This window comes from Nodularia spumigena CCY9414, assembly GCF_000340565.2.
Lineage (GTDB): Bacteria > Cyanobacteriota > Cyanobacteriia > Cyanobacteriales > Nostocaceae > Nodularia > Nodularia spumigena.
The window spans coordinates 3,516,699-3,563,275 of record NZ_CP007203.1 but is presented as its reverse complement, the minus strand read 5'-3'; the positions used below and the strand labels follow the sequence as shown (position 1 = coordinate 3,563,275).

General features: G+C 41.8%; 36 protein-coding genes, 1 other RNA gene and 3 pseudogenes. 23 read left to right on the top strand and 17 right to left on the bottom strand.

Annotation, left to right across the window (positions count from 1 at the left end; genetic code table 11):
- The first annotated feature begins 756 nt into the window (after positions 1-756).
- Positions 757-4,926, top strand: a complete 4,170-nt coding sequence (locus NSP_RS15510; RefSeq protein WP_006195052.1) for a chemotaxis protein CheB — start codon at positions 757-759, stop codon at positions 4,924-4,926.
- A 216-nt stretch (positions 4,927-5,142) separates the two neighbouring features.
- Here NSP_RS15510 and NSP_RS15505 read toward each other — a convergent pair whose 3' ends face one another.
- On the bottom strand, positions 5,143-6,390 hold the full coding sequence (locus NSP_RS15505; RefSeq protein ID WP_006195053.1) for a molybdopterin molybdotransferase MoeA: 1,248 nt from the start codon (positions 6,388-6,390) through the stop codon (positions 5,143-5,145).
- 53 nt (positions 6,391-6,443) lie between these two features.
- Here NSP_RS15505 and NSP_RS15500 point away from each other — a divergent pair, with 53 nt between their 5' ends.
- From NSP_RS15500 to NSP_RS15480, 6 genes are all read left to right on the top strand, one after another.
- Positions 6,444-7,001 carry an RDD family protein gene (locus NSP_RS15500; protein WP_006195054.1) on the top strand — a complete coding sequence of 186 codons (558 nt, stop codon included), beginning with the start codon at positions 6,444-6,446 and terminating at the stop codon, positions 6,999-7,001.
- Between the two features lie 44 nt (positions 7,002-7,045).
- Positions 7,046-7,240 carry a 50S ribosomal protein L33 gene (rpmG, locus tag NSP_RS24285; protein ID WP_006195055.1) on the top strand — a complete coding sequence of 65 codons (195 nt, stop codon included), beginning with the start codon at positions 7,046-7,048 and terminating at the stop codon, positions 7,238-7,240.
- A gap of 2 nt (positions 7,241-7,242) precedes the next feature.
- Positions 7,243-7,458, top strand: coding sequence for a 30S ribosomal protein S18 (rpsR, locus tag NSP_RS15495; protein WP_006195056.1), 216 nt, complete (start codon positions 7,243-7,245; stop codon positions 7,456-7,458).
- Positions 7,459-7,740: 282 nt separating this feature from the next.
- Entirely contained in the window at positions 7,741-9,801 is a 2,061-nt protein-coding gene (locus NSP_RS15490) for a ribonuclease catalytic domain-containing protein (RefSeq protein ID WP_006195058.1), read from the top strand.
- A 132-nt stretch (positions 9,802-9,933) separates the two neighbouring features.
- Positions 9,934-10,176, top strand: a complete 243-nt coding sequence (locus tag NSP_RS15485) for a hypothetical protein (RefSeq protein ID WP_006195059.1) — start codon at positions 9,934-9,936, stop codon at positions 10,174-10,176.
- Positions 10,173-10,562: a type II toxin-antitoxin system VapC family toxin gene (locus NSP_RS15480; protein ID WP_006195060.1), complete on the top strand. Its 390-nt coding sequence runs from the start codon at positions 10,173-10,175 to the stop codon at positions 10,560-10,562. Before NSP_RS15485 ends, NSP_RS15480 begins: the two co-directional genes overlap by 4 nt.
- Positions 10,563-10,906: 344 nt before the next feature.
- Here the strand turns inward: NSP_RS15480 and NSP_RS15475 are convergent, their stop codons facing one another.
- Positions 10,907-12,505: a B12-binding domain-containing radical SAM protein gene (locus NSP_RS15475; RefSeq protein WP_006195061.1), complete on the bottom strand. Its 1,599-nt coding sequence runs from the start codon at positions 12,503-12,505 to the stop codon at positions 10,907-10,909.
- 447 nt (positions 12,506-12,952) lie between these two features.
- On the opposite strand from NSP_RS15475, the gene NSP_RS15470 reads away from it, so the two are divergent.
- From NSP_RS15470 to NSP_RS26960, 6 genes and pseudogenes are all read left to right on the top strand, one after another.
- Positions 12,953-13,186: a DUF433 domain-containing protein gene (locus NSP_RS15470; protein ID WP_006195062.1), complete on the top strand. Its 234-nt coding sequence runs from the start codon at positions 12,953-12,955 to the stop codon at positions 13,184-13,186.
- Entirely contained in the window at positions 13,183-13,557 is a 375-nt protein-coding gene (locus NSP_RS15465) for a DUF5615 family PIN-like protein (RefSeq protein WP_006195063.1), read from the top strand. The genes NSP_RS15470 and NSP_RS15465 overlap by 4 nt, the downstream gene beginning before the upstream one ends.
- 672 nt (positions 13,558-14,229) lie before the next feature.
- Positions 14,230-14,523, top strand: coding sequence for a DUF433 domain-containing protein (locus tag NSP_RS15460; RefSeq protein ID WP_006195065.1), 294 nt, complete (start codon positions 14,230-14,232; stop codon positions 14,521-14,523).
- A complete protein-coding gene (locus NSP_RS15455) occupies positions 14,520-14,864 on the top strand; it encodes a DUF5615 family PIN-like protein (protein WP_006195066.1) in 345 nt (114 codons plus the stop codon). Before NSP_RS15460 ends, NSP_RS15455 begins: the two co-directional genes overlap by 4 nt.
- Before the next feature lie 159 nt (positions 14,865-15,023).
- Positions 15,024-15,248: a DUF433 domain-containing protein gene (locus tag NSP_RS15450; RefSeq protein WP_006195067.1), complete on the top strand. Its 225-nt coding sequence runs from the start codon at positions 15,024-15,026 to the stop codon at positions 15,246-15,248.
- Between the two features lie 110 nt (positions 15,249-15,358).
- A pseudogene (locus NSP_RS26960) lies at positions 15,359-15,586 on the top strand (DUF5615 family PIN-like protein); the annotation flags it as partial.
- Positions 15,587-15,628: 42 nt separating this feature from the next.
- On the opposite strand, the gene NSP_RS15445 reads toward NSP_RS26960, so the two are convergent.
- Together NSP_RS15445 and hemE are read right to left on the bottom strand one after the other, a co-directional pair.
- Entirely contained in the window at positions 15,629-16,585 is a 957-nt protein-coding gene (locus tag NSP_RS15445; RefSeq protein ID WP_017804210.1) for an NAD-dependent epimerase/dehydratase family protein, read from the bottom strand.
- 216 nt (positions 16,586-16,801) lie between these two features.
- Entirely contained in the window at positions 16,802-17,857 is a 1,056-nt protein-coding gene (gene hemE, locus NSP_RS15440) for a uroporphyrinogen decarboxylase (protein ID WP_006199076.1), read from the bottom strand.
- 118 nt (positions 17,858-17,975) lie between these two features.
- On the opposite strand from hemE, the gene NSP_RS15435 reads away from it, so the two are divergent.
- Together NSP_RS15435 and NSP_RS15430 are read left to right on the top strand one after the other, a co-directional pair.
- A complete protein-coding gene (locus tag NSP_RS15435; RefSeq protein WP_006199077.1) occupies positions 17,976-18,722 on the top strand; it encodes a hypothetical protein in 747 nt (248 codons plus the stop codon).
- A gap of 30 nt (positions 18,723-18,752) precedes the next feature.
- Positions 18,753-20,825 (top strand): S9 family peptidase, encoded by a 2,073-nt coding sequence (locus NSP_RS15430; RefSeq protein WP_006199078.1) that lies wholly within the window; start codon positions 18,753-18,755, stop codon positions 20,823-20,825.
- 70 nt (positions 20,826-20,895) lie between these two features.
- Here the strand turns inward: NSP_RS15430 and NSP_RS15425 are convergent, their stop codons facing one another.
- Positions 20,896-22,137 carry an amino acid permease gene (locus tag NSP_RS15425; protein ID WP_006199079.1) on the bottom strand — a complete coding sequence of 414 codons (1,242 nt, stop codon included), beginning with the start codon at positions 22,135-22,137 and terminating at the stop codon, positions 20,896-20,898.
- Between the two features lie 622 nt (positions 22,138-22,759).
- Positions 22,760-23,209: pseudogene (locus NSP_RS15420) on the bottom strand (AAA family ATPase); the annotation flags it as partial.
- A 333-nt stretch (positions 23,210-23,542) separates the two neighbouring features.
- Here NSP_RS15420 and NSP_RS15415 point away from each other — a divergent pair.
- Complete coding sequence (locus tag NSP_RS15415; protein WP_044482774.1) at positions 23,543-23,998, top strand: response regulator; 456 nt, start codon at positions 23,543-23,545, stop codon at positions 23,996-23,998.
- Positions 23,999-24,102: 104 nt separating this feature from the next.
- Here the strand turns inward: NSP_RS15415 and NSP_RS15410 are convergent, their stop codons facing one another.
- From NSP_RS15410 to NSP_RS26025, 3 genes are all read right to left on the bottom strand, one after another.
- A complete protein-coding gene (locus NSP_RS15410) occupies positions 24,103-25,239 on the bottom strand; it encodes a hybrid sensor histidine kinase/response regulator (protein WP_006198613.1) in 1,137 nt (378 codons plus the stop codon).
- A 27-nt stretch (positions 25,240-25,266) separates the two neighbouring features.
- The gene (locus NSP_RS15405; RefSeq protein WP_006198614.1) at positions 25,267-26,601 is read right to left on the bottom strand and encodes an ATP-binding response regulator; all 1,335 of its coding nucleotides are present in this window, start codon (positions 26,599-26,601) and stop codon (positions 25,267-25,269) included.
- 519 nt (positions 26,602-27,120) lie between these two features.
- Positions 27,121-27,288 carry a hypothetical protein gene (locus tag NSP_RS26025; RefSeq protein WP_157133682.1) on the bottom strand — a complete coding sequence of 56 codons (168 nt, stop codon included), beginning with the start codon at positions 27,286-27,288 and terminating at the stop codon, positions 27,121-27,123.
- A 387-nt stretch (positions 27,289-27,675) separates the two neighbouring features.
- Here NSP_RS26025 and NSP_RS15395 point away from each other — a divergent pair, with 387 nt between their 5' ends.
- Positions 27,676-28,398: a response regulator transcription factor gene (locus NSP_RS15395; protein ID WP_006198617.1), complete on the top strand. Its 723-nt coding sequence runs from the start codon at positions 27,676-27,678 to the stop codon at positions 28,396-28,398.
- A gap of 17 nt (positions 28,399-28,415) precedes the next feature.
- On the opposite strand, the gene NSP_RS15390 is transcribed toward NSP_RS15395, so the two are convergent.
- Positions 28,416-29,765, bottom strand: a complete 1,350-nt coding sequence (locus tag NSP_RS15390; RefSeq protein ID WP_006198618.1) for a lipid-A-disaccharide synthase-related protein — start codon at positions 29,763-29,765, stop codon at positions 28,416-28,418.
- A 171-nt stretch (positions 29,766-29,936) separates the two neighbouring features.
- On the opposite strand from NSP_RS15390, the gene NSP_RS15385 reads away from it, so the two are divergent.
- Complete coding sequence (locus NSP_RS15385; protein WP_006198619.1) at positions 29,937-31,964, top strand: BamA/OMP85 family outer membrane protein; 2,028 nt, start codon at positions 29,937-29,939, stop codon at positions 31,962-31,964.
- Positions 31,965-31,966: 2 nt separating this feature from the next.
- Here the strand turns inward: NSP_RS15385 and NSP_RS15380 are convergent.
- A pseudogene (locus tag NSP_RS15380) lies at positions 31,967-32,876 on the bottom strand (DUF2887 domain-containing protein).
- 234 nt (positions 32,877-33,110) lie between these two features.
- On the opposite strand from NSP_RS15380, the gene NSP_RS15375 reads away from it, so the two are divergent.
- From NSP_RS15375 to NSP_RS15360, 3 genes are all read left to right on the top strand, one after another.
- Positions 33,111-34,682, top strand: coding sequence for a serine/threonine-protein kinase (locus NSP_RS15375; RefSeq protein WP_017804208.1), 1,572 nt, complete (start codon positions 33,111-33,113; stop codon positions 34,680-34,682).
- 178 nt (positions 34,683-34,860) lie between these two features.
- Positions 34,861-35,940, top strand: coding sequence for an IS607 family transposase (locus tag NSP_RS26955; protein ID WP_006198623.1), 1,080 nt, complete (start codon positions 34,861-34,863; stop codon positions 35,938-35,940).
- A 138-nt stretch (positions 35,941-36,078) separates the two neighbouring features.
- A complete protein-coding gene (locus NSP_RS15360) occupies positions 36,079-38,370 on the top strand; it encodes a glycoside hydrolase family 31 protein (protein ID WP_006198624.1) in 2,292 nt (763 codons plus the stop codon).
- 74 nt (positions 38,371-38,444) lie between these two features.
- Here NSP_RS15360 and ssrA read toward each other — a convergent pair.
- Together ssrA and ndhM are read right to left on the bottom strand one after the other, a co-directional pair.
- Positions 38,445-38,837, bottom strand: a transfer-messenger RNA (tmRNA) gene (ssrA, locus tag NSP_RS24275).
- A gap of 133 nt (positions 38,838-38,970) precedes the next feature.
- Entirely contained in the window at positions 38,971-39,330 is a 360-nt protein-coding gene (gene ndhM, locus NSP_RS15355) for an NAD(P)H-quinone oxidoreductase subunit M (protein WP_017804207.1), read from the bottom strand.
- Positions 39,331-40,250: 920 nt separating this feature from the next.
- Here ndhM and NSP_RS15345 point away from each other — a divergent pair.
- Positions 40,251-40,532 carry an Npun_R1517 family heterocyst differentiation transcriptional regulator gene (locus tag NSP_RS15345; RefSeq protein WP_006198627.1) on the top strand — a complete coding sequence of 94 codons (282 nt, stop codon included), beginning with the start codon at positions 40,251-40,253 and terminating at the stop codon, positions 40,530-40,532.
- A 210-nt stretch (positions 40,533-40,742) separates the two neighbouring features.
- Here NSP_RS15345 and NSP_RS15340 read toward each other — a convergent pair whose 3' ends face one another.
- The 3 genes from NSP_RS15340 to ctpB form a co-directional block, all read right to left on the bottom strand.
- The gene (locus NSP_RS15340) at positions 40,743-41,432 is read right to left on the bottom strand and encodes a response regulator transcription factor (protein WP_006198628.1); all 690 of its coding nucleotides are present in this window, start codon (positions 41,430-41,432) and stop codon (positions 40,743-40,745) included.
- A gap of 57 nt (positions 41,433-41,489) precedes the next feature.
- Positions 41,490-42,452, bottom strand: a complete 963-nt coding sequence (locus NSP_RS15335; protein WP_006198629.1) for a glycosyltransferase family 2 protein — start codon at positions 42,450-42,452, stop codon at positions 41,490-41,492.
- 331 nt (positions 42,453-42,783) lie between these two features.
- On the bottom strand, positions 42,784-44,121 hold the full coding sequence (gene ctpB, locus NSP_RS15330; protein ID WP_017804205.1) for a carboxyl-terminal processing protease CtpB: 1,338 nt from the start codon (positions 44,119-44,121) through the stop codon (positions 42,784-42,786).
- A 333-nt stretch (positions 44,122-44,454) separates the two neighbouring features.
- On the opposite strand from ctpB, the gene NSP_RS15325 reads away from it, so the two are divergent.
- On the top strand, positions 44,455-45,195 hold the full coding sequence (locus tag NSP_RS15325; RefSeq protein WP_173403291.1) for a YdcF family protein: 741 nt from the start codon (positions 44,455-44,457) through the stop codon (positions 45,193-45,195).
- Positions 45,196-45,608: 413 nt separating this feature from the next.
- Here the strand turns inward: NSP_RS15325 and NSP_RS26020 are convergent.
- On the bottom strand, positions 45,609-46,577 hold a 969-nt coding region (locus tag NSP_RS26020), incomplete at its 5' end, for a hypothetical protein (protein WP_044482772.1).

Sequence of the window (46,577 nt, the reverse complement as noted above, 5' to 3'; positions counted from 1 at the left end):
TCAAAGCATCGTAGGGAGACCAAACGGGATAAGATTGCTTTGGTTTAATTAGATCAGCTTCTTGTTGGGCTAATTCTGAAATTAAAACCTGAACAATGTATAATTTATCGGCACGGTTGAGTCCTTGGAGTTTACTAAGTAGTTCGGTGGAAACCATCTTGAATACTCTAACCACTTAAACAGCTTAATTCCATCATAGGACTGTACAAGAAAAATTAACTTACATTTCTTTAACTCTTATTCTCTGCGACTGGTGCGTTACATGAATTCACTTCTCGTCTAATTTTTGAACCTCCCCACGTCTAAAGCCAGGGGATTCTTGCCTACCTGAAAAAGGCGACAACGGGACATTCAAGTATCCCTCTACTCACTCAAAGAGCTTTTGCTCTCATTCGCGCATACTTTCTGAGTCCTTCATATTTTAAAGATGAACGCTCCATATCCTGCCATTATTCGCCCTTTAACTATTCCGAATCGAGTCGGATATGTCCGTTGCCGGGATTGCTCCGTACTAGGATACTTCAATGCGCTGAAGGTTATTCCTACTTGTTTTCTCGCTAATCTATTTTAACACTGTGGCTAAAGCCACGCAATCGTTTGACGGAACTTAAAAGTTCTTACCGCCTTCTCCCCATGCCTAAAGTCAGGGGCTTGCGTCTCGTTTTTCGGTCAAACGGTTTTAGCTAGAGTAGAATCAGAGTCATCAAAGTTGAATTGATAATAAAGAATTTTCCGAAACCTACTCGGCTAAAAATAATGAACTCTCAATCCAACTCTTCTCACGGGAAGGTTAGCCAAAACGAATTATTTCCCGTTGTGGGAATGGGTGCTTCTGCGGGAGGATTAGAAGCATTTAGAGAACTACTTAGCCATTTACCTATTGATACAGGTATGGCATTTGTCTTAATTCAGCATCTCAGCCCCCATCAAAAAAGTTTGTTGACAGAGATTCTGGCTCGCACCACCCAAATGCCTGTGGTAGAAGTCGAGCATGGCATGGTTGTAGAACCAAATCATGTTTATGTGATTCCGCCCAATAGCATGATGACCATTAGTCAAGGAATCCTGCAACTGAGTCCACGAAAAAAGACGCATGGATTTTCCATGACAGTTGATACTTTCTTTATTTCCTTAGCCGAAGAACGGGGAAACAAAGCCATTGGGGTTGTACTGTCCGGGGGTGACTCTGACGGTACAAAGGGACTAGAATCAATCAAAGCAGCTGGGGGCATCACTTTTGCTCAGTGTGAAGAATCGGCAAAAGTTAATAGTATGCCGAATACAGCCGTAGCTTCTGGATATGTAGATTTTATTTTAACACCAAAACAAATTGCCGCAGAATTAGCTAATATCAGTCATCATCCCTACGTTAATCATCCCACCCCTGTTAAAGCCATAGATACAACACCTGAAACCGGAGATGCTCTGACAAACATCTTCAGTTTGCTGAGAACTGCGACCAAAGTTGACTTTAGCCATTACAAAAAAACCACCCTGAAGCGGCGCATCCAGCGACGGATGATGTTATCTAAACTAGACAAGCTAGAAGATTACGTCAGTTATCTCCAAGAGAACCCCGCACAAATTAAAGCTTTATATCAAGATTTATTAATTACTGTCACCAGTTTTTTCCGCGATCCCGAAGCCTTTGAAGCCTTAAAGACAGAAATTTTTCCCATAATTACCAAAAATAGAACCCCAAACTCACCCATCCGCATTTGGGTAGCTGGTTGTTCTACAGGTGAAGAAGCCTACTCTATCGCTATCTGCTTGCTAGAGTTTTTAACTAATCAGGGAATTAATCTTCCCATCCAGATTTTTGCCAGTGATATCAACGAATTAGCAATTGAACAAGCGCGCAACGGTATTTACAAAGAAAATCAAGTAGCAAATATTTCACCAGAACGGCTCCAGCGCTTCTTTGTCCCCGTCGAGGGCGGTTATCAAATTAGCAAGCCAGTGCGGGAACTGTGCGTTTTTGCCAGACAAAACCTGATTGGCGACCCCCCATTTTCCCGGTTGGATTTAATTACCTGTCGCAATGTGCTAATTTATTTGGGCAGCGCTGTGCAGAAAAAGCTGCTGCCGATTTTCCACTACGGTCTGAATTCCAATGGTTTTTTGATGTTAGGCACATCGGAAACAGTCGGTGAGTTCCCGGACTTGTTTGCTTTAGTGGATAGAAAGAATAAAATATACTCCCGCAAAATCACTGCAACTCGCTTGGGTATGGATCTGATTACCAACAACTATCCTTTAGAAACTGTCAATACCCAGCCACCAGTCAGCGCAGATACCTGGAATGATGTGGAACTGTATAAAGCAGCTGATCTGATTGTGTTAAATGACTACGCTCCGGTGGGTGTAATTATTAACGAAGATTGGGAAATTTTGCAATTCCGGGGAAATACCAGTCCTTATCTGCAACCACCACTAGGCAGACCCAATTTTAACTTAATGAAGATGGCGAAAGATGAATTACGGTTAGAGTTACGTACTGCTATTCATCAAGCCAAAAATAGAGAAGTGCCGGTGAGTAAGTCAGGCATACAAATGAGAGATAATGAGCAAGTTAGACAGATAAAAATTGATGTTGTGCCATTTAAACCTCCTGCGGCTAGAGAATGGTACTTTTTAGTGCTGCTTGCATCATCATCCTCCTCAACCGCTATTTTAGAAGCTGTTAGCCCTCCTGGGCGGACTGGGCGACGCAAGCCCAACGAGCAAGAGCAGGAGATTAAACGACTTAAACAAGAGTTAGCAGCTAATAAAGAGTATCTGCAATCAATTATTGAAGAGCAGCAAGCCACCAATGAAGATTTACGAGCCGCTAACGAAGAAATTCTCTCCAGCAACGAAGAATTACAAAGCACCAATGAGGAATTAGAAACAGCCAAGGAAGAAATTCAGGCTACCAACGAAGAACTGAATACGATTAATGACGAACTGCAACGGCGTAATATCCAGTCAAACGAAGTCACCAACGATTTACAAAATCTCCTCAGCAGTATTAATATTCCCATCCTGATGTTGGGAGGAAATCTGCAAATTCGCCGCTATACCCCGGTAGCTGAGAAAATTTTTAACCTAATTTCCAGTGATATGGGGCGACCAATCAGTGATATTAATCACAACTTGAATATTCCTGACTTAGAGAAACAAATTTTAGATGTAATTGGTACTCTCAATTTTAAAACGCAAGAAGTTCAAGACAAAAACGGGCGTTGGTATGACCTGCGGATTCGACCTTATCGGACAATAGACAACAAAATTGATGGTGCTGTGGTGATTTTAGTTGATATTGACGACCTCAAACGCAGTTCGGAACAGCTAAGAACATCCAGAGATTATGTGCAGGCCATTGTCGATACCATGCGGGAATCTTTAGTGGTGCTAGATGTTAATTTAAGAGTCATTAGTGCTAATGAATTTTTCTACGATACATTCCAGGTTTCACCAGCAGAAACAGAACAACGCCTAATTTATGAAATGGGGAATGGACAGTGGAATATTCCCCAGTTGCGATCGCTTTTAGAAGAAATTCTCCCCCATCACAACCAGTTTCAAGGTCTGGAAGTTGAACACAACTTTGAGCAAATTGGACACAAAATCATGCGGCTCAATGCCCGAAAAATGACCCTAACAGACAATAGGGAAATGATTCTGCTGGTAATTGAAGACATTACTCAGCAAAAGCAATTAGAAGCAGAACGCACCCACCTTTTAGGTCAAGAACAGTCAGCTCGCAATGCTGCGGAAGCCGCCAACCGCGCCAAAGATGAGTTTTTATCGATTCTCTCCCACGAACTGCGGAACCCACTTAATTCTATGCTGGGCTGGTCGAAGTTATTACAAAAGAAGCAATTTGATCAAGCGACAATTAATAAGGGGTTAGCAGCTATTGAGCGCAGCGCCCAAGCTCAAGCCCATCTGATTAAAGATTTGTTAGATATCTCCCGCATTAGTGCCGGGAGGCTGCGGATCGATGCCCAAAAACTTGATCTGGTTTCCGTAATTGAATCTGCTATGGAGGTTGTCCGGTTCTCCGCAGAAGCCAAAAATATTCAAATTGAATCCAACCTAGCTCCTGCACCCAGAAGTATGGTAGGCGATGCAAATCGCTTACAGCAGGTTTTTTGGAATTTACTTTCTAACGCCATAAAATTCACCCCAAGCGGGGGTAAAGTTACCATCAGCCTAGATTACACGGATTTTCAGGCTCAGATTCAAATCAGCGACACTGGTTATGGCATTAGTGCTGACTTTCTTCCCCACGTCTTTGAGCGATTCCGTCAAGCAGATGGTAGCAGAACTCGCTCCAACCCTGGATTGGGGCTGGGGCTTTCCATTGTCCGCTATTTGGTAGAACTCCACGGTGGTACAATTGATGCCGAAAGCCAGGGTGAAGGTCAAGGGGCAACTTTTACCGTCAGGCTACCTCTGCAAGCTCCCCAGCAACAGATATCTCTGCCGATATCCACGGAACCAGCCACCTGCATAAATCAGCCAGAACTCTCAATGGATGAAATTCCATCTCTGGAAGGAGTCCGAGTCCTAGTCGTAGATGATCAAGCAGATATATGCCAGTTATTTAAAATCGTGCTAGAAGAGTATGGAGCGGAAATGACAGGAGTAGAATCAGCAAAACAAGCTATAGCAACACTGAAAGCTAACCCCGGTGGGTATGATGTACTTTTATCTGACATTGGTTTACCAGAAGAGGACGGTTATAGCTTAATTCGTCAGGTGAGAAAGTTGAGTCCGGAAGCAGGGGGACAAATTCCCGCCGCCGCCCTCACAGCCTATGCTGAATATGCAGACCATACAGAAGCTTTAGCCGCAGGTTTTCAAATGCACCTCGCTAAACCTATTCCGCCGGCTCAATTATTATCTATAGTCGCTACTTTGGCTGGGAGATTGAAGTAGCGACGATGGAAAATTAGGAAAAAACGAACCGCAAAGTTCGCAAAGTTCGCAAAGGAAGAAAGGAAGAAAGGAAGAAATTACTTTGGTGCAGTCTTGAGAAAAACTTAGGACTTACGCAAAAACTCTGGTGAAACCTCTTTCCTTTGTGTTCTTCTCCCAAGGGGAGACGCTGCGCGAATGTGTCCTTCGTGGTTCGTTCCTCCTAAAAAACACATTTCATCCGAGCGCAACCCGTAAAACTTGCACCTCTGCTTGGGGAAAAATCAATTTTGTACCCACAGGTAGAACAGCTAAGGCATTAGTTTGTGCTAAATTAATCAAATTGCCCGAACTGTGACTACCATCGGCTTTGTGAAATTCGTAAACTCCATTAATTAAATGCAAGCTACCCCAAATGTATGTTTCCCGCTTGCCATTGGATTTTAACTCGTGATGCGATCGCACTTTCAGAAATTCCGGTTCCCAGCCTCCAGCCAACCCCGAAAGCTTTCTCATAGCCGGCTGCACAAATCTCCAGAAAGTTACTAAAGCCGAAACAGGATTTCCCGGTAAACCAAAGTAAATTGGGGAGTGGGGAGTGGGGAGTGGGGAGTGGGGAGTGGGGAAAGTGGCGACGGTGAGGGGTTTACCGGGACTGATGGCTACAGACTGAATATGAATTTTAGCTCCCAGAGATTCTAGAATTTGATCAATATAGTCATAATTACCTACAGACACACCACCAGAAGATAAAACTATATCAGCATGAGTTATGGCGTAGGCGATCGCCTCCCTCAAAGCATCTGGATTGTCTTGAATAATACCTAACAATAATGGTTCTCCCCCCGCCTCTTTCACCAAAGCAGCTAAAGCATATTGATTAGAATCGACAATTTGACCAGGTTGGAGGGGCTTATCAGGCGTTACCAACTCGTCACCACTAGAAAAAATTGCCACACGAGGACGACGGTAAACACTTAACTTTGCACATTGCGCCACAGCTAACACCGCAATTTCAGGCGGATGTAATTTAACTCCTCTAGGTAAAAGTTGTTTTCCTGCTTGGTAAAAAGCCCCTTTGTGTCTAACAAATTCTTGTGGTTGTGGCGCAGCCAAAATAAATACCCGGTTTTCTTCCCGGCGCGTCTTCTCCTGCATCACCACAGTATCCGCCCCCATTGGCATCACCGCACCTGTAAAAATACGCGCTGCTTGCCCCGCTTTGACTGTAGACTGGGGTTGATATCCTGCGGGAATTTCTTCGACAATTTCTAAACTGGTTGGCTGCTGGACATCTTCGTAACGAACTGCGTAGCCATCCATTGCCGAATTATCCCAATGGGGAAAATCTAATTTACTGGTGACGGGGGTGGACAAAATGCGATGATCTGCTGCCAATAAATCTATAATTTCTATATCCCGTTGCGGATCTAACGGTCGCACCAAATTTAAAATAATTGCCTCGGCATCGCTAACTGATAGCATGGCGAATGACTCCAATTTTGTCATCTTCAAGTAAAATAAATTTCTATTTTTTTATGACTATAGAACGAGTCCCGGAAATACACTATCCCAAAGCTGATATTGTCCGGAGAGGAATGGCATTAGGGCTAGATTTCCTGGGAGTCTGGTTAATCAGTTCTATATTGGGAGGCAATCAAATCGGTATCCAGTGGGTGCAAATTCTCGTTTTTCTGTTCTGTTGGGTGATTTTTCGGATACTGGTAGTTTACAACAATCAAGGGCAGAGCTTAGGGCGTTGGGCTTTTGACCTGAAAATACTCGAAGTTAGGAATGGCGAAATTACAGGCAGAATTCCCACCTTGCGATCGCTGCTCAAACGAGAAGCTATAATCGGAATTGGTGCGCTTTTGGTGTCAATTGCCTTGGGCAACATCAGAGCTAACCCCACGGCTATACTGCTATTACTTCCCCTAGCAATTGATTGTGGTGCTGCTTTATCTGATAATCAGATGGAGCAAGCTCTACACGACCGCTATGCTGGAACTTTCATAGTTTCGTCGCGCCGGGGCTATTCGTTAGATATAAAAATTCAGCGATTAGTTGAAAAAATGCGCCGAAGTGTGAGAAGATAGTAATTTGTGTTAATTCCCTTCAGGCTTGACTGTATTGTAAGATTATGGCTAAGAGTAAAGGTGCCCGCATAATAATGACACTCGAATGTACTGAGTGTCGTACTAACCCAGATAAGAGATCGCCTGGTGTTTCCAGATATACCAGCACCAAGAACCGTCGCAACACGACTAACCGCTTAGAACTGAAAAAGTTCTGTACCCATTGCAACAAACACACTGTACACAAGGAAATTAAGTAAAGATGAGTTATTATCGTCGTCGCCTGTCTCCCATTAAGCCAGGAGACCCAATTGATTACAAAGATGTTGATTTGTTGCGTAAGTATATTACCGAGCGGGGAAAAATATTACCACGCCGGATTACTGGACTTACCTGTAAGCAACAGCGAGACTTGACATTAGCAATTAAACGGGCGCGGATTGTGGCTTTATTGCCATTTGTCAATGCAGAAGCTTAAGAAAAAGTCACTCAATTTTGGATTTTAGATTTTAGATTTTAGATTGACTTCATACCTGAAGGTAGTTGCTCAAAATCTAGAATCTGGGATTTGGGGTTTGGGATTTGGGATTTTAAATTTGTGCCATGAATCAAATCAGTGGCTTCAAACCTTTTTAAATTTTGATTTTTCCATCCAAAATCCAAAATTTAAAATCTAAAATGAGGTGATGAGTTAAGAATCAAAACTCCTAACTCTGAACTTAAAAATATAAAAAATGTTCACCAAATAATTGCGAGAGTTGTGGATAAGGGTACGCTAGTTGAATTTAGGGTTCAAGGCGATCGCCGTCTGGGAGTAGTAGACCGCCCGGACGGTAAAACCCGTTGGTTTATAGTAGACGAACGTGGTCAATCTCACAGCCTCGCGCCTAGACAAATTACTTATACAGTTAACGGACAAACCTATAAACCCTCTGAAATTGCCAGTTTTCAAGGGCAAGTTCAACCTTATATAGATCCCTCCAGTCTGGAAGTAGCTTGGGAATTACTGGTGGAGGATGGAGAAACAGTCACACCAGCCCAAATGGCGAATCTGCTGTTTTCCGAATCAGAAGCGGCTGCTTGTTATGCTGCCCATTGCTTGTTATCAGAAGACAAACTCTATTTCAAACAAAAAGGAGAAGCCTATGAACCACGCACGGCGGCGCAGGTAGCAGAACTCAAACACCAGACAGAAGTAAAAGCACTCAAAGCCAAGGGACAAGAAGAATTTTTAGCTCGCGTAGAGCAAGCCCTCCAAGGCGAAGCAGTGGAATGGCAACGCCACGACCGCCAGCGATTAGAAGCCCTGGAAAAATACGCAGCATTGCTGGCTGATGTCGTGCGAATGGGAGTAAATTATGATACTTTAGCTCGTGCCTATCCGCCGCCAGCCCCAGTGTTAGAAACAATGAATATGCTGGGTCGTCCGGCAACTCCTCCAGGAGCCTTTCAGTTATTAATAGATTTAGGTTGGTGGGATGCCCATGAAAACTTGTTTGTGCGTCGTTCGTCAATTCCGGTTCAGTTTCCTAGCAAGGTATTAGAAGTGGCGCAACAGCGTTTGGATTTCCCCCCCACTGACTTAGATACAAATCGCCTAGATTTGTCTCATTTAAAGGTTTATACAATTGATGATGAAAGCACCACAGAGATAGACGATGGTCTAAGTTGGGAAATACTACCAGATGGGCGAGAACGGTTGTGGGTGCATATTGCCGATCCTACCCGGTGGTTAGTCCCAGAAGATGAATTAGACTTAGAAGCCAGAAAACGGGGCAGTACCGTATATTTACCAACGGGGATGGTTCCCATGTTCCCCGAATTATTGGCAACTGGTCCCATGAGTTTGGTACAGGGAAGGATTTCTTGCGCCTTAAGTTTTGGCGTGGTTTTAGATGAAAGCGGTGGTGTAGAAGATTACACCATTCATCCTAGTTTTATCAAGCCAACTTATCGCCTCACCTACGAAGATGTGGATGAGATGTTGGAGTTAGGTGTGGAAGCAGAACCGGAAATTGAGGCGATCGCTAACTGGGCAAAGCGGCGCAAATCTTGGCGGTATAATCAAGGAGCCATCAGCATCAATATGCCAGAGGCGACGATCAAAGTCAAAAATGACCAGATCGATATTGATATTTTAGATGATTCCTCATCGCGGCAATTAGTAGCAGAAATGATGATTATGGCGGGTGAAGTAGCAGCCCGTTACGGTCAAGCTCACAATATACCTTTGCCCTTTCGCGGTCAACCACAACCAGAATTACCCCCAGACGAAGAATTACTTTTACTCCCAGCCGGATTTGTTCGCTCCTGCGCCATGCGTCGTTGTATGCCCAAGAGTGAAATGAGCATTACGCCTTTACGCCATGCTGGTTTAGGTTTAAATACGTACACTCAAGCAACTTCTCCCATTCGCCGTTACAGTGACTTACTGACTCACTTTCAACTTAAAGCCCACTTACGGGGTGAAAGTTTACCCTTTACAGCCGACCAACTCCGAGAAGTGATGATGACAGTCACCTCTACCACCCAAGAAGTCACAATGGTAGAACGGCAAACTAATAGATATTGGGCTTTAGAATATTTGCGCCGTCATCCCGACCAAGTTTGGGACGTGACAGTTTTAATGTGGTTACGAGAAGACAGCAATTTAGCACTAATTCTGTTAGAAGATTTGGGCTTACAGTTGCCGATGTTCTTTAAACGTTCTGTAGGATTAGGAGAACAGGTATTAGTCAAAGTTAGTCACGCTGACCCGCAAAAAGATATGATTCAGTTTCAGGAAATAATTTATCAAGAAAGCCATCAAGCAACGAATTAGCTGTTAGGAATAATGCAGAGATTCATACTTCGTTAATAACTAAAGCATCAGAATTAGTTTTACAGATAACAGGTTAATAAGGCTGGTTATTTGTAACATAATCTAAAATTCTTTAGCGTGAGGAATTGTCAGATGAACGCTCATAAAATCGAAGTTATTTTAACTGAAGATGGAACTTTGAAATTGCAAGGTTTACCCTTTCATGCTGGCGAAGCTGTGGAAGTGATAATTTTGCCAGCTAAAACGCTACAAAATCAAGCCGATCCAAAATCCCAATCAGATAAAAATCTTTATCCTTTGCATGACACACAGCCATATCAGTATGATGACCCCACAGAACCTGTTGCTTTAGAAGATTGGGAAGTTTTGCAATGATTGTACTTGACACTCACATCTGGGTTTGGTGGGTACAAAACGATTCACGACTGACCGCAAAACACAGACAATGGTTACAAGATTATCAGAAATCAGGACTAGGAATCAGCATTCTTTCTTGTTGGGAAGTAGCAAAATTAGTTGAAAAAAATAGACTAATTCTGCCCTTATCTATTAATGAATGGTTAGAAGTTGCTTTGGCTTATCCTGGAGTACAGCTATTAGATTTGACTCTACCAATAGTTGTTGATTCAACTCAATTAAAAGGTTTTCATAGTGACCCATTTGACCAACTTATCGTAGCAACAGCCAGGTTTTATTATTGTCATTTATTAACTGTTGATGCAAAGATTCTTAATTATCCTGATGTCAAGACGCTCAAATAAGTAATAATTGCGCTTTGAAACTGTCAACAATCAAAATAATTATTCCTCACCTCACCATTAAGGCAAAATATAGGCTCTAATGATATTTACAAGCTTCTGGATAAAAAAGAATGTAGAGACGTTGTATACAACGTCTCTACAAAGATTAATCTAAGAGGGTGTTTGAAACGTCTAATTTATTACTCACCTTGGCGACTGTAAGTCGCGGCTACACATACAAAACCCGCCTGCGCGGGTTAAAAACCTTAATTTTGCGTTAGTCCGCGGAGGCGGACTTTGCTTGTGTAGTAGCGAATTATATTCGCCCAAAACTTTTCAAACATCCTCTAAGAAGAATATTTGAACTAACTAGCGATCGCCTCGGCTTTTTCCTCAGCTTTTTTATCTACCAATACATAAGGTTCTTCTGTCCCTTGTGCCAAATACGCAGCTACCTGGCTTTCAATTTGATCGCGGACAATTTGGCGATACTCTAGAAAATGCTCATTGTGAGCGCAGACAGAGATATAATGCTCTATAACTCCTGGGTTACGCTTGAGGATACTAAACAAGTGATGCCAGAATTTCCAGCGAGTTTCGCGTACAATACCTTGTCGCCAAATTACAATTAGTAACGCCTTCACAACTATCCATTCAGGCATTTTGGAAGGTGCTTTCCATTTTGGTAAACCCATCATTAAGAAACAGCGATAGGTACGATCCAAATAGTTAATTGGATCATATAAAGTGCAGAACGCTTCAATATATTCTCTGCCAATATCTTCTAGAGGACGGGTAGGAAGAAAATTCATCAACGTTGTTTGGTTAATGTTACCATCTTGATTTTCTCGCAGTCGTCCTTCTCTTTTCAAACGATGCCACAATGCTGTATTTGGTAAAGCTTGTAACATAGCGAAGGTAGTAGAGGGAATAGCGGCTTGTTCGGCAAATCTAACAATGCGATCGCCAGCACCTGCTTTTTCGCCATCAAACCCGATAATAAACCCAGCCATTGGCCGCAATCCAGCCTTAATAATTGTTTGCACTGCATCGGCTAGGGAACTGCGAGTATTTTGAAACTTCTTCGTTAATTGTAGACTATCTTCATCCGGGGTTTCAATTCCTAAGAACACCGCAGAGAAGCCAGACTCAACCATCAATTCCAGCATTTCTGGATCTTGTGCTAAATCTACAGAAGCTTCGGTATCAAAGCGGAAAGGATACTGATGTTCTTCCATCCAGACTTTCAACTCTTTCAGCAACAATTTCACATTGCGCTTGTTACCGATAAAATTGTCATCCACCATAAATACACCCCGCCGCCAACCCAATTCATACAGACAATCTAACTCTGCTAATAGTTGTGCAGGGGTTTTAGTGCGTGGCTTGCGTCCGTAGAGAACAATAATGTCACAAAATTCGCACTGGAAAGGACACCCGCGCGAAAACTGTACCGACATCATGTCATAAGCATTCAATTCTAATAAATCAAACCGGGGAATTGGCGTACCTGTGACATCTGGTTTTTCTGTGGCGCGGAAAACACCAGAAGTTTCACCCCGTTGAATCGCCGCAATAAACATGGGTAAGGTGATTTCCCCTTCATCGAGAATCAGGAAATCAGCACCGACATTTTCCACTTCATGAGGAACAGAAGTAGGATAAGGACCACCCACAGCAACTAACTTACCACGTCGTTTTGCTTCTTGAATTTGCCCTAATAAATCTTCCTTCTGGACAATCATAGCGGAAAGAATTACCACATCTGCCCATGCCCATTCTGCTTCTGTGATGGCGCGAATGTTGCGGTCAACCAGCTTGAACTCCCATTCTTGCGGCAGAATCGCCGCTACTGTGACTAAACCCAAAGGTGGTAACAGAACCTTGCGATCAACTAACTCTAGAATTTTCTCATAAGACCAAAAGGTTTTGGGAAATATTGGATATACCAGTAAGATTCGCATATAGTATTAATCCTCACACTATGATTGTTATCCCAACTTTAACCAAAATTAAGACTTATTGACTTTTTCTTAAATTTGCTTCAGTTTACCGTTATTTTTTTGACTTGGCAATTATACTACAGTGACCTGATAGCCAAGTTTTCTGTTCCAATTAAGAATCAAATTATTGCAGAGGATATTTGAAATTGGTGGCGATCGCATTCAGCTTCACCTAGCGATCGCTCACCCATAGCACATTATTTGACATTTTTGTTCAGAAAAATCAAATAGTTACAATAACTAATATCATTATTTGGTTGCAAAGAGCGTTATGGAACGCGAAGCTTTAACAATCCGTTTTCCTTCTGAATCTAACTGTAACCAAAATTAAGACTAATTGAGTTTTTTCGCAATTTGTCTGTTGTATGTAAAAATAGAAAAAGAATTTTATAGTTCAGGAGTCCCACAGTGCTGGCTCAATTAGATCGCATTACTGTTAATCCTAACGTTTGCCTTGGACAACCAACAATTCGGGGAATGCGTATCACTGTGGGCTTTATTCTGAAATTGCTGGCCAGCCACCTTTCGGTTCAAGAAGTTTTAGCAGCTTATCCCGAATTAGAGGATGAAGATATCCGACAGGCGCTTAACTACGCTGCTTGGACAGTTTCAGATAAAATTGTCGGTATTCCTTCGGCATGAATAACCTTCGCTTTCTTGCTGATGTGCATATTTCCCCTCTAACAGTTGCAGCTTTAAAATTGAAGGGCTATGACATTTTGCGGAGTACAGATTTGCTCCCTAACACTGCGGCTGATGTAGATATTTTGGAACTTGCAAGAGTTGAAGGTCGAGTTATTATCACCCAAGATTTAGATTTTTCGATGTTGATAGCTGTTGGTAAGTATAACCAACCAAGTTTGGTGACATTGCGGTTATCTTCTGCAAAACCTGATGTGATTACACAAAGATTGTTGGATGTTTTACCTCAGTTAGAGGAAGAACTTACTCAAGGTTCAGCCCTGACAATTGATGATAATTCTGTACGTATTCGTAAGCTGCCAATTCGTTGATAATTTGAAGATAATGCCTGTAATTGCCTATATAAATAGACTAAATATCCTGACAATTTGTGTCTAATATTTAGATAATGAGTATATCTGTAGGTATTTAATATAGGAATCCGGTTTGATTTTTGAAAAGATCCATAGTGGACTGACAAGCCTAAAACAGTGCATTAAACGTAGGTTGGGTTACGCGCAGCGCAACCCAACGCTGCCAATGATTTTGGGTTTCCTTACGTCAACCCAACCTACAATTTTTTGCATCATTTTAAGCTTGCCACGCCACTACAATCCTTGGATATTGAGGATATACAGAGATTTTATTGATATTGTCCAGTTATTATGGTACATATGGTTGAAATGTTTGTGATTGTTTCACTACTCTAAGTTTTGAAAGATCCTATTTAATAATTTCCACAATTATAAAATAATCGTAAGAGGCACGATGAATTGGATTAATCTATTATTGTTTATAATAAGTTTTGTATGGATATCCTACATGATAGGTATAGTTACGAATGCTATTCTTGCTATTGTGCGTATTGCTGAAGCACTAGAGAGAATTGATAGGAAACTTAATAAATTTGATCGAGACTGAACTCGTTGAGTATTAGAGGCGCAGAATAACCGAATCTCTTGATAAACTAGAGAAAACATCAGACTACCTGAGCAACTTGTCCTATGTTTGCTGAAACTTCCTCACGCTATGTTACCCGCAATCCTGAAATTTTAGGTGGAGAGCCAATTATTACAGGAACTCGTACATCTATCCGCGCTATTGTTGGTTTATGGCGATTGGGAATTATGCCAGAAGAAATCCTCAATCATTTACCTCATTTAACACTAGCACAAGTATTTGATGCCCTGAGTTTTTATCTTGACCATCAAGCAGAAATTAATGATTATATTGAACGAAATCAAGTGCCTCATGAATTGATACATTCTTCTGTAAAAAATACATTAGGCACAATATGACCATCTTTGCTGCACTTTATATAGATGAGGATATGTCCGCATTAGTCGCCACCCTTTTACGTTCTCGTGGTTTGGATGTGACAACCGTTCCTGAACAAGCAACCCTGGGAAAAACTGATCGTGAACAGCTAGAATTTGCAACTTCTCTATGTAGATGTCTCCTCACCCATAACCGAGTTGATTTTGAAAGATTGCATCTTCAATTTATAGAGGAAGAAAAACAGCATTTTGGAATTATCGTTGTTCCTCAGAAAAATGCTTATGAAATTGCACAACGGGTTGGCATTTTGGTAAGTACCTTAATGGCTGATGAAATTAAAAATCAGGTATTATATGCCTAATTCCTGTGAAAAGTTGAGATCATCCTCATAAGCATGAACATTCACCTTCAGCCTATTCTCACTCGCCTTAAACAAGAACTCACTGACTTGTAAGTTCGCATGGGCTAAACTAGAGGAGTGCGATCGCGCATCTTGAGAGAGATTATGGAGTTATTTTGAATGTCAGTCCTACTGGAAAGAATCACAATCAATCCCAAACAATGTGGTGGTCGTCCCTGCATTCGAGGTATGAGAATTAGAGTATCAGATATTTTAGATTTATTTGCGGCTGGACTCAGTGCAGAAGAAATATTAGCAGAAATGCCTGATCTTGAGGCTGATGACTTAAAAGCAGCACTTTCCTATGCTTCTCGTAAACTCAATCATCCAGTCCTAGTAGCATGACAATCTGGGTAGATGCACACCTATCACCAGCGATCGCAACTTGGATTACTGCTACCTTTGGTATTACAGCATTTGCTTGACGCGATCTGGGTTGAAGAGATGCGGAAGATCCTGAAATTTTCGAGGCGGCAAAATCTCAAGGTGTTATTTTTATCACTAAAGACAGTGACTTTATTGAACTGGTAGATCGTCTGGGAACACCACCGCAAATTATTTGGTTAACTTGTGGAAATACTTCCAATGCTAGATTACAAGAGATTTTAATAAAAACTCTCCCAAAGGCGTTAGAGCTTTTAAAATCAGGTGAAGATTTAGTTGAGATCAGTGGAGACTATTAGTTGAAAAATTTTTCGCTGATTTTGTATAAAAATAACCTCCTTTTATTTTACCGCTTTCACACCACTAATTTTTAAAACATCGCTCATAGTTGCACAGTAATTTGGTAAGCCCAAACTGGCGGGATTGACCACATTTTCATAACTAAAATGGCGATTGTTCATGCAGAATCTATCCCAAGCAGCCATTTGAATCCGAAAGACAGCAATAATTAAATTAGCTAATGCTATCGATAGAGGAATGCGGAAATAAATCTTTTTACCCAGATAGGCGCAGACTTCTTCCACTGCTTGATTAGCTGTTAACGCTTGTTGTCCCAAAATAAACTGGCGTGGTTCGTTTTCCTGGGGAGGAGAATCAATTAAATATTGTACAGCAGTGGCAATGTCTCGCCCGTGGATAAAATGAAAACTGCCATCTACCTGCAAACAGCGAATTAAATTAATATATTTAGTTACTTCTGGTATTCCCGATGTCAGATGAGAATAAGGTTTTTGATCGTCACCGCCTAAAACTAAAGTTGGGAAAACTTTCGTAATTTTCGGGGCTATTTCTAGTTGTGACATTTTTTGTAAACAATCATATTTGGAACGAATATAATCTGTGCCAATTTCCCCAGCTTCTTTGAGGGGTTGATTGTATCTATCCAAAACACTTGCTGTAGAAAAATAAATTACTTGTTCACAGCGCTGCGGATCTAGCATTTTAATTAATTCTAGAGTCTTGGAGACATTAATATCAAATGTCTGCTCACCACCCCAAGCCGTAGCCGTGAGGACTGCTGTATCAATTGTTGGGAGTAAATCAGCCAAAAGGTTAATTTTTTGCATATCACCCTGCAAAACGGTGATACCTGGACGCGCCTGAATATCAACTTGCAGTTTTTTCGGGTTTCGTACCAGTAAATATAACTCGTGATTAGTATTTTGAATTAAGGCTTCTGAGATGTAATGACCTACACAACCGCTTGCACCTGTCACTAAAATCCGTTTCTGATTCATAGTATTATTTAAAATAAATTAGTAATTAAAACTTAAGAGTTAAAAATTAAGTCAAAAGTTCCACTCTTAACTCTGTGTTCTCTGTGCCTCTGTGCCTCTGTGGTTAGATAATGGATTTTTAAACAATAGTTTCGTAGGGTGTATTATGCCACAGGCGATCGCACCATTTAAAATTTTCGGTGCGTTAGGACTAAAGTCCATAACACACCCTACGAGTTAAACGCCTACAGATTTGAGTTGTTTTGCAGTTTCAAAAAAGAAAGCCACATTTTCTTCTGGAGTTTCTGGTAGTACACCATGACCAAGATTGAGAATATGACCCCAATTACCAGCTTTATGCACTGTATCAAGAATGCGATCGCGGATAAAATCTTGAGAACCAAACAACACACCTGGATCAAGATTTCCCTGAACTTTGACGTGTTTACCTAATCTCGCTCGTGCTTCAGCCATATCCACAGCCCAATCCACAGTGACAATATCTGCACCAGATTTAGGCATTCTTTCTAGCACACCGGCACTACCGCTAACTAACAAAATTAACGGTGTATCGGGGTGAGTTTGTTTGACTTGCTGAAAAACTCTTTGCTGATAAGGCAGAGCAAAAGTGTCATAATCTTGGGGACTCAATTGACCAGCCCAAGAATCGAACATTTGCACAACTTGAGCGCCGCAGTCAATTTGATAGCGTGCATAAACAGCGATCGCATCAGCAAATTTACCTAATAGCTGATGTAAAATCGTCGGATCTGAGAACGCCATATTTTTAATCACGGAGTAGGTTTTAGAACCTTTACCCTCCACCGCATAAGCGGCTAAAGTCCACGGCGCACCCACAAAGCCTAAAACAGTTGACTGATTGCCTACTTCCTGGCGTAACGCTTGCAATATAGTTTTAATAAACGGTAGTGATGCTTCTGGTTCTAAAGGACGCAGACGATCAATTTGTTCTTGACTACGAAGGGGCGAGTTAATAATTGGGCCTTTACCTTCCGCAATGTCCATCTCAATGCCCAAACCAGGCAACGGGGTTACAATGTCGGAAAATAAAATCACTCCGTCTGGCGCGAATGCTCTCCAAGGTTGCAGGGAAACTTCTATAGCCACTTCGGGGATTTCCGAGCGATCGCGGAAAGAAGGATATTTTTCCCTTAAATCTCGATATGCTTTCATATATCGTCCCGCTTGTCGCATCATCCAGACGGGGGGACGATCTACTACTTCACCACGCGCAGCCCGAAGGAGATGAGGAGCCGTTAACGAAACACCCATTTAAAACTTCATCCTAAGTCATTATTTTTATGCCACTCCTTAGCTTATCATTCTGAGATTAAGCTTTTTCAGGAGGTAGGCCTCATAGAACAATAGTTAATGTTTTACTTAACTTCATATGCAAACTGACTCAAATAGCCCAACTCATGTTGGAGCTACCCCCCACTCAGGAAAATTGTTGATCCCGCGCTCCCACAGACAAAAGTTTTTTTTCCAGTTTACCTTAATGACTGTCTTGGGATGGGTTGTAGGTGGTATTGCTAGCATAGGTTTAGAGAAAAGCATCCTGGGCGGCCTACCTCCTGCTGATTCCTTTCATTGGGCGAAAATCCTCGGTAACATTGTGTTTGCGGTAGTTTTTGCCGCAGATCAAGCCCTTGTGCTGCGTCGTTATATCTCCGGTAGGCTATGGATACTGGCTACTAGTATAGGTTGGTTGATTGCCAATAGTGTGGCCATCGCCTGGATCAACTATATTTCCTCAATTGCCAATTCCTTTAATCAAGGCGTATCTCCTGAATTAGCCTTCATCTGGGGATTTTTGTCAACGTTTTCATACATTTTGACCGGAATTTGGCTAGGATTTTGCCAATGGTTAGCATTAAGGCGCTACGTAAAACAAGCGTGGCTCTGGATTTTCCTACCTTCTGTGTCCTTCTTCTTGATTAGTATTTTCGTTTGGTTGCTGTCTCTTGTGCAAGATTTAATTCCAGAAGTGAATCGCACTCCTATATTGTATTGGAGTGAACAAACATTTACGGCTATTATTCTCGGAGTGATACCAGCAATTGGCTTGTGTACCTTAAAAAGAAACTCTCATCGCCCAACTAAAAGTTCTAGTTCATCTACCCTTAGCAACAGCTAATTGCTTGATATTTACTATCGGTTAACAATTATGAATAAAGATAAAGTTTTACCAAAAATAGTCACGCCACCGATTGCGGAACAACAGCCAGAGGTTTTAGAATTGCATAGCGATCGCCGCATAGACAACTACTTTTGGATGAACGACCTAGAAAACCCGAAAGTTACCGCTTATCTGGAAGCTGAAAACGCCTACACAGCAGCAATGATGGAGCATACAGAAGCATTGCAAACCCAGATATACAACGAAATGCTGGCGCGAATCAAAGAAACAGATTTATCAGTTCCATTTCGGAAAGATGAATATTATTACTATTCCCGCACAGAAGAAGGCAAAGGTTATTCAATTCATTGTCGGAAAAAGGGGAGTTTAGAAGCTCCTGAAGAAGTGCTAATAGATGAAAACGAATTAGCTAAAGGGCACGATTTTTTTGAATTGGGTGTATTTGACGTTAGCCCCAATCATCAAATATTAGCTTATTCCTTTGATACTAGCGGTTCAGAACAATATACACTGTATTTTCTGGATTTGAATACACATCAGTTATATCCAGAAACAATTGCCGAAACTTATTTTTCCTTTGCTTGGGGTAACGATAATCAAACTGGATTTTACACCAAAATTGATGACGCTAATCGTCCTTACCAACTTCTCAAACACACATTAGCAACTTCCCCTCAAGAAGATGTGCTGATTTATGAAGAAAAAGATGATCTTTATCATTTATATGTTGGCAAAACCCGCAGCGAATCATATATATTGATGCTTTTGCAAAGTAGCATCACGACAGAAGTTCACTATTTGGATGCGAATCATCCCCAGAGTGACTTTCAAATAATTCACCCCCGAACTACAGGGGTAGAATATGATGTTGACCATCACAACGATAACTTCTACATTGTTACCAACGACGAAGCCACTAATTTTAAACTACTGAAAACGCCAGTAGCTTCGCCATTAAAAGAAAATTGGCAAACGATAATTCCCCACAGAGAAGATGTGCTGCTATTAGGGGTGAGCCTGTTTGCTAATCACTTAGTAATTTATGAAAGAAAAGGCGGCTTGCAAACTGCAAGGGTGCATAACCTATCCACAGGTGAAGAAAGTAATATTAGTTTTCCTGAACCAACTTATGAATTTGATGAAGGCAATAACCCAGAATTTAACACTAATATATTGCGCTTTCATTACACCTCTTTAATTACTCCCCATTCTGTGTTTGATTACAACATGGAAACAAATGAACGGGAATTGAAAAAACAAACAGAAGTATTAGGTGGCTACGATAAAACTCAATATCAGAGTGAATGGCTAATGGCTACTGCGACTGATGGCACAAAAGTTCCCATCTCTATTGTTTACAAACAAGGAATTAACAAAGATGGTAAAAATCCTTTGTTACTTACAGGATACGGTGCTTATGGGTCATCTTACCCAGCATCGTTTTCATCCACCAGATTAACACTATTAGACCGGGGAATAGTGTTTGCCATAGCTCATATTCGTGGCGGCGAAGAAATGGGGCGCAAGTGGTATGAAGAAGGCAAATTCTTACAGAAAAAGAATACCTTTACAGATTTTATCACCTGTACAGAATATTTAATTACTAAAGGTTGGACAGCAAGCGATCGCTTAGTAATTACTGGTGGAAGTGCAGGCGGTTTATTAATGGGTGCAGTAATGAATATGCGTCCTGATTTATTTAAAGCAGTAATCGCCAATGTCCCCTTTGTAGACGTAGTGACAACAATTTTAGATACCTCCCTACCCCTATCAGCAATAGAATGGGAAGAATGGGGAAATCCCAACGACAAAGTTTATTATGACTACATGAAATCTTACTCGCCCTACGATAATGTGGAAGCCAAAAATTACCCAGATTTATTAATCACTGCTGGTTTAAATGATTCTCGCGTCAAATATTGGGAACCCGCCAAATGGACAGCCAAACTCCGAGAAATCAAAACAGATAATCATATTTTGTTGCTCAAAACCAACATGGAAGGAGGACATAGTGGTGCATCTGGACGTTATGAAAGCTTGCGAGAATTAGCTTTTGAAGACGCTTTTATTCTCGATAGATTGGGTTTAGGAAATACTTAAATGCTAAAATAGTGCATGATGTTTTACTTGTGGAACAGGCATCTTGCCTGTTCTGCGAAGGCTAGGAAGCTTACTTATGTCCACTCATTGCCAGTATTTGTTTGATAATCAATACAGAAGCAATTGCCATCATGATTATCAATGTCACTCTACCACCAGGAACAAGTGGTTGATTAATACTATTTAACTGTGGTTCTTGACGTTGTTTCCAAGTCATTAATGCCGGAATTATCCCGCCTAAAACTGAAATACTAAAGGTTCCCGCAAAATCTAGGGCGCTAAAGAAAATGCTGGGATTAATTGCGCCCAAACTCATGGGAGGTAGCAGAATTAATGAATAAATTGGCAGACGGCTAGAAGGTTTACCCCGTACAACTGGGAACATATCTTGGAAGAAATCTAGCAACCCGTAGACAAAACCAATAAATGAAGTAGCGATCGCAAACTCTGAGAAAATAGATAATAAGATTCCCAACCATTCCCCAGCACCACCAGCCCGCAGTATTTGCAATGGGTCAAAATTACCTGTGCTTTGTATATCAGGACTAATACTGCCCAAAATTACCGCATTCCACAGCAGAAACATCATTAAAGGAATTAAAGAACCAATAATAATAGACTGGCGAATTTTGGGGATATCTCCTTCCAACTGAGTCACAACCACAGGGACAATATTATGGAAAAACAGCGCCACTAACATCACCGACACAGCACTCCCCAAGGCTGTCCAGTTGTGAGTCAAAAGTTGCACAGTCTTAACCTGTCCTCCTCCCAGCAACAATAGTCCCAGAAATGAAGTAATGACAATGGCGACAAAGGTGCTGTTGAGTTTCTCAAGGAATTTTTCTCGCCCCAGGTACATAATGCCACCAAATAGCAAAGTGAAGGCTATTGTCCCCACCCAAGCAGGCGGAATATTTTGAAGTCCCCACACCTGAGAAACCCCAGAGACTAAAATATTTCCTCCTTCAGTCATGTAAGCCACCAGCAAAGCATAGTGTAAAAACAAATACGCAGCGCCAGCAATACGCGCCCCCACAAACCCCAAAGTTCTTTCCACCATAGCTAACAAACCAACACTCAAACGCCCTTCTAGACGCATAGCATTGACACACACTTCTGCAAGCAACAGACCAGAAATCACAGTGTAGAGCCACACAGCAATTAACAACACTGTAGATGGTACAACGCCAGAAGGTAGAGTCACCGCAGGTAAAGCCAAAATACCAGCCCCAACCGTTGTTCCAGCAATTAGCGCCGTATTTCCCCACACACTACCCGGTTGATGACTTAACTTATTTTCAATGAGCAAGTCCTAAGTTGACAATTTCATAGACAAAACTATACTTATATTGACAAAAATCAATATATATTTTAGGAAAAAATCAACTACTTGATATATAATACGGTGATATCAAGTATTGAATTGAGACTATTGCCGACGCGAAAACCAAGCAATGATGGTGGTAGTCTTTTTCAGAAACTTAATTGGAACACAATCGCGTCTGGCTAAGGCGTGAAAGTCTACTGAGGGATAACTGCTCCCATGCTCCCGTTGAAGTAGAAAGTAAAGTCTAGTTTTGTCTAGGTTTTATATAGCAGAACATAATCGAGTAACTTCCTCTGAATGAGACTTGAAAACAGTTGTTGTAGGGGTCATACCGAGATAAGCGTCCGAACTGAATGCAGACTGTTAAGTTGTGTAACTAATTTTAGCAAAAACCTCAACGAACTGAATTAACAGTCAAATAAACGTCTGACCAAACCTTTGTAGAGACGTTGCATGCAACGTCTCTACATTCAGAAATATATAGACTTTCCATCATTTCTTTGTGAGGAACCGTGCCGAAATTCCTTCCTTCTTTTCTTCTTTTCTTTGTGTACTTTGCGCCCTTTGCGGTTCGTTCCTCCTTAAAAAAACAGCAAAATAGAAACTAGAAAAATCGCTCAGTAAACTCATAGATTAAATCAACCCGACCTTTCCTTAACATAGCCGAGTCTAAGCGTTCAGTAGTATTGCAAGTCATCAAAACCACTAACCTTTGCTGGAGTTGAATACCAGAATCATCAATGATACTTTGGTATAAAGTGCCATCCAACAAACTCAAAATATGTTCCGTTTTGTTATTATATTGTGCCACTTCAGAAGCCCGATTTTGGGCTAAATTATCAGCCTCATTGATGATAATGCAAATACGCTCTAAATAATTAGGCGGGACAAAATTAGCGATCGCATCGTGATCTAAAATAAAATTTACATACCCTAAAAGTACAATAACCTGCTTTGCTACTGCCTGTGTCCATACAGTTTTAACTCTAGCCGGGACACCATGTACCACAATAGCTAACTGATTCTGAGTCAGAATAGCTTGTTGTACTGTATCAGCAACGCCAAAAATCTACTGATAATTCTGTATCTTTAACTTTCAGAAAATAAGTAGTACTAGAGATACTATGGTGAATTAGAATTGTGATATCGAGTTATTATAAATTCGGCGAAAAATATTCTGTAATTTTGCGTATAATCAAGAAGTACTTGCTAAACCTATAGCTTTGAAGTTTTCTTTCACCTATGTTTGTGGCGTGGGTAAGAATCATCAAATAGGCAAAAGCAAAGCCTGAGCCAATCCTGGATTAGCTCTATTCTATCCTTGCGGGATGTCTCGGTTATTATCTCAAGCAAGACGTAAATCCCAATTCAATCTTCTGGAGAAGAGATGTATCTGGCACATTCATACATGAGTGGTGACAAGAAGCAAAACTCTCAGCAGCCTTTAATCTTGGTAGTAGAAGATCATGATGATAGTCTACTGCTGATTGGTTATGCCCTTGAGTCACTTGGCTGTAGATATATTTGTCAAAACGACAGTTCCACGACATTATTAGTGGCAAAAGACCATCAGCCAGACCTGATCATGTTAGATATTCTATTACCAGGTCTGAGCGGCACTGATATTGTGCATTATCTCAAACAAGAACCACTAACTGCCAAAATTCCAGTCATAGCAGTTACGGCTTTAGCTACTAGAGAGGATCGAGAACGCCTCCTTTCGGTGGGCTTTGATGACTATATCAGTAAACCTTACATGATCGAGGATCTAGAGGCAATAATTCGCAGCCTGCTACGTAGTAAGCTCAATTCTCCCTCGGTTCTGAAGAGTGCTGAGTGCTGAGTAATCAGAAGTAAATTAACCCAATGACAAATGACAAATGACAAATGACCAATGACAAATGACAAATGACTAATGACTAATGACCAATGACTAATGACAAATGACTAATGACTACTACATTTTGGTAGCGTCACTGTGAATACACTACCACGGCCTAGTTCCGATGTCAGTGTAATTGTGCCACCGTGTGCTGCGATAATTCGGCTCGATAGATGCAGACCTAAACCACTACCAGAGCGTTTATTTTTACCCTGGCGAAACCGCTCAAAAACAGTTGCTTGGTCTTCGGGCGCAATCCCATAACCTGTATCTATAACCTCAATTATTACACAATCTTGACCCTGAAAATTAGCTGATTTTTCGGAAATACAAACTTCTATCCCTCCTGTATCTGTAAACTTGATGGCGTTACCAATTAAGTTGTTAAATACCCGTCGCAGTTCTAGGGGATCGCCCATTACTACACCAGCGCTTTCTTGCTGTGGATCTAACTTACTCGTATCTATTTTGAGAGCCAAGTTTTTCTCACTAGCAAGAGGAGTAAGTTCGCCACTGACTTCTTGAATAATTTCTCGGAGATTGCACACGTCATCGTTTAAAGTCTTTTTACCTGCCTCGAAGCGATAGACTTCTAATAAGGTGTTTACCATCTGCATTAAATTTTTGTTACTGCGAATCATCACAGCGATCGCTTGTTTCATTTCTGGGGAAATTTTGCAGAAGGTTTCCTCAAGAAACAAACCCAGCATCCGATCAGCAGCGACTAGAGGAGTACGCAAATCATGAGTTAAACGCGAAACAAAGTCTTCGCGTTGGCGCGCCATCTTTTTTTGTTCATCCAGACTGTGTTTGAGGCGCAACAGCGATCGCACTCTGGCCAAAAGTTCATCAGTATCAAATGGTTTACGAATAAAATCATCTGCACCAGCATCCAACCCTTCCACCACACTGGATTGGTGAAAAGCAGTAATTAGCAGAATCGGAATATAGCTGGCATTAAATTGGGGATTTTTACGAATGCGCCGAGTCACTTCATAACCATCAATTCCTGGCATCATCACATCTAGTAAAATCAGATCAGGTGGAGATTTTTCAATTTGTTGCAAAGCTGTTAAACCATCTGCAACTAAGTCAATCTCATATCCCTCACTTTCTAGAATAGTTTGCACCAAAATGAGATTATCTCTAGTATCATCAACGGCGAGAATACGATCAATTTTCGGCTTTTCCACAACAGACATGGTTTATCAACAGTTTATAAGAATAATTTAGAGCTTGAGATTGGGAAAACTCATCGATGCTTTGTGAGATTTCGGCAAAGACTGATGAGGGTTTTGAACAGAGCAAAAAATATCGTGACCATCCAAATTTAAAACTGGGAGTTTACCCACTGTGCTTGGTAACGATAGTTGCCGTGGTATTTCAATTCTAAACATAGAACCTACCCCTAATTGACTTTCCAAAATAATTCTGCCCCCCATCATTTGCACCAAAGAATCTATAATTGCTAACCCTAGTCCTGTCCCCGGATATTTGCGCGTGATACTTTGATCCACTTGTCGGAAAGCTTCAAAAATATGTTTAAAATCTCTGGAAGCTATGCCAATACCTGTATCCCGAACGGCGATCGCCAATTGGTTTTGAGGAAGTTCTTTCACTTCAATCCAAATACAACCAGATTCAGTGAATTTAATCGCATTGGATAATAAATTGATTAAAATCTGGCGCACACGCACAGAATCATTAAATACCAAAGGTTGTTGCATATCAATATCGACTCGCAAAGACAGCTTTTTTGCTTCAGCCAGAGAACGCATTTGAGCAACGACGATATTAATAATTTTTGTTAAATCAAATAATTCCGGCTTTAACTCTAGTCGTCCTCCTTCCAGCTTAGAAAAATCCAGAACTTCATTTAACAACATCAATAAATTCTTACCATTATTTAATATGCGCTCCACCATATCTGTTTGCTGATGAGTCAGCTTACCGAACTTAGGGCGCAGCAATATTTGGGAAAACCCAATAATCGCATTCATCGGAGTCCGCAATTCATGAGACATAGTTGCCAAAAACTGCGATTTCAGCCGTGATGCTTCCAACAGCTTGAAGTTTTGTAACTGAATTTGTTGACGTTGTTGTTCTAATTCTTGATTCTTCCGAAGCAGCTGCTCGTTAGTTTCTCTGAGTTGCTGGTTTGCTAAAGCTGTCTGCATTTCAGCGCGGTGTATCCGAATAGCATGGCGTAAAACCTGCGCTAAAGTTTCTGAACACACCCTAGACTTAGAAAGATAGTCTGTAGCACCAGCTTTCATCAACTCAACAGCGATTTGTTCATCTTTTTGGGCGGTGAGGACTACTAAAGGAACTTTGATTTCCGCAGAACGTAGTCTTTGGATTAGTGCTAAACCGTCTTGATCTGGTAAACGATAATCAAGGAAAACACAATCATAAGTATTCGTTTTTAAAGTCGCCAGTGCTTCCCGTCCATCAGTCACCTCAGACAGTTCCATACACACACCTGCTTGAGTTAAGGATCGACGTACCGCCATCCGATCTACCTCATCATCGTCTACAACCAAAATTCTCAGCGTTTCTTTCATTGGTTTTTATTTTCGCTGTCAAATACAGGTTGATGTATAGCATCTCTATTTTCAAACTATCCCACTAAATAATTTTGATTTTTAGATGTGGTGTTCATCAACTTTTGCCCTCTACTCTATGGAGTTGAATTTTTATACTCAAATTCTCCAAAATCAGAATATTTCCCAATAGGGATGTGATTGACTCAAAAATTTTGTATAATACCCAATGTTTATTCACTAATGCCATACTTTTTCCTAAATTAGTGCAGGTTAAAGGATTAAAATATAGCCAGTAACTTGCAATTTTTAATTTTTTAGCCTCCATTTTGTTTTGCTCTTGCTTTGATTCGTGATCAAAACTACGGAATTTGTTGGCAATTTACTATCGCTGGTGGCTCAAGTAGAGGAAATTGACATAAAGTCACATAAAATACTTTGTTAACCCTCAAAACCATTGTAAATGAGTGTGCTAACGCCCGTCCTCAGTCATTAGTGAGAGTTACGTACCAAAATCATGTACCGTAAGCTTGAGCAGTTTTACTCACTGGGTTGCGGAGGGAAAGTTAAGCTGAAAGTATGGACAATTTCAGCAATATCATCCAAATTCATGATGCTTTGTGCTGTTTCCACAATTTTTTGGCCGGGCGCTAGGCTAAGGCCTGTATTTTTTTGGCGATCGCGAATTGACATAGTTAGAAAACTCACAAAAAGACACCGGGAGAATACTGTGGTCAGCATCTGCTATGGTCAATTAGTCTGATCTTCCCTGCTATAGAACTTTTAAATTGTTTTAATCTATTCATTTTTTAAATCTTTATTAAAGCTTTAGAATAGTATTAAATAAGGTTCTACTCCTGGAGACATGACAAAAATTATAACTCGTTTCAATATTCCATGTTTATTGGGAAAATGACGATATATCTTTAGCTAGATTTTTAACGAAATCTAGGGTGAAAAATCAGCAGGTTTACTATTTCTATCGACGGATGCCGGATTGTGAAAATATCATCTACCTTTGGTTTGGGAAAATAAGATAAACTGCTTAAAAAAGGTAATATTCCGCAAGATGCAATTATCAAGAGCAAGATAACAATGAATGAAATAAGCATTATTTTAATTGAAGATCATGATCTGACCAGAATGGGACTCAGAGCTGCCTTACAATCTCACAGCGCTCTCAAAGTCATTGGTGAGGCGGCAAATGCAACTCAAGGACTAAAACTTTTGGAAACGGCTAAACCAGATGTGGCAGTGGTAGATATTGGCTTACCTGACATGGATGGTATTGAACTCACCCGCAAGTTTAGACGCTATCAAGCCGAAACAGGGCAAACTGCCACAAAAATCCTGATTTTGACTATGGATCACACAGAAGATGCCGTACTGGCTGCTTTTGCCGCAGGTGCAGACTCTTATTACATGAAAGAAACCAGCATCAATAAATTAACCGAAGCCATACAAGCAACTCATGGCGGTAACTCTTGGATTGATCCAGCGATCGCCAATGTGGTACTACGGAAAATGCGCCAAGGTATTCCCGGAGAAACCCAAACTGCCGATAAGCACAAAACCGTCAAAATTGAAGCTTTAGCCAGTGAATACGAACAAGTCTTAGAAACCTATCCTCTAACTCAACGCGAACTGGAAATTTTAGAGTTAATTGTCGCTGGATGCAGCAATGGGCAAATTGCGGAAAAATTATACATCACAGTGGGTACAGTGAAAACTCATGTGCGTAATATCCTGAATAAACTCTGTGCTGATGACCGTACCCAAGCCGCCGTGCGGGCTTTACGTTCTGGTTTAGTTGGATAAAAATAAATGTGTTTTGATTAACACCACTTTTGACGTAAACAATCAGCAATTCTACGGGCTGCCCCTGGTTTACCCATGCGCCGGATGCCGTTTTCGGAAATTATTTGCAAAGTATTAGGATTTTGCCACAGCGATTGCACCACCAGGGGAACTTGTCCTGGATTGTCTACTAAAAATAGAGACGCGCCTAAAAGTCGGCTTTGAGCTTCGGCAAAAGCTGGGTTATATTGGGGACCATTACCGGGAATTGCGATCGCGGGTTTTCCTAAACCAACAAATTGTTCTGTTGCTGTCCCAGCCATTGCGATCGCTAAATCTCCCCAATAGAGACAATCATTATACCCTTGTTGTGTCAGGACAACATAACAGCTTCTTTGCCCAAATATCAACGCATCAGCATCAGCAATGGCAAGAGGAGATTCTGTATGGGTTTCCCAGCCTTGGGATTTCAGACTTGCGGATAAAATACCTTGGTCTAAACCAGGAGCGATCGCACCCAGAAATATCATATTTCCATAACTTTGTAAAATTCCATCACCGGCTAAGAAACTCGCCATCAATGCAGACACAGCAAGCATAATAATTTCCCAGTTAGCGTAAGCTTCCGGGGGACGGGAACCAGGTAATAAAGTGACCACTAATGGTTTAGCCACTTCTGGCTCATGGGCGGCGGAACTAGGAAATTTTGGTTTGGAAACCTTCGCTTCTAAATCATCCATCATCGGATTACCCAAATCAAAAGCCGGAATTGACCACTTTTGTAATATTTCCGTAGTCAACGCATCTCTAGGGAACACCGCCTGACAACGGCGACGACTCATCAACCACCGTTCCCAAGGATGATAAATTGAACCAGAAAAGTTTTCCCAACGTGCAGATTGGGATTTCCTCGGTAATAGTCCCACTTCATTCCGTACATAATATTCTGATTTTGCCGTCCCCACAAAAGCATAATTAGCACCACTAAAAGCAGCAAATAACAGAGGGACAATATCCCCAACAGCTAAAATAGCGCTCTTGTTACCTAATTTTTTTTGGGAACCCACCCAACCACGCACAGCTTGAATTTGATTCAGGGTAAGTTGCAACAAACCGCCACGTAAATCCCTGACTAATTCCCGTCCATCCATATAAATAAAGCCCCCAGAAGGCATAGTGCGGACTGAACCAATACAGGGAATACCTAACTTTTGGTAAGCACGCCCTTCACCCACCAAAGGTAATGCAAACATATCTGGGGGGTTTTCTTGTTGCTGGAATTTCTGCAAAATGCTGGTAGCAATCACATCTTCTCCATGACCATTGCTTAAAACCAGTAACTGCAAACCAGAAGTTGCTTCTAACGATAATGGGGAAATATTACTCATATAAATACTGTGAATGGGGAATAGGGATAAGAAACAAAATATGAAAATTAACTGTCTGTTTGAGTAAGAGGTATAAATGAGGATATCAATCGGCCAAGCAGCTGGAAGTTAGTATTATCCTCATTACTTCACCTCAAGACAACTAACTACCAGTGATTTAGGCTAAATATTATGCGAGTTTCTTCTGCTGCAATTCTGACTTTAGCTACTTTGGCAGCTAGCAATCTTACTCAACAAGCAAAGGCTACATTGATTACAGTTGCTTCTGAGGATCAACCTACTAAAAATTCAGTAGTGCCAGTTATTCTCGAAACACCTGCAAGAATTGAGACTATTGCATCCCCAGAAACTTTAGCTACGCAACAATTTTCCCAAAATTCTGTAGTTGTGCAAACAGGTGGACAAAAAAACCCTACCTCTTCACCTCCCCCTGTGGTCGTCTCCTCCTCTAGCACTGATAATAATTTATTTGTCACTGCTACAGATGTCCAGGTAGTGGGAGTTACTCAGGAATTGCAGCAGATTGTCCGCCAAGTGGTTAAAACCAAAGTCGGGGGGGAAACCAGTCAAAGTCAGCTACAAAAGGATGTAGAGGCAATTTTAGAAACTGGTTTATTTGCTAGTGCTAACGTTAATAGCACCACTAATCCAAATGGATTAAATGTAGTGTATCAGGTGCAACCGGTGGTAGTGCGATCGCTGCAACTTTCAGGGGCGAAAATACTCACTTATCAGGTAGCCCAAGAACGGTTTCAATCGCAAATCGGTAAACCTATCAGTCCCGAAGGACTCAAACAAGCTGTAGAACAAATTGACCAATGGTACGCCGACAATGGTTATCAGCTAGCAAACGTGTTATCCATTCAACCCAACAGCGAAGGAATCCTCACAGTAAATGTCGCTGAAGGTGTGGTGGGTGACATTAAGTTTCGCTTTATTAATGACGATGGTCAAACCATTGATAGCAAAGGTGAACCAGTTAAAGGACGCACCCAGCCCGATTTTCTGCGAAAGCAATTAAAACTCAAGCCTGGGCAAATTTATCAAGAAAATGCAGTCCGCCAAGATGTGCAGCAGTTATATCGTACAGGCTTATTTGAAAGTGTGAATGTTGCCTTTGAACGTGAGGCGAATCAAGTTGATTTAATTTACGAAGTCAAAGAATTTGGCGCGCGTGCGATTAACGTAGGTGGTAGCTATAACGCTGACTTGGGCTTGTTAGGTACGTTAAGCTATCAAGATCAGAATATTCGGGGGATTAATGAGAATTTGTCGGTAAATGTGGGTTTGAGTCGTAATGACTTGCAGTTTAATACTAAATTAAGCAGTCCTTATCGTGCTACTGAACCTGACCGTTTAGGCTACACAGTTAATGCTTTTCGTCGCCGGGAAGTTTCCGAAACCTTGGATGAAAAAATTACACTCCCCAATGGCGATAAAGTGCGGGAAGGTCAGATTGGTACTGGTATCAGCTTTGTGCAACCCCTTGATGATTGGGATACCACTTTGGGATTTAATTATACTCGCACCAGTATTCGCGATCGCCAAGGTAATATTACCCCAACAGACGCACAAGGCAATCGCCTCACTGCAAGTGAAACCGGTATTGATGATCTAGCTACGGTATCCTTTACCGCCTCTCAAGATAACCGAGATAATATATTTAATCCTACTCAAGGTTCTTTACTGAGTCTGAGTACAGAACAATCTGTACCCGTTGGTCAAGGTAATATTGCCATGAATCGCCTCAAGGCTAACTTTACTCAGTATGTGCCAGTCAAATTATTTAATACTAATAATACTCAGCCACAAGTATTTGCTGTGAATTTTCAAGCGGGTACAGTCATTGGTGATTTACCACCTTATGAAAGTTTTAACTTGGGTGGTTCTAATTCAGTCCGGGGTTACGATGTCGGAGATATTGGGAGTGGTCGCAGTTATGTATTAGCTACCGCAGAATATCGCTTCCCCATTGTGCCAGTATTGGGGGGTGTGGTATTTGCCGATTTTGCCTCAGACTTAGGTTCTGGTGAGACTGTATTAGGAGATCCGGCGGGTGCGCGAGGAAAACCTGGTCAAGGTTTTGGTTATGGCGCTGGGGTGCGTATAGACTCCCCTCTGGGCTTAATCCGCGCTGATTATGGCATTAATGACCAGGGAGAAAGCAAGGTGCATTTAGGTATAGGTCAAAGATTTTAAATTTAATGCATTGGTGTTTCTAACCAAACTTGCAAATCAGCCATACTGCTAAAATCAAGCAATGCTTCGCCGAGATTTTCTAATTGTTCTAAAGACAAAGTTTCAACCCGCGAACGCACCTCTTGAGGTAATTCTCCCACCCTTCGAGTTAGTTGACGCAGAACAAGCGATCTTTCTCCTTCTTCTCGTCCTTCTTCTCGCCCCTCTTCCTTAATTTCCCGGTAAACTCGCGTTTCCTTAAGTGTAATCCCTAGCATGGTTTCTACTTCCCTTCGGCTTAATTGTTCAAACTTGTACACCATTATTGTCGTCACTAACTCAATTATGACGCGACTTGATGGCGATCGCACTTCCTGTTGATTTCTGGCTAATAAATACCTGGCTTCTTGCGGCGCTTGTTCTGCATCTATCGTAGTTAACACCATTAATGCTACCCACAAAGGTAAGGAACGAATATCTCCCAACTCATCTAAATAGATACAATGTACTTGGTCTCCATTAAGTTGGTTGCGATGGGGATAAATATCACTTTGTTCAATATTGCGAGATGGATAAATTATGACTGCTTGCCAATCACCCTTCGGGTTCGACAGTCACTCATGGGGGAAACCCCCAAGACCGCGCTGTCTCACTAAACCTGTGACGGTTGCGGTAAAAATATAATGAAGATTCCGCAAATACTCTTTCATACAGCCTCTCATCTTTTTGAAACTGCACCTCACAGAAATATACAACTCCAGCACCTTCACTTTCCGGTGGGAGAAATACGCCATCAATCTCAAATTTGGGTTCTTTGACAGCTACCGAGTCAAATTTGTATTCACCTGCATTTTCTGGAGAATCTCTCAAAAGTTCAAACAGTAAATTGGGAGATTGTTGAAATAGTTTGTAAAATATCGAATCTCTACGCATAAAAAGAACTACTCAGTGAGCGCCATAGAGCAATACCAATGGGCATCATTTAACCCCTACTGTATGATGAACAAGACAAAGCTGTTAATATAAACGGGAGGTTTTCCACTTCGGGAATTCAAAATATAAATTATCCCTGTATAAATATATGGGAAAACTGGCGATTTACAATTGCCTGAAGACTCAAGAATCAATAATATTTGCTTACTCAGCACTCAGCATTCAGCACTTCCTATGTTAGCAGGCACAACTTTGCAGGGTGGCAAATATACCCTGAACCAGGAAATAGGGCGCGGTGGTTTTGGTATTACTTTTAAAGCGACTCATCACTACTTAGGTCAAGAGGTAGTGATGAAAACTATTAATGAAAAACTCCGTCAACATCCTGATTTTCCCAAGTTCGAGCGCCAATTCCAAGACGAAGCCAGAAGATTGGCTACTTGTATTCATCCTCATATTGTCAGGGTCAGTGACTTTTTTGTCGAAGATGGACTGCCTTACATGGTGATGGAATACATCCGTGGCGATACATTGGGAGACGCATTTGTGTTGCCAGCGATACCCTTACTAGAAGCCAGAGCCATTCATTATATTCGTCAAATTGGGTCAGCGTTACAGGTAGTACATCAGAATGGTTTGCTACACCGGGATATTAAGCCAGACAATATTATTTTGCGTCAAGGAACTCAGGAAGTAGTACTGATTGATTTTGGAATTGCTCGCGAATTTAATAATGGTGTCAGGCAAACTCACACTGGCATGGTTTCTGAAGGCTATGCTCCCCTGGAACAGTATTTGACTCAAGCAGAGCGCACACCCGCTACAGATGTTTATGGTTTGGCAGCAACATTGTATGCTTTGTTGACAGCACAAGTTCCCTTACCAGCATTATTGCGCGATCGCGAACAAATGCCCTCTCCTCGCGAACTGCAACCCCACCTGAGTGCAGCAGTTAATCAAGCTGTCATGCGTGGGATGGCTGTAGAACCTCAATTTCGTCCAGCAACAGTTGCCGAATGGTTGCAATTATTGCCTGGAAGTACAATGAATACACAAAATAAGGCAGTTCCAACTGAGGCAGTGTCAACTATAGTGTTACCTGTCGAGCAACAGCGCCAAAAAATTCCCCAAAAACCTCTGCTCAGTCGGCTGAAAAAGCCATCAATGCCTCAAAACCTGCCGAATCCTAAAATCTTCATCGCTTTAAGTATAATCGTTGTTGCTGGCGCAGCAGGTTTTGGCATCACTACCGTATTTTCTAATTTTCAGCCACAGTCAACTTCACCACCTCTGTTTGAGAAGCGCACAATTGAGTCGGAGCAAACAGAACCATTCGCTGATTCGCCATCTTCATCTGAAGAAGAAGAAAATAACAGCAGACAAAATCGGCGCACTTCTTCGCCGCGTAACTCTGCACCCGTGAGAACTTCCAGACAACGCCAGCGTCCTATTCCTGTTCCTGAAGATCAAACTCCCAATACCAGTAGCAGCACTTCAACGGACAGTGCGCCAAAACCCAGTTCTCCGGAATCGTCAGTTACACCTAGCGTTGCTCCCACACCGTCATTAGTCGAAAGGCTGCGAGAAGTCCGTGAAACTCGTGAGGCTTTACCCCCGCCATCGCCGGAAAATAGTTTACCCACTACTGGCAACAATTCCACCTCACCCCCACCGGTGAAGCAATCAAATCCGATAATTATACCCACAGCGCCACCATCTCCCGAAGCCAAACGCTCAGATCCTCCGACTGTGGTAGTCCCCACGGTAGAAAACAAGCCAAGTCCCATAGTCGTACCTGGCGAGTAGTACCCCAAGAACTGCTTAATTGGTCGGAGTTGGTTTCGTCGCCTTCTGACTCACATCCCCACCCTGTAGAGGGATGGGGAATTACGGCGTTACGTTAAAAATTAAGCAATGAGCTATCCTAAGTTGACAATTAAATAGACATACTTATACACTTATAGACAAATATCTAAGTGTATTTATGTTTAAACCACATGAATTTGCCGAGAAAATTGGAGTTTCTGTTAAAACACTACAAAGATGGGACAATTCTGGAAAATTACCAGCAAAAAGAACACCATCGGGGCATCGGTTTTATACAGAGAACGACTTATTGATTATTCAGGGATTAAAACCCACAGAGCAACATCGTAAAAATATCGTTTATTGTCGCGTTTCTTCTAATGGACAGAAACCGGAATTGAGGAATCAAATCACCGCTATGGAAACATTTTGTTTAAATAGGGGTTTAGCTGTTGACGAATGGGTATCGGAAATTGGCGGAGGCTTGAACTTTAAAAGAAAGAAGTTCTTATCAATTATGATGTCTATGCTTCAAGGCGAAATCGCAATTATTGTCATAGCTCATAAGGATAGAATGTGTCGTTTTGCTTACGAAGGTTTACCGCATACCACTTGTAAATCAATCACTATATCTCGTACTGCTGACAGTTGGTTTATCGCCTTTGCTTATGAACAAGAGCATGAACCAACCCTTAAAAAGTATGAAGTTGTAGGTGTGGATATTGGGGTAAAAGAATTAGCTACTCTTTCTACAGGTGTAGTATTTCCTAACCCCAAACACTACAAAACTAACCTGAGAAAACTTAAAAGACTTTCTAGGAAACTCGCCAGAAAGATCAAGGGTTCCAACAATAGGTATAAAGCTAAAATTACATTAGCTAGACACCATGCCAAGATAGCTAACTTGAGAAAGAATACCCTTCACAAAATCACTACTTACTTATGCAAAAACCACGCAAAGATAGTCGTAGAGAATTTGAATGTTTCAGGGATGCTATCTAATCATAAATTAGCTCAAGTAATTGCTGATTGCGGATTTTATGAATTCAAGCGTCAGCTAGAATACAAAGCTAAGAAGTTTGGTTGTGAAATAATCATTGCTGACCGTTGGTTTCCATCGACCAAAACCTGTTCCAATTGTGGACATATTCAAGATATGCCACTTTCAGAAAGAGTTTACAATTGCCAAAATTGTGGGCATTCAATGGACAGAGATTTAAACGCAGCAATAGTTTTATCGAGGTTGGCTAAACCTTGAACGCTTACCGAGGGATAACCGCTCCCATGCTCCCTTTGACGTAAGAAGTAAATGTCTAGCTTTGTCTAGTATTTATCTAGCAGGTAACTTACTGATAAAATCACCCGCCTAGTCCCCAAAATACTCAGAACTTAGGTGATGAATTTCTGGAAACAGGTCTTATTAAACCTCCGCTTAATCAAAGTACGACGGTTTTTAGGCTCATTCTTTTATCCCCTGCAACGGGACGCTTTAGAGCGTCGGTTTCAGAGTTCGCCAAATATAGAGGTGTTTGCAGAAATTGGCGACATTCTCCGCGCGGAAACTACTCAAAGGGGTGGAAAATTTTATTTTCAGAATGTTGAATTGGAAATATGCTTTTTGGCTGAGGATTTAGTTCGGATTGATTGGCAACCTGGAGTACTTCCGATTCCCTATGCTAGCGCTCGTAAAGATTGGCCAGAAATAGCGGTAAAATTTCAGGAACTAGGCGATCGCTGGCTAATTTCTACGGCATCTCTCCAGGTGATTATATCCCTAAATGGCAGTTTGGAATTACAAAATGCTTTTGGGCAAACCATCCGTGAGGAATTACCGCCCCAGCAAAAAACTTCTGGTTGGCTACATCAGGCCAAATTGCGATCGCTTGAACATATTTACGGATTAGGAGAACGGGCTGCGCCTCTGAACCTCCGCACCACATCCGCAACCAGCAGTTATCAGATGTGGAACTATGATGCTGGCGGTAGATATTGCCCAGGAACTGACCCGCTTTACCTGTGTATTCCGGCTTATTTGGGTTTACATGACCTTGGCAGTTACTTAATCTTCTACGAAAATAGTTATAAAGCCACATTTAGCTTTAATGGTTATGCCGCAGCTGATTTTACAGGCGGAGCGCTGCGTTATTACCTCAGTGTTGGCACACCCCCCCAATTACTAGACCGATACACAGAATTAACAGGTCGTCCAGCCCTACCACCTCGTTGGGTACTGGGATATCATCAGTCACGCTGGGGATATGAAACAGAAACAGCAGTGCGAGAAGTTGCGGAAGGATTTATCACCCATGACCTACCATTAAGCGCAATTCATCTAGATATTGTTAATCCCGGCGTGAAAGCTGACCGCAAGAGTGAATTATTTGAGGAAGGTCGCGCCCAAGAAGTATTTTGCCAACTCCCCAATGGTAAACTCGTGATTGCTCCTGTCTGGCCTGGACTGTGCGCTTTTCCCGATTTCACAAACCCCCAAGCCCGCCACTGGTGGAGTCGTCAGTATGAATATCTGCTTGATTTAGGCTTTACTGGTTTCTGGCATGATATGAATGAGCCAGGCGTATTTGTTTTATGGGGAGATCCCAGTTTACCGCAGCACTCAACCCAGCATTTTATGGAAGGCAGAGGTGGCGACCACCGGGAAGCTCATAATGTTTATGGATTACTCCAAGCTGAAGCTGCTTATGAAGCACTCAGTGAGTACAAACCAGAGTTACGCCCTTTCATTGTTTCACGGGCAGGTTGGGCAGGTTTACAACGCTACGCCTGGACTTGGACGGGAGATATTGAAACCAGTTGGTCAGGGTTACGCCAAACTATCCCTACTGTCCTGAATCTTGGTCTATCAGGGATTCCCTACAGTGGCGCAGACATTGGCGGATTTAAAGGTAATCCCAGCGCCGAACTGTATTTACGCTGGTTTCAAATGTCAACTTTTTTACCATTTTTTCGCACCCATTCCGCCAATAATGTCAAGCCGCGTACACCTTGGGGTTTTGGTGAACCAACTCTGAGTATTGTCCGGGAATTCTTACAGTTGCGCTACCGACTGATGCCTTATTTATATACCCTCGCCTGGGAAGCTAACCAGAAAGGATATCCTCTGATGCGTCCATTGTTTTGGGCTGATAGTACAGACCAGGATCTTTGGGATGTGGAAGATGCTTTTTTATTGGGTGATGCTATATTAGTTGCTGCCATTGTGGAGTCAGGCGCAACTTCTCGTTCCATCACCCTACCGAAAGGATATTGGTATAACTTCTGGGATGATACCTTATTGGAGGGAGCAAAAACAGTAAATATAGCAGCACCCATTGAGCAGATACCTCTACTTGTGAAGGCGGGGAGTATTTTGCCCATGTCGGTAGAAAAACAACTTATACTTCACATTTACGCACCTATGAGTCTCACCAGTGAAGGTCGGGTTTATAGCGATGCTGGAGATGGATATGGTGAATGGCGCTTAGATGAATTTTACCTGAAGCGCGATCGCCATATTCTCGAAATTACATGGCAACAGCAGGGAAATTATACTTTCCCATATACCACAGTTCAACTCCACTTTCACGGTATAGAGGTTCAACAAGCCTGGGTAGACACTCGAAAAGTTAATTGCCAAAACAATTGTTTAGAAGTTGAACAGTTTCAGGAAGTTCGCTTGCAGGTCAAATGACCTTAAATCAGGTATAAGCAGCAAAACAAAATCCACCTAAACTTCTGAGTGTTTGGTGGACTTGTTTTTGATTTAAGTGGATCCGAGCAGAGTCGAACTGCTGTCCAAATTGGGTATTTACACCCCGTTCGTTCACAGGTTTAGCCTTTCTAACCCTCAAGGCGGGAATCGTTCATTATCCCGAACGTAGGATGCTCTGATTAAGTCTTAGCTAACAAGCCAACCAGAGAACACTTGTTAGAGCTTCCGTTGGGGGTTGGTCTCTAGTCCTTAACGGAGTCAAACCAGAGACGCTCGAACCTGTAAGAGGTTTTTAGGCAGCTGCTACTAGAGCAGGCTTACGAGCAAAGTTAACGATGTTATTCGCATTTACTTTTGTTTTGAGCCTTTGATTTGCGAGAGGAGACTCACTCTCGACCTGAATCACAGAGTAGCGTTCGCCAACCTGTCGAAACCGTGACGGACCCATGAGGTTCATATATCCATTATAATACGCGGTTGGGGAAATGTGTGGAGAGCCAAAAAATTTGCGCTTTTCTCATTCAGAAAATTATAGGGGCATGGTGATACCATGCCCCAGGGGATTGAAGTTAACAATCTCTACTGATTTTCGTTAGCGACAACTTGGGGAAGTCCCATGCTGTAGTTAGTGACACGAGCCGAGAGATTGTAGCTGATTTCACCTTTTTGCAAGAGCGATCGCAGATAATGCTCTAAGTCTGAACCAATGCGGCGTAAGTTATAATCTGTTAAATCAACGCCACTAGATGCTTCTACCAGTTCATCAAACTGGCGATAAACCTTTTGTAGAGCATCTTCGTTCCAATTGAATTCGTTGTCTGGGTCAATATCTAACGTTAAGACCTGATTACTAGGAACCAGTTCGCCATCCCGGTCAATTTCTGCCGCGAAAATTCGGATATGCCGGGTTGTGGACTTGAGGAGCATCGGGTTGTCCATAAAAGGGTGTAAGCTTTGCTTTAATTACACTGAAATAATTGTAGACGTTATCCGTGGACTTAAATGCCCGTTAATTACAAGTAGGGAGCGCAAACGTACTTTTTTCGGTTTTTACAACACTAATCTGGCAGTTGGAGACAAATTAATATTAAATCTTGATTACACTCCCATTCATATTTAATATACCATAAAACCTCAGTATTTTTACTCGTTAAATCTAGAATATTCCCAGATTCAGCTACTCTACTGGAATAGATCAGCTTGAAGTTTTGATAATATTTATAACATTCAGATTTTACTTATGCTTAATTTGTTCATCAACATCTCTGGAATTTTTTGGTTGAACAAAAGGTACATGAAGTCATTATATGTAATTATGGTAAAACTCCCTCTGGCTTTAATAAAAGCGAAAATAACAGCCATTTATTTTACGTATAAATACCAAAAATTTAGTAAAAAGTTAACCTACTTAAATGAAAAATAAAGTTAATGTAAAAACATTTAAAAAGGTTCAACAAGTTCTTACAGAAACTTTATTGTATAAGATATCAAAAACTGAATAATAGTTATGGTTTAGCTAAAAGCACATCTGGCTCAGGAAGATCACGACTTCGCCCTGAAAGTCTATATAGAAAAAACACAGGAGAGTGAATATAGAATACAACTGTTGTGGATTGAACAAAGACTTTTAATTCCAGAACTGTGGATACAAAAAAAATATAAAGGATTTTGGCTGGGGAGATATAGCAAAAGTCAAAAGTCAAAAGTAGGGGCGGGTATGGCTAGGCCACGCAAGCTACATATTAGTAAACCCGCCCCTACTGTGACTGGGTTTTAAACTTTTTCCACGTCCTAACCACCTTGGCGGCTGCTATAGTTCCTCACCCTGACGACCACTAAGTAATCTCATCCTAAAAATTATGAACTCGAAAGCATTACCACGCCAGATAAATAATATCGAAGTAGGTGTTTATGAGTGCGAAATACATCTCAAGTTTCGGTTGATTGAAGAAAAAAGTTTATTAGGCGATCGCGAGCAACTATTACAGGTATTGCTGGACGCTTTGACCGAAGGCTCTGATGAGTTTCTAGAGACGCTGCAAGCCTCTGTTAAGGCGCAGGAAGTGTCTGAATTCAAGGCCTCGCCCCAAATGCGTCGCCAGTTGATGCGCTTACGTAACGCTGTGGACAACAATCAATAGATCACAATCTCAAGCTGTAAATAAAGTTTGGCTTTTGGTTGGAGCGATGATCAAAAATTTCTTGTGGTGCGGGCAAATATGCCCGCTAATCTCAAAAGATTTTCAGAAAACCCATCTGAGAAGATGGGATAATTTCTTTTCTGGTATTCTCCTAATCACTGCACTCAGTGGGAGTAACAATTGTTTGGCTAGGCTCAAAGGGTTGAATTTCTACTTAGCCAGACCGTGTTCCAATGCAAAACGAACTAATTCGGTGCGGCTATTAGTGCCAGTTTTACTAAACAAACGGCTGACGTATTTCTCAACATTACGGACGCTCGTTTCTAAGCGTCGGGCGATTTCTTTGTTCATCAACCCCTCAGCTACCAAATTTAAAACACTTTGCTCTCTGGGGGTCAAGTCGATTTTAAACGGGGCTGGAGATTGAGAAATTGCACTTCTTTGAGTTAATAAAGCCTTAATTTGAGCAATTTGATTAGCTAGTTCAGCAATATCAATGGTTTCGCTCTCTTCACCGGTGGCTTTAGTGAGCCGACGAGACAGTAAATTCTCAACTATTGCCACTAACTCATCTGGATCGAAAGGCTTCGGTAGATAAGCATCAACACCGGCTTGGTAGCCCTGAATGCGATCGCCTGTCATTCCCTTAGCAGTTAAAAATATGACTGGGACTGTTTGAAAACGGGGGTCTTCTCGCAGTTGTTTGAGGAACTGATACCCATCCACCTGCGGCATCATGACATCAGAAATCACTAAATCAGGTGTATTCTGCTGCATCCAATCCCAGCCTTCACGGGCGTTACTGGCAACTTGAACACTGAAGCCGCTTTCTTGTAAATAGTCGCTCACGGCTTCCCGCAATCCCGGTTCATCATCTACCAGTAACAATTGTGCTGACATGGAAATTTCCTTGTGTTTACCTGTTTCCAATTTAGCGAAATTTGGTAGGTATTGGGTTTAAAGCCAGTCAATATTTTGGGCATTTTCTGGCAACTTAGCATCTTTTTGTCCAGCACAACGCGCTCTAGCAGTGAACAAACTAATGGGAGTATTTAATAAATCTACAATAGTGGCTTGACCCGCGATCGCCTGCAAAATATCCCGTGGTAGTTCCTTCAATAACCAACGTACCAAACGATAACTGTAATCTTTGGCTGTGATCTCTGGCATTAATTTTACACCGTGCAGTTCATGCAGATAGCGATTAGAGCGTCCGTAGCGTCGCCATTGACTTTCTAGTTCCTTGAGTGTGGCGCGGTGGCGGTGCTGGATAATTGCATCTGGGGCAAATTCTAAACGTCCGATATTTGCCCGCAGAATCCGCCAACAAATATCGGCATCGCCACCAGTGGTCAGATATGGTCGAAATAGACCTGCTGTTTCTAGCGCCATGCGACGAATTGCTAAATTAGCGGTTTGACCGTAAGGACAAAAGGAATTAGCCAGAGTATGCTTCTGAGATAAAGTTTCTTGACGCTCTGCGTGTTGTTCTAAGATAGTATCACCCGGTAGCGCCGCAATTTCACCAGCCACAATTACCACATTTGAATCACGAAAAGGCTGGATTAACGAGTCTAGCCACTGCGGTTGGGGATGACAATCAGCATCCGTAAAAGCGATAATTTCGCCCACAGCAGCGCGAATTCCCGTATTTCGGGCAGCGTAAGAGCTTTGAATGTGATTTTCGCTCAAAACATGAATTACAGGGCAATTTTCCGCCGAAGCTTTCAGCAGGCTCAGAGTGCGATCGCTGCTGTTATTATCAACCAGTAAATACTCTACCCGGTCTTGAGGGTAAGTTTGAGATAGCAGACACTTGATTAACTCTGGTAAATCTGCCTCACCGTTATAAATAGGAACAACCACTGATACCATTGGCAAGAAACTTTTGGTAGTGGTTGAATCAACAGGCTGATTCATAAGACCTCTCGGTATGCGGGAAACTCAGCGAAGGGTGCTGAGAGGGAAGCGACACGGGCGGTTTTAACCTCTGTGGTCTTTGTGCATCTTGACCATCTCCATCTCAGTATGGTATTTTGGTGAATGCAGACTGTAAAGGTGCGGACAATATTCTTTCGAGAAAGTAAGCACAATGCTTTAAGCGGAGTGTCTAGTGGCTGTTTGGCACAGCCTTTACGAGTGAAAATCTCTTAAGAATCTCAGTGTCTTTAGACCTGAGAGTGTCAAAAAATATGAGTTTTATAGGGAGATGGGATTACTCAGCAGTATTCCCAGTCCAAAATCGTCCTAGCTAAAATTTTAAATCTCTAGCCCCAGAACTGACAGGTTGGTTAGTTTGGCTGGCTGGAGGTAGAGCGAAGTTGTTACTTGATAGTGCTGCGATCGCTCTAGCATATTGCGGATCGTTTTGAGTGCCAACTAAATTGGGATTAGTCGCCAGCTGACGCTCTTGTGCTGCTGTCAAATCTAGCTTAATATCTGGTACAATCCCTTTTTTATTAATATCTGTGCCATCAGGAGTGTAATAGTGGGCAATGGTAACTGCCAAACCTGAACCATCTGCCAGTGGATGAACAGACTGCACCATTGCTTTGCCAAAGGTTTGACTGCCAATAACCACTGCTCGGTTATTATCCTTGAGCGCCCCAGTCAGAATTTCGCTAGCACTGGCCGAATTACCATCTACTAAGATTGCTAAAGGTCGTTGCGTCAGGGCGGTGCGATTAGCATTAGTCAGCTCACTACCTCCGGCACGGTTAACTGTACGGACAATACCACCATTATCCAACCACATCCGAGCAATTTCAATACTGGAATTTAACAAACCCCCAGGATTTCCACGCAAATCTAAAACAAAAGCATCCGGTTCTTGAGCGTTTAAATCTTGAATAGCTCGGCGCATTTGCTCCGACGCGTGGCCACTAAACTCCCGCAACCGGATATAGCCAACGCGGCGATTTCCTTCTTGTTTGAGGGTATAGCGCACTGTTGGGACTTCAATTATTGCCCGTGTCAGCTTCACATCAAAAGCACTCCGCCCCGTTCTTCCTAATTGCAGCTTTATGGGACTACCGACTTTACCACGAATTAACCCAGAGGCCTCTTCCACCGACATTTTTTGCGTGGATTTGCCATCAATTGCCAAAATCTCATCGCCTGCTTTGATCCCAGCCTTGAGCGCCGGAGAATTTTCGATAGCTTCCAAAACGGTGAGGCGCTGAGTTTGGTCGTTCATTTCCATGCGAATGCCAATCCCGGAGACTTCGCCGGATGTTTGGTTAGTGAGAGCTTTAAATTGTTGGGGATCCATAAACCGCGTATAAGGATCACCCAGTTTTTGTAAAGCTTCGCGAATTGCCACATAAGCTTGTTCATTAGAAGAATATTCTTTGCTTAACAAGCTCTGCCTAGTGGCTATCCAATCTTGTTGATTAAAACTGCCATCAACATACTCACGATTTACCAATTGCCATACTTGGTCAACTAACGCTTTCGGGCTATCTTCTAAGGCGGCCAGAACGCAGCGAGTCCAAGCAGAGCCAAACACAGAGACAGTGGCGGTTGTGGCAATCGCTCCACCAATCAAGACTATTTGGAGTGGCGAGTAACGTTTCGCAGATTGGTTCATGTATATCAGTGGAATATAGTTATGTTTTTGATAGTTTAGCAATCAGGCTTTTGGGAAGTTTTTCCGTTTTTAGACTTAATTTTACTTATGTTACCCTCATCATTTTCTCCTGTTCATTATCTGATACCTTATTAACGATTATTTCTCGAACTGTGAGCTTTCATAGTAGTCTAATATGACACCATCAAGTTACAGTAACCTTTGTGTGACTATATTTTGACAATTTTATAGATATCAGCGTTATACCCTATATTCTCTTTATAAGATAGCACTTGTCTGACTGAATTGTAGGTCTTCTCGATATTATTTAACCAAGCTTTTATTACCTATTTCATGAGACATAAATTTACAAAAACCTCATCCATTTCTCCCTGGAGAAAATTCCGTAAACAGTGGCAATTGTTACAAAAAATAGCGGGTGTTTTCTGCCTAATATTGGCTGGTTGGCTAATTTTTACTACTATAACTCTGGTTTGGGCATCATCTGAGCCAGTAGATGCCTTTTTTGTGCTGGGTGGTAGTATTCGCCGAGAAATTTATGTTGCCGAAGCTACAAAAAAATATCCCCAAATTCCAGTTTTAATTTCCAGTGGTTCCCAACTACCCTGTATATGGCTAATTTTTCAGAGGGAAGCAGCAGAGTTACAAAACGTTTGGGTAGAAAATTGTGCGAATTCAACTTTTGAGAATTTTTACTATGGAATTCCCATTTTGCGGCAATGGAAAGTACATAAGGTAACACTAATAACCTCACCAACTCACCTACCCAGAGCTAAATGGCTAGCACAGATTCTTTTAGGCGCTCATGGTATTTGGGTTGAGACAGATATCGTTCCAGAGCAGGGCATACCGGGTAATTATGAGTCTGGGTGGAAAACGGGGCTAGATGTCACCCGAAGCTTAATTTGGGCAGTGTTTAGTCACATTATCTGGCCACAATGCTCAAATGTCACCAGACTTGCTGAGGTAGATATGCAAGCTTGGCAGAGCCGAAATTTTAAGTGTGAACACCAGGGAGGTATAGCAAAAGTCAAAAGTGAGCCAGCGCAGTCTTCTCCCAAAGGGAGAGGCTAGCGCCAAGGGGGTTTCCCTCATGAGCGACTGGCGAACCCCGAAGGGGTCAAAAATCAAAAATCAAAAATGAAAGACTTGCTGTGAATGGGTTTGAGATTTTTCCCATGTCCTAACAACCTTGGCGGTTGCTATATAAGAGGAAAGGGAGCAGGGACCAGGGGGGATTTGGAATTGATTAGGACTTACGCAACTGGCACAGGCGATGCCTGCGGCGGGCTACGCCTACGCTAAATTAAAGTACATTTGTATTATTAGCCATAGGCTTTATCTTCGCAATAGAAAGTCGCTGTCTGGGGAAAATGATTCAGGACTTACGCACAAATTACGGAATAACGAACCACACCAGACGCAGAGGACACAGAGGAATCAGGGTTTGAGATAGTTTTTGCGTAAGTCCTGAATCCACTATTTTGTTACTCTGTCAATAGTTGGATATTGCGGAACTGACCATTACTATCAGGATTAAGTACATCATGGTCATTGGCAAAGGTGAGATAGTTGAAATTGCCCGTGAAGTAATCTCCTACGGTAATACTGTAAGATTGCCAACCAGAACCAGTGCTATAGTTTTTAAAGTTATTTAGTCCCCAATTTTGAGTTCCACTGAGTTGGAATAAGTTTTGGGGGTTATTGACTACATCATTGTCAGTATCAAAACCAATTCCGTGAATTTCTCCTCGTTTGCTGCTTTGGAATTCAAATTCCAGGATGGTGTTATTGGTAATATTGTAACTACCAATGTCGAGTTTTTTCCAGGTGTTACCGGATAGTCCTAGTTCAGTTTTATCAGCAGAGATAGTGAATTCATTTGTGACATTTTGGGAGGCGGCGGAAAGAGCGTATTCGTTGCTATTACCGTTGATATTGACGCTGATGTTATTCTGATTCTCGTAGAGTTGGATATTGCGGAACTGACCATTACTATCAGGATTAAGTACATCATGGTCATTGGCAAAGGTGAGGTAGTTGAAATCTCCGGTGAAGTAATCTCCTACGGTAATACTGTAAGATTGCCAACCAGAACCAGTGCTATAGTTTTTAAAGTTATTTAGTCCCCAATTTTGAGTTCCACTGAGTTGGAATAAGTTTTGGGGGTTATTGACTACATCATTGTCAGTATCAAAACCAATACCGTGAATTTCTCCTCGTTTGCTGCTTTGGAATTCAAATTCCAGGATGGTGTTGTTGGTAATATTGTAACTACCAATGTCCAGTTTTTTCCAGGTGTTACCGGATAGTCCTAGTTCAGTTTTATCAGCAGAGATAGTGAATTCATTTGTGACATTTTGGGAGGCGGCGGAAAGAGCGTATTCGTTGCTATTACCGTTGATATTGACGCTGATGTTATTCTGATTCTCGTAGAGTTGGATATTGCGGAACTG

Excerpts from the sequence above, each read along its gene's own strand:
- NSP_RS15510 (WP_006195052.1), top strand. The coding sequence starts at position 757 with ATGAACTCTCAATCCAACTCTTCTCACGGGAAGGTTAGCCAAAACGAA.
- NSP_RS15505 (WP_006195053.1), bottom strand. The coding sequence starts at position 6,390 with ATGCTATCAGTTAGCGATGCCGAGGCAATTATTTTAAATTTGGTGCGA.
- NSP_RS15500 (WP_006195054.1), top strand. The coding sequence starts at position 6,444 with ATGACTATAGAACGAGTCCCGGAAATACACTATCCCAAAGCTGATATT.
- rpmG (WP_006195055.1), top strand. The coding sequence starts at position 7,046 with ATGGCTAAGAGTAAAGGTGCCCGCATAATAATGACACTCGAATGTACT.
- rpsR (WP_006195056.1), top strand. The coding sequence starts at position 7,243 with ATGAGTTATTATCGTCGTCGCCTGTCTCCCATTAAGCCAGGAGACCCA.
- NSP_RS15485 (WP_006195059.1), top strand. The coding sequence starts at position 9,934 with ATGAACGCTCATAAAATCGAAGTTATTTTAACTGAAGATGGAACTTTG.
- NSP_RS15480 (WP_006195060.1), top strand. The coding sequence starts at position 10,173 with ATGATTGTACTTGACACTCACATCTGGGTTTGGTGGGTACAAAACGAT.
- NSP_RS15475 (WP_006195061.1), bottom strand. The coding sequence starts at position 12,505 with ATGCGAATCTTACTGGTATATCCAATATTTCCCAAAACCTTTTGGTCT.
- NSP_RS15465 (WP_006195063.1), top strand. The coding sequence starts at position 13,183 with ATGAATAACCTTCGCTTTCTTGCTGATGTGCATATTTCCCCTCTAACA.
- NSP_RS15460 (WP_006195065.1), top strand. The coding sequence starts at position 14,230 with ATGTTTGCTGAAACTTCCTCACGCTATGTTACCCGCAATCCTGAAATT.
- NSP_RS15455 (WP_006195066.1), top strand. The coding sequence starts at position 14,520 with ATGACCATCTTTGCTGCACTTTATATAGATGAGGATATGTCCGCATTA.
- NSP_RS15450 (WP_006195067.1), top strand. The coding sequence starts at position 15,024 with ATGTCAGTCCTACTGGAAAGAATCACAATCAATCCCAAACAATGTGGT.
- NSP_RS15445 (WP_017804210.1), bottom strand. The coding sequence starts at position 16,585 with ATGAATCAGAAACGGATTTTAGTGACAGGTGCAAGCGGTTGTGTAGGT.
- hemE (WP_006199076.1), bottom strand. The coding sequence starts at position 17,857 with ATGGGTGTTTCGTTAACGGCTCCTCATCTCCTTCGGGCTGCGCGTGGT.
- NSP_RS15435 (WP_006199077.1), top strand. The coding sequence starts at position 17,976 with ATGCAAACTGACTCAAATAGCCCAACTCATGTTGGAGCTACCCCCCAC.
- NSP_RS15430 (WP_006199078.1), top strand. The coding sequence starts at position 18,753 with ATGAATAAAGATAAAGTTTTACCAAAAATAGTCACGCCACCGATTGCG.
- NSP_RS15415 (WP_044482774.1), top strand. The coding sequence starts at position 23,543 with ATGTATCTGGCACATTCATACATGAGTGGTGACAAGAAGCAAAACTCT.
- NSP_RS15410 (WP_006198613.1), bottom strand. The coding sequence starts at position 25,239 with ATGTCTGTTGTGGAAAAGCCGAAAATTGATCGTATTCTCGCCGTTGAT.
- NSP_RS15405 (WP_006198614.1), bottom strand. The coding sequence starts at position 26,601 with ATGAAAGAAACGCTGAGAATTTTGGTTGTAGACGATGATGAGGTAGAT.
- NSP_RS15395 (WP_006198617.1), top strand. The coding sequence starts at position 27,676 with ATGAATGAAATAAGCATTATTTTAATTGAAGATCATGATCTGACCAGA.
- NSP_RS15390 (WP_006198618.1), bottom strand. The coding sequence starts at position 29,765 with ATGAGTAATATTTCCCCATTATCGTTAGAAGCAACTTCTGGTTTGCAG.
- NSP_RS15385 (WP_006198619.1), top strand. The coding sequence starts at position 29,937 with ATGCGAGTTTCTTCTGCTGCAATTCTGACTTTAGCTACTTTGGCAGCT.
- NSP_RS15375 (WP_017804208.1), top strand. The coding sequence starts at position 33,111 with ATGTTAGCAGGCACAACTTTGCAGGGTGGCAAATATACCCTGAACCAG.
- NSP_RS26955 (WP_006198623.1), top strand. The coding sequence starts at position 34,861 with ATGTTTAAACCACATGAATTTGCCGAGAAAATTGGAGTTTCTGTTAAA.
- NSP_RS15360 (WP_006198624.1), top strand. The coding sequence starts at position 36,079 with ATGAATTTCTGGAAACAGGTCTTATTAAACCTCCGCTTAATCAAAGTA.
- ndhM (WP_017804207.1), bottom strand. The coding sequence starts at position 39,330 with ATGGACAACCCGATGCTCCTCAAGTCCACAACCCGGCATATCCGAATT.
- NSP_RS15345 (WP_006198627.1), top strand. The coding sequence starts at position 40,251 with ATGAACTCGAAAGCATTACCACGCCAGATAAATAATATCGAAGTAGGT.
- NSP_RS15340 (WP_006198628.1), bottom strand. The coding sequence starts at position 41,432 with ATGTCAGCACAATTGTTACTGGTAGATGATGAACCGGGATTGCGGGAA.
- NSP_RS15335 (WP_006198629.1), bottom strand. The coding sequence starts at position 42,452 with ATGAATCAGCCTGTTGATTCAACCACTACCAAAAGTTTCTTGCCAATG.
- ctpB (WP_017804205.1), bottom strand. The coding sequence starts at position 44,121 with ATGAACCAATCTGCGAAACGTTACTCGCCACTCCAAATAGTCTTGATT.
- NSP_RS15325 (WP_173403291.1), top strand. The coding sequence starts at position 44,455 with ATGAGACATAAATTTACAAAAACCTCATCCATTTCTCCCTGGAGAAAA.